At 73.4% G+C, this 54,104-nt stretch carries 40 protein-coding genes, 1 rRNA gene and 1 other RNA gene (1 of these 42 running past the window's edge); 27 read left to right on the top strand and 15 right to left on the bottom strand.

Features of this window, described 5'->3' with window-relative positions; all coding sequences use genetic code 11:
• Positions 1-76: ribosomal RNA gene (gene rrf, locus ACIRBX_RS31185) — 5S ribosomal RNA — on the top strand; the annotation flags it as partial.
• A 61-nt stretch (positions 77-137) separates the two neighbouring features.
• Here rrf and ACIRBX_RS31180 read toward each other — a convergent pair.
• From ACIRBX_RS31180 to ACIRBX_RS31155, 6 genes are all read right to left on the bottom strand, one after another.
• Complete coding sequence (locus ACIRBX_RS31180) at positions 138-755, bottom strand: hypothetical protein (protein ID WP_402302076.1); 618 nt, start codon at positions 753-755, stop codon at positions 138-140.
• Positions 756-859: 104 nt separating this feature from the next.
• Positions 860-2,170, bottom strand: coding sequence for a DUF58 domain-containing protein (locus tag ACIRBX_RS31175; RefSeq protein WP_402302075.1), 1,311 nt, complete (start codon positions 2,168-2,170; stop codon positions 860-862).
• A 39-nt stretch (positions 2,171-2,209) separates the two neighbouring features.
• The gene (locus ACIRBX_RS31170) at positions 2,210-3,139 is read right to left on the bottom strand and encodes an AAA family ATPase (protein ID WP_402302104.1); all 930 of its coding nucleotides are present in this window, start codon (positions 3,137-3,139) and stop codon (positions 2,210-2,212) included.
• Between the two features lie 125 nt (positions 3,140-3,264).
• Positions 3,265-4,548 (bottom strand): DUF4350 domain-containing protein, encoded by a 1,284-nt coding sequence (locus ACIRBX_RS31165; RefSeq protein WP_402302073.1) that lies wholly within the window; start codon positions 4,546-4,548, stop codon positions 3,265-3,267.
• Positions 4,545-5,204: a DUF4129 domain-containing protein gene (locus ACIRBX_RS31160; protein ID WP_402302070.1), complete on the bottom strand. Its 660-nt coding sequence runs from the start codon at positions 5,202-5,204 to the stop codon at positions 4,545-4,547. Before ACIRBX_RS31160 ends, ACIRBX_RS31165 begins: the two co-directional genes overlap by 4 nt.
• On the bottom strand, positions 5,204-6,511 hold the full coding sequence (locus ACIRBX_RS31155) for a hypothetical protein (RefSeq protein ID WP_402302069.1): 1,308 nt from the start codon (positions 6,509-6,511) through the stop codon (positions 5,204-5,206). Before ACIRBX_RS31155 ends, ACIRBX_RS31160 begins: the two co-directional genes overlap by 1 nt.
• A gap of 205 nt (positions 6,512-6,716) precedes the next feature.
• Between ACIRBX_RS31155 and mtrA the strand changes: the two genes are divergently transcribed.
• The 3 genes from mtrA to ACIRBX_RS31140 are packed head-to-tail and all read left to right on the top strand — an operon-like array spanning position 6,717 to position 11,359.
• Positions 6,717-7,394, top strand: a complete 678-nt coding sequence (gene mtrA, locus ACIRBX_RS31150; protein WP_104816374.1) for an MtrAB system response regulator MtrA — start codon at positions 6,717-6,719, stop codon at positions 7,392-7,394.
• Position 7,395: 1 nt separating this feature from the next.
• Positions 7,396-9,498 carry an MtrAB system histidine kinase MtrB gene (mtrB, locus tag ACIRBX_RS31145; RefSeq protein WP_402302067.1) on the top strand — a complete coding sequence of 701 codons (2,103 nt, stop codon included), beginning with the start codon at positions 7,396-7,398 and terminating at the stop codon, positions 9,496-9,498.
• Positions 9,476-11,359, top strand: coding sequence for an LpqB family beta-propeller domain-containing protein (locus tag ACIRBX_RS31140; RefSeq protein WP_402302066.1), 1,884 nt, complete (start codon positions 9,476-9,478; stop codon positions 11,357-11,359). The genes mtrB and ACIRBX_RS31140 overlap by 23 nt, the downstream gene beginning before the upstream one ends.
• On the opposite strand, the gene ACIRBX_RS31135 is transcribed toward ACIRBX_RS31140, so the two are convergent.
• Complete coding sequence (locus ACIRBX_RS31135; RefSeq protein ID WP_402302064.1) at positions 11,347-12,039, bottom strand: ComF family protein; 693 nt, start codon at positions 12,037-12,039, stop codon at positions 11,347-11,349. The genes ACIRBX_RS31140 and ACIRBX_RS31135 overlap by 13 nt on opposite strands.
• Positions 12,040-12,365: 326 nt before the next feature.
• On the opposite strand from ACIRBX_RS31135, the gene hpf reads away from it, so the two are divergent.
• Together hpf and ACIRBX_RS31125 are read left to right on the top strand one after the other, a co-directional pair.
• Positions 12,366-13,061 carry a ribosome hibernation-promoting factor, HPF/YfiA family gene (gene hpf / locus ACIRBX_RS31130; RefSeq protein ID WP_402302061.1) on the top strand — a complete coding sequence of 232 codons (696 nt, stop codon included), beginning with the start codon at positions 12,366-12,368 and terminating at the stop codon, positions 13,059-13,061.
• Between the two features lie 147 nt (positions 13,062-13,208).
• Positions 13,209-13,937 carry a response regulator gene (locus ACIRBX_RS31125; RefSeq protein ID WP_402302059.1) on the top strand — a complete coding sequence of 243 codons (729 nt, stop codon included), beginning with the start codon at positions 13,209-13,211 and terminating at the stop codon, positions 13,935-13,937.
• Positions 13,938-14,452: 515 nt separating this feature from the next.
• On the opposite strand, the gene ACIRBX_RS31120 is transcribed toward ACIRBX_RS31125, so the two are convergent.
• The gene (locus ACIRBX_RS31120; RefSeq protein WP_402302058.1) at positions 14,453-15,619 is read right to left on the bottom strand and encodes a winged helix-turn-helix domain-containing protein; all 1,167 of its coding nucleotides are present in this window, start codon (positions 15,617-15,619) and stop codon (positions 14,453-14,455) included.
• 283 nt (positions 15,620-15,902) lie between these two features.
• Here ACIRBX_RS31120 and secA point away from each other — a divergent pair, with 283 nt between their 5' ends.
• Positions 15,903-18,662, top strand: a complete 2,760-nt coding sequence (gene secA / locus ACIRBX_RS31115; RefSeq protein ID WP_402302056.1) for a preprotein translocase subunit SecA — start codon at positions 15,903-15,905, stop codon at positions 18,660-18,662.
• Between the two features lie 1,097 nt (positions 18,663-19,759).
• Here the strand turns inward: secA and ACIRBX_RS31110 are convergent.
• Positions 19,760-20,230, bottom strand: a complete 471-nt coding sequence (locus ACIRBX_RS31110; RefSeq protein WP_402302053.1) for an Rv3235 family protein — start codon at positions 20,228-20,230, stop codon at positions 19,760-19,762.
• Positions 20,231-20,493: 263 nt separating this feature from the next.
• On the opposite strand from ACIRBX_RS31110, the gene ACIRBX_RS31105 reads away from it, so the two are divergent.
• Both ACIRBX_RS31105 and ACIRBX_RS31100 read left to right on the top strand, forming a co-directional pair.
• A complete protein-coding gene (locus ACIRBX_RS31105; protein ID WP_402302052.1) occupies positions 20,494-21,489 on the top strand; it encodes a patatin-like phospholipase family protein in 996 nt (331 codons plus the stop codon).
• Positions 21,490-21,553: 64 nt separating this feature from the next.
• Entirely contained in the window at positions 21,554-22,063 is a 510-nt protein-coding gene (locus tag ACIRBX_RS31100) for a DUF6912 family protein (protein ID WP_402302049.1), read from the top strand.
• A 14-nt stretch (positions 22,064-22,077) separates the two neighbouring features.
• On the opposite strand, the gene ACIRBX_RS31095 is transcribed toward ACIRBX_RS31100, so the two are convergent.
• Entirely contained in the window at positions 22,078-23,295 is a 1,218-nt protein-coding gene (locus ACIRBX_RS31095; protein ID WP_402302048.1) for a PucR family transcriptional regulator, read from the bottom strand.
• 344 nt (positions 23,296-23,639) lie between these two features.
• Here ACIRBX_RS31095 and ACIRBX_RS31090 point away from each other — a divergent pair, with 344 nt between their 5' ends.
• Positions 23,640-24,107, top strand: a complete 468-nt coding sequence (locus tag ACIRBX_RS31090) for an SsgA family sporulation/cell division regulator (protein ID WP_402302045.1) — start codon at positions 23,640-23,642, stop codon at positions 24,105-24,107.
• 125 nt (positions 24,108-24,232) lie between these two features.
• Here the strand turns inward: ACIRBX_RS31090 and ACIRBX_RS31085 are convergent, their stop codons facing one another.
• Positions 24,233-25,465 carry an aminotransferase class I/II-fold pyridoxal phosphate-dependent enzyme gene (locus ACIRBX_RS31085; protein WP_402302043.1) on the bottom strand — a complete coding sequence of 411 codons (1,233 nt, stop codon included), beginning with the start codon at positions 25,463-25,465 and terminating at the stop codon, positions 24,233-24,235.
• A 123-nt stretch (positions 25,466-25,588) separates the two neighbouring features.
• On the opposite strand from ACIRBX_RS31085, the gene ACIRBX_RS31080 reads away from it, so the two are divergent.
• The 4 genes from ACIRBX_RS31080 (at position 25,589) to ACIRBX_RS31065 (ending at position 33,152) form a co-directional block, all read left to right on the top strand.
• Positions 25,589-26,242, top strand: a complete 654-nt coding sequence (locus ACIRBX_RS31080; protein WP_402302042.1) for an HAD family hydrolase — start codon at positions 25,589-25,591, stop codon at positions 26,240-26,242.
• 280 nt (positions 26,243-26,522) lie between these two features.
• Complete coding sequence (locus ACIRBX_RS31075; RefSeq protein WP_402302102.1) at positions 26,523-31,463, top strand: NAD-glutamate dehydrogenase; 4,941 nt, start codon at positions 26,523-26,525, stop codon at positions 31,461-31,463.
• 100 nt (positions 31,464-31,563) lie between these two features.
• The gene (locus tag ACIRBX_RS31070; RefSeq protein ID WP_402302040.1) at positions 31,564-32,181 is read left to right on the top strand and encodes an RNA polymerase sigma factor; all 618 of its coding nucleotides are present in this window, start codon (positions 31,564-31,566) and stop codon (positions 32,179-32,181) included.
• Positions 32,178-33,152 carry a CU044_5270 family protein gene (locus ACIRBX_RS31065; protein WP_402302038.1) on the top strand — a complete coding sequence of 325 codons (975 nt, stop codon included), beginning with the start codon at positions 32,178-32,180 and terminating at the stop codon, positions 33,150-33,152. Before ACIRBX_RS31070 ends, ACIRBX_RS31065 begins: the two co-directional genes overlap by 4 nt.
• 7 nt (positions 33,153-33,159) lie before the next feature.
• Here ACIRBX_RS31065 and ACIRBX_RS31060 read toward each other — a convergent pair whose 3' ends face one another.
• Positions 33,160-35,928 (bottom strand): FtsK/SpoIIIE domain-containing protein, encoded by a 2,769-nt coding sequence (locus ACIRBX_RS31060; protein WP_402302035.1) that lies wholly within the window; start codon positions 35,926-35,928, stop codon positions 33,160-33,162.
• 258 nt (positions 35,929-36,186) lie between these two features.
• Between ACIRBX_RS31060 and ACIRBX_RS31055 the strand changes: the two genes are divergently transcribed.
• From ACIRBX_RS31055 to prfB, 3 genes are all read left to right on the top strand, one after another.
• Positions 36,187-38,088: a serine/threonine-protein kinase gene (locus ACIRBX_RS31055; RefSeq protein WP_402302033.1), complete on the top strand. Its 1,902-nt coding sequence runs from the start codon at positions 36,187-36,189 to the stop codon at positions 38,086-38,088.
• Positions 38,089-38,317: 229 nt separating this feature from the next.
• Positions 38,318-39,592: a serine/threonine-protein kinase gene (locus tag ACIRBX_RS31050; RefSeq protein WP_402302032.1), complete on the top strand. Its 1,275-nt coding sequence runs from the start codon at positions 38,318-38,320 to the stop codon at positions 39,590-39,592.
• A gap of 9 nt (positions 39,593-39,601) precedes the next feature.
• Positions 39,602-40,711, top strand: coding sequence for a peptide chain release factor 2 (prfB, locus tag ACIRBX_RS31045; protein WP_402302030.1), 1,110 nt, complete (start codon positions 39,602-39,604; stop codon positions 40,709-40,711).
• A gap of 58 nt (positions 40,712-40,769) precedes the next feature.
• Here the strand turns inward: prfB and ACIRBX_RS31040 are convergent, their stop codons facing one another.
• The gene (locus tag ACIRBX_RS31040) at positions 40,770-40,964 is read right to left on the bottom strand and encodes a hypothetical protein (RefSeq protein ID WP_402302027.1); all 195 of its coding nucleotides are present in this window, start codon (positions 40,962-40,964) and stop codon (positions 40,770-40,772) included.
• Positions 40,965-41,263: 299 nt separating this feature from the next.
• Between ACIRBX_RS31040 and ftsE the strand changes: the two genes are divergently transcribed.
• From ftsE to ACIRBX_RS31000, 8 genes are all read left to right on the top strand, one after another.
• Positions 41,264-41,953, top strand: a complete 690-nt coding sequence (gene ftsE, locus ACIRBX_RS31035; RefSeq protein WP_345281355.1) for a cell division ATP-binding protein FtsE — start codon at positions 41,264-41,266, stop codon at positions 41,951-41,953.
• 58 nt (positions 41,954-42,011) lie between these two features.
• A complete protein-coding gene (ftsX, locus tag ACIRBX_RS31030; protein WP_402302023.1) occupies positions 42,012-42,923 on the top strand; it encodes a permease-like cell division protein FtsX in 912 nt (303 codons plus the stop codon).
• A 35-nt stretch (positions 42,924-42,958) separates the two neighbouring features.
• Positions 42,959-44,074 (top strand): S41 family peptidase, encoded by a 1,116-nt coding sequence (locus ACIRBX_RS31025; protein WP_402302020.1) that lies wholly within the window; start codon positions 42,959-42,961, stop codon positions 44,072-44,074.
• Positions 44,075-44,110: 36 nt separating this feature from the next.
• Positions 44,111-44,587 carry an SsrA-binding protein SmpB gene (smpB, locus tag ACIRBX_RS31020; RefSeq protein WP_402302017.1) on the top strand — a complete coding sequence of 159 codons (477 nt, stop codon included), beginning with the start codon at positions 44,111-44,113 and terminating at the stop codon, positions 44,585-44,587.
• Positions 44,588-44,679: 92 nt separating this feature from the next.
• Positions 44,680-45,055: a transfer-messenger RNA gene (ssrA, locus tag ACIRBX_RS31015) on the top strand.
• Between the two features lie 186 nt (positions 45,056-45,241).
• Positions 45,242-46,606 (top strand): nitrate/nitrite transporter, encoded by a 1,365-nt coding sequence (locus ACIRBX_RS31010; RefSeq protein ID WP_402302015.1) that lies wholly within the window; start codon positions 45,242-45,244, stop codon positions 46,604-46,606.
• Positions 46,607-46,773: 167 nt separating this feature from the next.
• The gene (locus ACIRBX_RS31005) at positions 46,774-47,940 is read left to right on the top strand and encodes a uroporphyrinogen-III synthase (protein ID WP_402302012.1); all 1,167 of its coding nucleotides are present in this window, start codon (positions 46,774-46,776) and stop codon (positions 47,938-47,940) included.
• A 480-nt stretch (positions 47,941-48,420) separates the two neighbouring features.
• A complete protein-coding gene (locus ACIRBX_RS31000) occupies positions 48,421-50,703 on the top strand; it encodes a HelD family protein (protein WP_402302011.1) in 2,283 nt (760 codons plus the stop codon).
• 199 nt (positions 50,704-50,902) lie between these two features.
• Here the strand turns inward: ACIRBX_RS31000 and ACIRBX_RS30995 are convergent, their stop codons facing one another.
• On the bottom strand, positions 50,903-51,097 hold the full coding sequence (locus ACIRBX_RS30995) for a hypothetical protein (protein ID WP_402302105.1): 195 nt from the start codon (positions 51,095-51,097) through the stop codon (positions 50,903-50,905).
• Between ACIRBX_RS30995 and ACIRBX_RS30990 the strand changes: the two genes are divergently transcribed.
• Both ACIRBX_RS30990 and ACIRBX_RS30985 read left to right on the top strand, forming a co-directional pair.
• Positions 51,012-52,487: an NAD-dependent malic enzyme gene (locus tag ACIRBX_RS30990; RefSeq protein WP_402302009.1), complete on the top strand. Its 1,476-nt coding sequence runs from the start codon at positions 51,012-51,014 to the stop codon at positions 52,485-52,487. The two genes, ACIRBX_RS30995 and ACIRBX_RS30990, sit on opposite strands and share 86 nt — an antisense overlap.
• A 521-nt stretch (positions 52,488-53,008) precedes the next feature.
• Positions 53,009-53,290, top strand: a complete 282-nt coding sequence (locus tag ACIRBX_RS30985) for an HU family DNA-binding protein (RefSeq protein WP_104816345.1) — start codon at positions 53,009-53,011, stop codon at positions 53,288-53,290.
• Between the two features lie 78 nt (positions 53,291-53,368).
• Here ACIRBX_RS30985 and murA read toward each other — a convergent pair whose 3' ends face one another.
• Positions 53,369-54,104, bottom strand: partial view of a UDP-N-acetylglucosamine 1-carboxyvinyltransferase gene (gene murA, locus ACIRBX_RS30980; RefSeq protein WP_402302007.1) — the 3' portion only. It continues 605 nt past the right edge of the window; 736 of the gene's 1,341 nt are visible here — the last part of the coding sequence; its start codon lies beyond the right edge, outside the window — the gene reads right to left on this strand; its stop codon occupies positions 53,369-53,371.

The following is a 54,104-nucleotide window of genomic DNA, read 5'->3' as shown; positions in this document are numbered from 1 at the left end:
GAACCCGGAAGCTAAGCCTCACAGCGCCGATGGTACTGCAGGGGGGACCCTGTGGGAGAGTAGGACGCCGCCGAACAATCATTCAAGAAAGCCCCTGCCGGGTAACCGGCGGGGGCTTTCTGCATTTCCGGGCCCTTTCAGGGCAGCGGCGGGAGCGGGATCGGCGTGCTGGTCGAGGTGTTGCCGTTGACGTCCACGAGGTGCTTGACCTCGGTGGGGTCGTCCAGGTCCACCGCGTGGACGAAGACGGTGTCGGAGGCGCGGTCCAGCAGGACCCGACCGCTGTGGGCGTCCAGGAGCCGGTCGATCTCCTGGTGGGAGACCCAGGAGGGGGCCGGCGGGAGGTACGGCAGGAGGGTGGCCGGGACGGCGGAGTGGGAGACGGTCTCGGGGGTGGTGGGGTACTGCTGGACCGGGGGGAACTCGGCGGGCTGCACGGGGAGTTGGCCGATGATCTTCGCGACCTGGCCCGGCGGGAGTTGGGCGACGATGCTGTAGAAGAGGTCCGTCGGGCCGGGGATGCCGCGCTCGGAGCGGTACGCGTTGGAGGAGATCTCGGTCCAGTGGGCCGAGAGGACCGGGCCGAGGCGGGCCAAGGCGCCGCGGACGAAGGCCGGGTCGGTGGCCGGCTCGGGTCCGTCGAGGAGTGGGTCGGCTGCCGCGGCGCTCTTCTTGTCGCCGCCCACGGGCCAGATGACCAGGGCCAGTGGCGACAGGCCGAGTGCGCTCAGCAGGAGGAATTCCCTGCGCTTCATGTGGTGCTCCCCCGGAGGTTACTGATGACCGGTCAATTCGATCATGGGGAGAGCTCCGGGGGGATACGCCGGAGGTACCGGGGGTGTACGCCCCAGGTATCGGTTCAGAGGCGGCCGGCGGCCTTGAGCGCGAGGTAGGTGTCGGCCAGGGCCGGGGGGAGGGCGGCCGGCGGGGCGTCGAGGACGGTGACGCCGCGGCGGGTGAGCAGGGCGGCGGTGCGGGCGCGGTCGGCGCGGGTCTGCTCGGCGGCTGCGGCGGCGTAGACGTCCTGGACGGTGCCCCGGGTGGTGGCGAGCTCGTCGAGGCGGGGGTCGGCGACCGAGGCCAGGACGACCTCGTGGCGCTTGGTGAGGAGGGGGAGTTGGGGGAGCAGGCCCTCCTCGACCGGGCCGGCGTCGAGGCCGGTGAGCAGGACGATCAGGGAGCGGTGCGGGGCGAGCCGGAGGGTGGCCGAGGTGAGGGCGCGCAGGTCGGTCTGGACCAGGGCGGGCTCCAGGGTGGCCATCGCCTCGGTGAAGGCGGGGAGCACGTCGGAGGCAGAGCGGCCGACCACGGAGCGGCGCTTGTGGGAGTCGTGGGCGAGCAGGTCGACCCGGTCACCGGCCTTGGTGGCCAGGGCGGCCAGCAACAGGGCGGCGTCGAGGGCGGCGTCCAGGCGGGGGGCGTCGCCGACCCGGCCGGCCGAGGTGCGGCCGGTGTCCAGGACGATCAGGACGTGGCGGTCGCGTTCGGGGCGCCAGGTGCGGACGGCGACGGTGTGGCGGCGGGCGCTGGCACGCCAGTCGATGGAGCGGACGTCGTCGCCGGGGAGGTACTCGCGCAGGGAGTCGAACTCGGTGCCCTGACCACGGGTCAGGATCGAGGTGCGACCGTCGAGTTCGCGCAGCCGGGCCAGCCGGGAGGGCAGGTGCTTGCGGCTGGCGAACGGGGGGAGCGCGCGCAGCGTCCAGGGCAGGCGGTGGGCGCCCTGGCGGGCGGCGAGGCCGAGCGGGCCGTGCGAGCGGACGGTGACCCGGTGGGCGTGGTGGTCGCCGCGCCGGGTGGGGAGCAGGTGGGTGGTGACCCGGCGGCGCTCCCCGGCCGGGACGGTGAGGCGGTGCCGGGAGCCGGGGACGGCGGTGCCGGGGCGCCAGGCGGACGGCGGCCAGGCGTCGCGCAGGTGGGCCCGGAGCGGGCGCCGGGAGGGGTTGGTGACGGTCAGTTCGACCGTGGCCGGCTCGCCGAGGCGGACCGAGGTGTCGCCGGTGCGGGTGAGCACCAGCGAGCGGACCGGGGCCGCCAGGGCGAGGTCGGCGAGGACGGCGAGCAGGAGCGGGCCCGTGACCGCGCCGATCCCGGCCCAGGAGGGCAGCAGGAGGCCCACGACCAGCGCGCCGAGCGCGGCGATGAGGGCGGTGCGGCCGGTCAGGGCCATGGATGACGCTCCTTCAGCAGTACTGCGGGGTCGGCGCGGTCAGCGCGGGGCCGGGGTCTGGGCCAGGACGGCCTGGATGACGGAGTCGGCGGTGACGCCCTCCATCTCGGCCTCGGCCCGGAGCTTGACCCGGTGCCGCAGGGTGGGCAGGGCGAGGGCCTTGACGTCGTCGGGGGAGACGTAGTCGCGGCCGGCCAGCCAGGCCCAGGCGCGGGCGGTGTTGAGCAGGGCGGTGGCGCCGCGCGGGGAGACGCCGATGGAGAGCGACGGGGACTGCCGGGTGGCCCGGCAGAGGTCCACCACGTAGGCCAGCACCTCGGGGGAGACGGTGAGCCGGGCGATCTCGGCGCGGGCGGTGGCCAGGTCGGCCGGGCCGGCCACCGGGCGGACGCCGGCGGCGGCCAGGTCGCGCGGGTCGAAGCCGGAGGCGTGCTTGGCGAGCACCTGGTACTCCTGGTCCCGGGTGGGGAGCGGGAGGACCAGCTTGAGCAGGAAGCGGTCGAGCTGGGCCTCGGGGAGCGGGTAGGTGCCCTCGTACTCCACCGGGTTCTGGGTGGCGGCGACCAGGAAGGGCTGCGGGAGGCGGCGGGGCTCGCCGTCCACCGTGACCTGGTGCTCCTCCATGGCCTCCAGCAGGGCGGCCTGTGTCTTCGGAGGGGTGCGGTTGATCTCGTCGGCCAGCAGCAGGTTGGTGAAGACCGGGCCGGGCTGGAAGGAGAACTCGGCGGTGCGGGCGTCGTAGACCAGCGAGCCGGTGACGTCGCCGGGCATCAGGTCGGGGGTGAACTGGATGCGCTTGGTCTCCAGGCTGAGCGCGGTGGAGAGGGTGCGGACCAGCAGGGTCTTGGCGACGCCGGGGACGCCCTCCAGCAGCACGTGGCCACCGCACAGCAGGGCGACCACCAGGCCGGTGACGGCGGCGTCCTGGCCGACCACGGCCTTGCCGATCTCGGCCCGCAGGGCGGTCAGCGCCGCCCGGGCGTCGGTGGCGTCGGTGGCGGCGGCCGTGCTGGTCGGGGCCGTGGTGGTGGCGGCTGACGAGGCGTCACCGTCCTCGGGGGTCGGCTTGCTGAGGGAGGTGGTGGCCTGCTCGGTCACGGCTGTCGTACCTGCCTTTCCAGGGCGTCGAGGGCGTCGGTCAGCCGCAGCAGGGCGGCGTCGTCGGTGGGTGCGTCGCCGTACAGCAGCGCGTGGAGGTCGGTGGCCGGGCGGCCGAGGCGGTCGGCCAGCGCGGGGCAGAGGACGGCCGGGTCGGGTTCGCCGGTGTGCAGCGGGACGCCGAGCACGGGGGCGATCCGGTGGCGGGTCGCGCGGCGCAGGGCGTCGGCGGCCCGGCCGCGGGCCTTGGCGCGCTGGTAGAGCCGGGCCCGGCCCTCGGTGGTCTCGGTGGCCCGGACCACCACCGGGAGCTCCTCGGTGACCACCGGGCCGAGCCGGCGGGCCCGCCAGAGGGCGGCCAGCAGGGCGGCGACGGCGAGCTGCAGGGCGGCCCAGTCCCAACCGGCCGGGATGTGGTCGGTGAGGCTCTTGGGCTGCTCGCCCCGCGAGGCCGCGGAGTAGTCGGGCAGGTACCAGACCAGCTGGTGGCGGGAGCCGAGCAGGCCGAGGGCGAGTGAGGCGTTGCCCTGCTCGGTGAGCCGTTCGTTGCTGAGGAAGCGACCGCTGCCGAGCACCACCGTCTCGCGGGAGCCGGGCTCGGTGTGCCGGACCAGGGCGGGGCGGCCGTTGACCGGGTAGCAGCCGGTGTCGCCGCTGCCCGGCCGGTAGAGCAGGCCGCCCAGCTCGGCGCTGCCGGCCCGGGTGGCCTCGGGGAGCTTGCAGTCGGGGTCGGTCGCGGTGGAGCTGCCGGTGCGCGGGGTGCCGTCCGGGGTGGTGGCCAGCGAGACGCCGGGGGCGAACCCGGCGAGCGCGTCCTCGTCCGGGGAGATCAGCACCAGGCGGCTGTCGCCGCCGCGCTTGCGGGCGCTGAGCGGGCCGAGCTGACCGGCCGTCAGCGGGACGGTGTACGGCAGCACCACGGTGGTGGCGGGCTCGGCCAGGGCGTCGGAGAGCCCGTCCTGGGTGGCGACGGTGCGGACCTCGACGCCGCGCTGCTCCAGCAGGCGGATCACGGCGCGGCTGCCGTGCGGATCCGGGTCGCGCGGGTCGAGCGCCGGGTACTCCCGGTGGTTGTCCAGGCCGGTCACCAGCAGGGCACCGACCAGCAGCACGGCCGTGCCGAGCAGGTACCAGCGGCCCCGCCGCCAGATCCGGCCCCAGCCGGGGAAGACCCGGACCGAGGTGTCGGCGGTGGCGTCGGCGATGGTGTCGGCCGACGCACCGGGCGACGGTGCGTCAGGGGGGCCGGCCGGGGCCGGGGCGGTGGTGTCGGTGCTCACGAGGTGCTCCCGGCGAGGGTCGGCCGGCTGGCGGTGACGGCCCGGTCGAGGTCGAGCAGGGCCTGGTAGGCGCCCGCGTCGGCGGTGTGCTCGCCGTAGACCACGTCGTCGAAGGTGCGGGCGGCCCGGCGGAGTGCCTCGGCGTGCTCGGGGAGCACCCGGCCGGCCTCGGCGGCGGCTTCGTCGGCGGTCCGGCCGGGGCGGACGTCGAGCAGCGTGCGCTCCTCCAACCCCCGGATCAGCGCGCGCAGTTGCTCGCGGACGGCCTCGGTCCAGCGGCCCGCCGCCGCGTGCCCGGCGGCGGCCGCGCGGTGCTCGTCCGCGCCGGCCGGCCCGCCGCTGCCGAACAGCGCGACGGCGCGGCCCGCGGCCCGGCGCGGGGCGCCCAGGCGCCACCAGAGGAGTCCGGCCAGGACGACCAGGACCAGGACGAAGAGCAGCACGGTGCTGATGCCGCTCGCGGGCACGCCGACCGAGCCGAGGGCCTTGTCGAGCTGCTCGCCGATCCAGTCCCAGATCCGCTCGGGCACGCTCGGATCGTGGTGGTGGTACGCCGGGTCGAGCTGCTCGATCCGGGCGGCGTCCCGGGCCGGGTCACGCTCCTCGGTGACCGGGACGCCGCCGGCGAGTGCGGCCCACTCCCCCCAGTTGGGCATCAGCTTCCCTGCGGTCCGGTCTGGTCGGGGGTGGCGTCGGTCGGCGGCCCGGCGGGCGGTGCGGCGGCGGGGGTGCCGTCGGTCGGGGTGCCGTCGGTGGCGGCGGGGGTGGACGCGGCTCGGGCCAGCTCGATGTCCAGGCCCTCGCGGCGGATCCGGCGGTCCACGTAGAGCAGCACATTGATCGCCGAGGTCAGCGGGATGGTGATGCAGGAGGCCAGGATCGCGCCGATCGACAGGATCAGGATCAGGGCCGGCGGCTTGGCGGCGCCGAACGCGCCGAAGTCCGAGCTGTCGCCGACCACGTCCTCGCCGACCACGGCGATGCCGATGAAGGTGAACGGCAGCACGAAGACGGCGGCGATCAGACCGGCGATCAGCTGGCCGAGCAGGGTGACGCCGAAGGTGCGCCACCAGGCGCCCTTCACCAGCCGTCGGGAGCGGGAGAGGGCGGTGAAGACCCCCTGCTTCTCCAGCATCAGGGCCGGTGCGGCCAGGCTGAGTTGGACCATCAGCCAGACCGCCACCACCAGTCCGGCGAGCATCGGCAGCAGCGAGAGTGCGACCAGTCCGTCGTCCGCGTCGCTGAGGCCGAGCACCACCATCGGTGCCACCGCGACCGCCATCACGCCGATCACGATCAGGGTGGTGATCAGGGTGAGCCCGACGAGCTTGAGCAGCTGCGGCCGGGCGGCGGCCCAGGCGTTGCCGAGGGTGGCGGGCAGGCCGAGGATCGCCCGGCTGACCACCATGGTGAGCAGACCGGCGGCGAGCAGGCCGAGCAGTGGTGTGATGAGCAGGCTGGCGAAGGTCAGGACCAGCGGGCCGATCGCCTCGGGCTGCTCGTACTCCCACCACTCGGCGCCGGCCGAGAGCACCTGGTCGGCGATCGCGACGCCGAGGCTCAGCCCGACGGTGGGGCGCCAGTAGCGGCGCACCGTGGTGAAGGCGCCGTCCAGCAGTTCGCCGACCGCGAGCGGGCGGAGCGGGATCACCCCGGGCTTCGGGCTCTGCGGCCGGCCCCAGCCGGGAGCGCCCCAGCCGGGTGCACCGGGAGCGCCGCCCCACTGCGGCTGGCCGTTCCAGCCGGGCTGGGGCTGTCCGCCCCACTGCGGCTGCCGGCCGTGCGGGGGCTGCTGGCCGTAGGCGCCGCCGTACGGGCCCGGGGCGGGCGGCGGCACGGCGCCGGCCTGCGGCGGGGCAGTGTCGGCCTGCGGCGGGGCGGGAGGAGCTGTGTCCGACGGCCCGGCGTCCTCTCGGGGCGGCTCGGGAGAGCCGGGCGAGGCCCAGCCCGGAGTGTCGGTCATCGATGCTCCTGTGTGATCGGTACTCTGTGGCGCCCATCGTGCCACGGCGCCGTTCGGCTTCTGCAGGGATATCCCGGCCCCAGGTCGGGTCGGTCCGGGGCGGGGGGCGAACTCTGCGACGATATGACTGACTTGGCGGGCTGAAGCGCGCCAGAATGGCACGGCTGTGCGGCAGGTCACAATCCGGTAATGAGAGGATGGGTGCATGAAGGGACGTGTCCTGGTCGTCGATGACGACACCGCACTGGCCGAGATGTTGGGCATCGTGCTTCGTGGTGAGGGTTTTGAGCCGTTTTTCGTCGCGGACGGGGACAAGGCGCTTGCCGCGTTCCGTGAGACCAAGCCGGATCTGGTGCTCCTCGATCTGATGCTGCCCGGACGGGACGGGATCGACGTGTGCCGTCAGATCCGGTCCGAGTCGGGTGTGCCGATCGTCATGCTGACCGCCAAGACCGACACGGTGGACATCGTGGTCGGTCTGGAGTCCGGCGCCGACGACTACGTCGTCAAGCCGTTCAAGCCCAAGGAGCTGGTGGCCCGGGTGCGAGCCCGGCTGCGCCGCGCCGAGGAGCCGACCCCGGAGCAGCTGACCATCGGTGACCTGGTCATCGACGTGGCGGGCCACTCCGTGAAGCGGGAGGGCCGGGGCATCCCGCTGACCCCGCTGGAGTTCGACCTGCTGGTCGCGCTGGCCCGCAAGCCCTGGCAGGTGTTCACCCGCGAGGTGCTGCTGGAGCAGGTCTGGGGCTACCGGCACGCCGCCGACACCCGGCTGGTCAACGTCCACGTGCAGCGCCTGCGCTCGAAGATCGAGAAGGACCCGGAGCGTCCGGAGATCGTCGTGACCGTCCGCGGCGTCGGCTACAAGGCCGGGCCCAGCTGACGTGACGCCGCAAGCTGACCACTCCCCGTCGGGCACCGCCGCCGACGGGGAGTCCACCGTGCGCGGGGACGTGCTGAGCTCGACCACCACCGGGGAGCGCCGTCGCCGGCGCGGCCCGGTGGCCCTCGCCGCGCTGGTGGCCCGTCAGTTCCGGCGGCCAGTGCACCGGGTGGCGGCGCTCTACCGGCGCTCCATCCAGGTGCGGGTGGTGGCCGCCACCCTGCTGCTCTCGCTCGCCGTGGTCCTGGTGCTCGGCGTGGTGGTCATAGCCCAGGTGCGTACCGTGCTGCTGGACGCCAAGAAGCACTCGGCGCAGACCCAGGCCCGGGGCGGCTTCGAGATCGAGCAGGACAAGATCAACGACGCCATCAACCTCCAGGCCAAGGTCGGTGCCAGCAGCGACCCGAGCCGCGAGGAGACCAGCGGCTGGCTGATCCGGCAGGTCTCCGAGCTGGCCACCGGCGGCAGCGGGGTCTACTCGGTGATCGCGCTGCGGCCGGCCGAGGAGCCGATCACCGAGACCAGCGCGGCGCTGCGCGGGGCGTACGGCTCGGCGGAGATCTCGCCCGAGTCGATCACCCCGCAGCTGCGGCTGAAGGTCGGCGAGAACCACGGTCAGATGTACGAGCAGACCGCCGAGATCCTGCGGACCGAGCCCTCCGGGCAGGTGAAGAGCGAGCCGGGGCTGATCATCGGTCAGCAGTTCACCGGGCCGGACGGTGCCAAGTACCAGCTCTACTACGTGTTCTCGTTCGGCCAGGAGAGCACCTCGCTCCGGCAGGTCACCAGCACGCTGGCCACCGCCGGGGTGTTCGTGGTGATGCTGCTCGGCGGCATCGCCTGGCTGGTGGTCCGTCAGGTGGTCACCCCGGTGCGGATGGTGGCCGGGATCTCCGAGCGGCTGGCCGCCGGGCACCTGGAAGAGCGGATGAAGGTCACCGGCTCGGACGACATCGCCCGGCTCGGCGAGTCCTTCAACCGGATGGCCAACGCGCTGCAGGCGCAGATCCGGCAGCTGGAGGAGCTCTCCCGGGTGCAGCGGCGGTTCGTCTCGGACGTCTCGCACGAGCTGCGCACCCCGCTGACCACGGTCCGGATGGCCGCCGACCTGATCTACGACAGCCGGGACGACCTGGACCCGATGGCGGCCCGCTCGGCGGAGCTGCTGCAGGGGCAGCTGGACCGCTTCGAGTCGCTGCTCGCCGACCTGCTGGAGATCAGCCGGTTCGACGCGGGCGCGGCGATCCTGGACGCCGAGCCGGTGGACCTGCGGGACATCGTCGGCCGGGTGGTCGAGGCGGCCGATCCGCTGGCGCAGGCCAAGGGCAGTGCGGTGATCATCCGGGGCGGTGAGGAGCCGGTGGTCGCCGAGGTGGACTCCCGGCGGATCGAGCGCATCCTGCGCAACCTGGTGGTCAACGCGCTGGAGCACGGCGAGGGCCGGGACGTGGTGATCCGGCTGGGCTCGGCCGAGGGCGCCGTCGCGGTCGGCGTCCGGGACTACGGCATCGGGCTCAAGCCCGGTGAGGCGTCCCGGGTGTTCCACCGCTTCTGGCGGGCCGACCCGTCCCGGGTGCGGACCACCGGCGGCACCGGCCTCGGCCTGTCGATCGCGGTGGAGGACGCGCACCTGCACGGCGGCTGGCTGCAGGCCTGGGGCGAGCCCGGGGGCGGTTCGCACTTCCGGCTCACCCTGCCGCGCACCCGTGGCGGCGAGATCAACCGGGCGCCGTTCCGGCTGGAGCCGGAGGACTCCCGGCACAACCGGGGCCTGGCCAGCGCCGGTCCGTACCGCCGGGCCAGGCCGGCCGGGGCGACCGCGCTCACCTCGGCCGAGCCGGCCGAGAGCCCGGAGACGCCGGACCGTCCGACGGCCGGCTTCGGCGCCGGACTGGGCGGGGTGCTGAGCATCGGCCCCGGGCTGGGCAAGGCGCCCTCGGCTCCGGTCGCCGACCCCTCGGACGTCCGGGCCGCGGCGGCGGGGTACGGTGCGACCGGCGCACACGTGGTGGTGGACCGGCCGGCCGGGCGCCCGGTGCCCGGTGAGGCCGCCGGGGAGAACGACACGGAGGGGGAGCGGCGTGCGGAGGACGGACAGGGCTGACCGGCGGGTGGCGCGCGGCTTCGCCGCACTGCTCGTCCCGCTGCTGGCCGCAGGGTGCGTCGCGATGCCCTCCGACGGCTCGCCGGAGCGGGTCCGCGAGCCCGACCCGGATGCCTCGGAGAACCTCCAGGTGCGGGTCTACGCGATGCCCCCGCACCCGGGGGACGACCCGAAGGCGCTGCTCTCCGCCTTCCTGGACGCGGCCAACGCGGACGACCAGAACTACTCCACGGCACTCGAGTACCTGACCCCGGCCGCGGTCAAGCGGTGGAAGCCGGAGGAGAGGGTGGTGGTGCTGGACACCCTGCCGAGGCCGGCCACGGTGGCCGGCAACTCCAACATGGCGGAGGAGTCGGGCACCGTCGAGGTGGAGATCCGGGGCACCAAGACGGCCGAGCTGGACCGGGGGCGGACCTACACCGCGAGCCAGGTCACCTCGTACACCAGTACGTTCCGGCTGGTCCGGCAGGCCGAGGGGCCGAACAAGGGCGAGTGGCGGATCGACGACCTGCCGGCCGGGCTGATCACCGACCAGGCCAGGTTCAAGAACTCCTACCGCTCGGTGCACCGCTACTTCCCGACTCTCGCCGACCCCTCGGTGGACCCGGCGGACCCGGCCAACCGGCCGGTGCTGGTGCCGGACCCGATCTACCTGCGGACCCGGCTCGACCCGCTGACGGCCGCGGCCAAGGCGCTGCTCGCGGGCCCGTCCAGGTGGCTGGAGCCCGGGGTCAGGACGGCCTTCGACCGGTCGATGGAGCTCGACGGGCCGGTGACCGTGACCGAGGGGCAGGCCGGCACGGTGCGGGTGAAGGGCCTGGACTTCAACGTGCAGGACAGCCGCTGCCAGGAGATGGTGACGCAGCTCTACTACACGCTGGCCGAGGTGCAGGGGAAGCAGCGGCTGAGGAGCCTGACCCTGAACGGCGACCGGGGCGGCTGCAGCACGAGCGGGGGGAGTGACGTCTTCCTGGCGCCGGGGCAGCTGGCGGGCGGGGAGGCCGGGACCCGGCAGTACTACCTGGACGCCAAGGACTCGAAGTCCGGTCCGCTGATGGTGGCCTCCGGCCTCGGCAGCAAGGGCACCTCGGTCCCCGGTGAGCTGGGCATCAAGGAGCGCGCGCTGCGGCCGGACGCGTTCGCGGTCCGCCGGGACACCGCCGAGGCGGCGGTGATCACCTCGGACTCGCGGGACCTCTTCCTGGTGCCGTTGACCGAGGAGGGTGTCCGGGGCCCCACGGTCCACCAGAGCGCGGGCGGCCGGCTGGTGTCGCCCAGCTGGGACGGCCGCAACAACCTCTGGCTGGTGGAGGTGCCCCCGCAGGGCGCCCCCCGGGTGCTGATGGTGCGTGACCGCAAGCTGGTGCAGGTGCGCCTCGGCGAGCTGGGCGGTGGCCAGGTGCAGCAGCTGAAGGTGTCCTCGGACGGCAGCCGGATCGCCCTGGTGGTGCAGCAGGACGGCCGGCGCAAGCTCCGGCTCGGCATCGTCCGGCACGGCGGCACCCGGCAGGCGCCCGAGGTCGAGGTGGTCGGGCTGACGGACCGTGAGGTGGCCCCGGCGCTCAGCGACGTGGTCTCGGTGGCCTGGGCCGACACCGACCAGCTGCTGGTGCTGGGCAAGGAGCTGGACAAGCTCCAGCAGCTGCACTACTTCGGCACCGACGGCTCGGTGAGCGCGGACGTGCCGCTCCAGGGCGGCGACTCGATGCTGGCGGTCTCGGCGACCGAGGCGCGCGGCGACGGCAAGGTGCCGCCCGCGGTGCTGGCCACCTCCAGGGACCAGATCTACCGGCTGTCGGGCAGTCAGTGGGTCGAGCTGGCACCGGGCCTGAAGGACAGCCAGTTCTCCTACCCCGGCTGACCGCCGCCCCGCCGGGCGGCGGCCACGGTGGCGGCGGCCCGGGGCGGATGGCCGATCGCGGCGAGGGCGCGGGCGGCCTCGGCCAGTGAGGCACCGGTGGTCACCAGGTCGTCCACCAGTACGGTCTGACGGCCGCTCAGCAGCCGGGCCGCACCGGCCCGGACGGTGAGCGCGCCGTACACGTTGGCGTGCCGCTGAACGGCCGTCAGGCCCGCCTGGTCGGCCACCGCGCGGCGGTGGCGCAGCAGCGGCGCGGCCCGCACCCGGTGGCCGGTGCGGCGCAGCTCGCGGGCGGCGGCCCGGGCCAGCCGCAGGGTCGGGTCGTGGCCCCGGGCGCGGGTGGCGGCCCGGGTGGAGGGCACCGGCACCAGCAGGACCGGGCCGGGGCCGAGCACGGGCCGGACGGCGGCGGCCAGCGCCCGGCCGAGCGGGGCGGCCAGCCGGAGCGCGCCGCGCTCCTTGTGGGCCAGCAGCAACTGCCGCACCGGGTCGGCGTAGTGGGCGGCGGCGTACACCGGGGGCAGCCCGTCGGGGCGGGGCCACGGGGTGGCCGGGCCGGGGCTCGCGGCGGCCAGTGCGGTGCGGCAGGCCGGGCAGAGCGGGGTGCGGCCGGTGCGGCAGCCGGCGCAGCGGGCCGGCAGCAGGAGGTCGGCGAATGCGAGCAGGGCGAGGGCGGTCACGGCGGCTCCCGGACTCGGCGGCTACCAAACGGTGGGCCGTCCGGGGCATGTTGTCCAGATGTTTACTGGTATTTCACCCGAGTGAGGGTAAACAGGACGGAACAGTCCTCCAGCCGACCGGGGATGGCGAAATCCCGGTGTGAGGTGTTCGATGAGGCTCCAAGGGGTTTCAAGCGCATCTGGTGGGGAGGAAGTGAGGTGAGGGCCAGTCCCTCCCAGCGCCCCGGCAGCCCCGGTGGTGGTGGTGAATCGGCTGGTCCGGCTGGGTCTCAGTCCGGTCCGGGAAAGCTCCGGTCCGGCGTCAGCACGAGGGATCGGAGTTCTGCGTGGACATCGTCGTCAAGGGCCGCAAGACCGAGGTGCCCAAGAGGTTCCGAGAGCACGTGGCCGAGAAGCTGGAGAAGGTCCAGAAGTTCGACGGCAAGGTGATCAGCCTCGACGTCGAGGTGTCCAAGGAACACAACCCGCGCCAGGCCGACCGGTCCGAGCGGGTGGAGATCACGATGCGCACCCGTGGCCCGGTGATCCGGGCCGAGGCGGCTGCCGCCGACCCGTACGCGGCGCTCGACCTGGCGTCCGCGAAGCTGGACGCGCAGCTGCGCAAGTCCGCCGACCGGCGGCGGGTGCACAAGGGCGGCAGCGGCGCCCGTACCCCGATCAGCGTCGCGGAGGCGACGGCGGCGCTGGCCTCGCTGCCCGAGGTGGCGGAGCCCGGCACCGAGGTCAACGGTGCGGCCCGCAAGACCATGATGGGATCGCTGGAGGTGGAGGGCGACGGACCGCTCGTCGTCCGGGAGAAGACCCACGGCGCCACGCCCATGTCGCTGGACCAGGCGCTGTACGAGATGGAGCTGGTCGGCCACGACTTCTACCTGTTCGTGGAGAAGGACAGCGGGCTGCCGAGCGTGGTGTACCGGCGGCACGGCTACCACTACGGCGTGATCCACCTGTCCACCGACGGCTCGAGCACCGGCCCGGCCAGTGACGCCGGCGGGGCCATCGGGGGCCCGGACCAGGACTGATCGGCGAGGAGCGGAACGGGTGACCCCCCGCAGGCCACGGCCTGCGGGGGGTCACCCGTTCCGGGCGGGCCGACGGCGGAGGGTGATCGGCCGACGGTGCTTCGTGGAATGATGTGCCGACACTGACCGGGCGGCGGGGAGGGGCGGATGGGGGAGCGATTCGGTCTGGCGGCCGGACCGGCGGAGGATCCGGACGGACCGCCGCAGCGGGACGAGCCGATCCGGGTGCTGGTGGTGGACGACCACGCGTTGTTCCGCCGGGGGCTGGAGATCGTGCTGGCCGAGGAGCCCGACATCCGGGTGGTCGGTGAGGCCGGGGACGGTGCGGAGGCCGTGCTCAAGGCGGCCGACCTGCTGCCGGACATCATCCTGATGGACGTCCGGATGCCACGCCGCAGCGGGATCGAGGCGTGCACCGCGATCAAGGACGTGGTGCCCAGCGCCAAGATCATCATGCTGACGATAAGCGACGAGGAGGCCGACCTCTACGAGGCGATCAAGGCGGGCGCCACCGGCTACCTGCTGAAGGAGATCTCCACGGACGAGGTGGCCACCGCGATCCGGGCGGTGGCCGACGGGCAGTCGCAGATCAGCCCGGCGATGGCCTCCAAGCTGCTCACCGAATTCAAGTCGATGATCCAACGGCGCTCGGACGAGCGGGAGTTGCTGCCCGCGCCGAGGCTGACCGAGCGTGAGCTGGAGGTGCTCAAGCTGGTCGCCACCGGGATGAACAACCGGGAGATCGCCAAGGAGCTCTTCATCTCCGAGAACACCGTGAAGAACCACGTGCGCAACATCCTGGAGAAGCTCCAGCTGCACTCCCGGATGGAGGCCGTGGTCTACGCGATGCGGGAGAAGATCCTGGAGATCGGCTGACCGCCCGTCAGCGGGCCTGCAGTTCGAGGAAGGCGCGCACGGCGGACTCCGGCGCGCCCTCGATCCAGGCCGGCTTGAGGCTGGTGTGCTCGCCCGCGAAGTGACGCCGACGCCGGTGAAGCCGCCCGGACCGTCTGCTCGGAAGCGGTGCCGGAACTCCAGCAGCACCTTGGTCGCCGAGTCGTCGTGCAGCTCGGTCACCGCTCGGCGCTCGGGGTGGGGCATCAGCGGCTCGATCCGGCCGGACCCCAGGGTGCTGAACGGGTTGGTGACCGGCGCGTGGTCGGCCTCGAAGACCTCGGTGCGGCCGCCGGGGCACCGTCGCAGGATTCCCCGGTGCCGCTTGCGCCGACCGTCTCGATCCGTACGCCCGCCGCCGGGCCGGGCGCGGCGGCGGCGCCGAGCAGGCTGCGGCGGGTGGCGGTCAGGCCCATGGACGGCTCCGGTCGGTGGTGCGGACGGACACCCCAGGGGAACGCCGCAGGAGCCGTCCGGACACGCCGGGCCGGCCGGGATCACCCGATCAGTGCGGCCAGCGCGGGGCGCATCCCCTCGTCGGACAACCGCTCCACCCGGACGGCGGAGCAGCCCACCCAGCCGGCCGCCTCGCGCAGCGCCTCGGCCAGGGCGGGCAGGTGGCGCGGCGAGTCCAGCGAGACCTGACGGGCCACCAGGGTCTTCCCCTCCCGGGCCGGATCGACCCGGCCGACCAGCCGGCCGCCGGCCAGCAGCGGCATGGCGAAGTAGCCGTGCACCCGCTTCTCCTTCGGGGTGTACGCCTCCAGACGGTGCGTCAGGCCGAAGATCCGCTCCGTCCGGGGCCGGTCCCAGATCAGCGAGTCGAACGGCGACAGCAGAGTGGTGCGGTGCCGCCCGCGCGGGGCCGACTCCAGCGCCGCCGGATCGGCCCAGGCCGGAGCGGCCCAGCCGGCCACCGTCACCGGCACCAGGCCGGACTCCGGCAGCGCCGCCTCGACGTGCTCGGCCTTCAGCCGGTAGTAGTCCTGCAGGTCGGCCCGGGTGGCCACGCCCAGCGCGGCGCCGGCCTGGGCCATCAGGCGGCGCACGCACTCCGCGTCGGACGGGTCCTCGGCCAGCTGCTCGGCCGGGATCGCCTGCTCGGCCAGCGCGTACACCCGCTTCCAGCTGCGCCGGTCGGTGCAGACCACGTCGCCGAAGGCCAGTGCCTTCTCCACGGTGACCTTGGTCTCCGACCAGTCCCACCACTCCGAGGTGCGCTTGGCGCCGCCCAGCTCGGTGGAGGTCAGCGGGCCCTCCGCGCGCAGCCGGTCCAGCACCTGACGGTACGTCCGCTCCTCGGAGCCGTGGCCCCAGACGCTGCCCTTGGCCCGGTAGGCGCGGCGCCGGAAGGCGAACAGCGGCCACTCCTCGACCGGCAGCACGCAGGCCGCGTGCGACCAGTACTCGAAGGAGGTGCCGCCGCCCCAGTACGCGGCCTCCACCGCCGGGCGGCCCACCGCGCCGAGGCGCGCGTACGGGATCAGCTCGTGCGAGCGGGCCAGCACCGAGATGGTGTCCAGCTGGACCGCGCCGAGGTGGCGGAGCACGCCCCGGACACCGCCCCGGCGGTCCGGGGCACCGAGCAGGCCCTGGGCCCGCAGCGCGATCCGGCGGGCCTCGTCGGCGGAGAGTTCGAGGACGGGGGAGGACGTGGCGGTCATGCCGCGCAGGGTAGACGCAGGCACTGACAGCGGTGGTGACGGCGGTGGCGGTGGTACGGGAACCAAGTCGGCTTCCGGTGCGTACAACCAGCGCGAGGGCCCGGACGGTGACCGAATTGCCCGGCCCGGGACACATTCGGCCGTTGTGCACCCACGGGTGACACGGGAATACCGTGCTGACGCACCTCCCGGCGCGTTGGCTCCCTCGCATACGATGGCCCGTGCGGCGGGGTCGACCCACCGTGCTGCCGTCCAACGCCGAACAGGCAAGGAGCCCGCCCTAGTGTCCGTCTTCGACAAGATCCTGCGCGCCGGTGAGGGCAAGGTCCTTCGCAAGCTCCAGCGGATTGCTGCCCAGGTCAACTCCATCGAAGAGGACTTCGTCAACCTCAGCGACGAGGACCTGCGGGCACTCACCGACGAGTACAAGCAGCGCCTCGCCGACGGCGAGACCCTGGACGACATCCTCCCCGAGGCGTTCGCCACCGTCCGCGAGGCGGCCAAGCGGGTGCTCGGCCAGCGCCACTACGACGTCCAGCTGATGGGCGGCGCCGCGCTGCACCTGGGCTACGTCGCCGAGATGCGCACCGGCGAGGGCAAGACCCTGGTCGGCACCCTGCCCGCGTACCTGAACGCGCTGAGCGGCAAGGGCGTCCACCTGATCACCGTCAACGACTACCTCGCCGAGCGCGACTCGGAGTGGATGGGCCGGGTGCACCGCTTCCTCGGCCTCGAGGTCGGCGTGATCCTGGCGAACATGTCGCCCGCCGAGCGCAAGCGCCAGTACGCCTGCGACATCACCTACGGCACCAACAACGAGTTCGGCTTCGACTACCTCCGCGACAACATGGCGTGGTCGCAGGAGGAGCTGGTCCAGCGCGGCCACAACTTCGCGGTGGTCGACGAGGTCGACTCGATCCTGATCGACGAGGCCCGTACCCCGCTGATCATCTCCGGCCCGGCCGACCAGGCGACCAAGTGGTACGCCGACTTCGCCAAGCTGGTGCTGCGCCTCAAGCGCGACCGCGACTACGAGGTCGACGAGAAGAAGCGCACCGTCGGTGTGCTGGAGGAGGGCGTCTCGCGGGTCGAGGACTACCTCGGCATCGACAACCTCTACGAGTCGGTCAACACCCCGCTCGTCGGCTTCCTGAACAACGCCATCAAGGCCAAGGAGCTCTACAAGAACGACAAGGACTACGTCGTCATGAACGGCGAAGTCATGATCGTCGACGAGCACACCGGTCGCATCCTGGCCGGCCGCCGCTACAACGAGGGCATGCACCAGGCGATCGAGGCCAAGGAGGGTGTGGAGGTCCAGAACGAGAACCAGACCCTGGCCACCGTCACCCTGCAGAACTTCTTCCGCCTCTACGACAAGCTCGGCGGCATGACCGGTACCGCCACCACCGAGGCGGCCGAGTTCCACCAGATCTACAAGCTCGGCGTGGTGCCGATCCCGACCAACAAGACCCCGCTGCGGATCGACCAGCCGGACCTGATCTACAAGTCCGAGCCGGCCAAGTTCGCCGCCGTGGTCGAGGACATCGTCGCCAAGCACGAGAAGGGCCAGCCGGTGCTGGTCGGCACCGTCTCGGTCGAGAAGTCCGAGTACCTCTCGCAGGAGCTGCGCAAGCGCGGCGTCCCGCACGAGGTGCTGAACGCCAAGCACCACGAGCGCGAGGCGCAGATCGTCGCCCAGGCCGGGCGCCGGGGCGCGGTCACGGTCGCCACCAACATGGCCGGCCGAGGCACCGACATCATGCTCGGCGGCAACGCGGAGCACCTCGCGGTGGCCGAGCTGGCGCAGCGCGGCATCACCGAGATCGACACCCCCGAGCAGTACGAGGCCGGCTTCCCGGCCGCGCTGGAGAAGGCCAAGGCGGCCGTCAAGGCCGAGCAGGCCGAGGTCCAGGAGCTCGGCGGGCTGTACGTGCTCGGCACCGAGCGGCACGAGTCCCGCCGGATCGACAACCAGCTGCGCGGCCGCTCCGGCCGTCAGGGCGACCCGGGCGAGTCCCGGTTCTACCTCTCGCTGGGCGACGACCTGATGCGGCTGTTCAAGGCCGGCATGGTCGAGCGCGTGCTGGCGATGGCCAACGTGCCGGAGGACGTGCCGATCGAGTCGAAGATGGTCACCCGGGCGATCGCCTCGGCGCAGACCCAGGTCGAGCAGCAGAACTTCGAGATCCGCAAGAACGTCCTCAAGTACGACGAGGTGCTGAACCGTCAGCGCGAGGTCATCTACGGCGAGCGGCGTCGCGTGCTGGAGGGCGAGGACCTGCAGGAGCAGGTCACGCACTTCATGGACGACACCGTGGAGGCGTACGTCAGCGCCGCGACCGGCGAGGGCTTCGAGGACGACTGGGACCTCGACAAGCTGTGGGCGGCGCTCAAGCAGCTCTACCCGGTGACGCTGGACCTGGAGGAGCTGGAGGAGGAGGCCGGCGGCCCGGCCGGGCTGACCGCCGAGTTCCTGGTCAAGGCGCTCCAGGAGGACGTGCAGGGGCAGTACGGCGCCCGTGAGGACGCGCTCGGCGCGGAGATCATGCGGGAGCTGGAGCGGCGCGTGGTGCTCTCGGTGCTGGACCGCCGCTGGCGTGAGCACCTCTACGAGATGGACTACCTCCAGGAGGGCATCGGCCTGCGGGCGATGGCCCAGCGCGACCCGCTGGTCGAGTACCAGCGCGAGGGCTTCGACATGTTCTCCGCGATGATGGAGGGCATCAAGGAGGAGTCGGTCGGCTACCTGTTCAACCTGGAGGTCCAGGTCGAGCAGCAGGTCGAGGAGGTGCCGCTGGCGGACACCGAGGAGACCCTGGCCCGGCTGGAGAAGGACCAGGCGGCCGGCCGCCCGGAGATCAAGGCGAAGGGCCTGGAGGCCCCGAAGCCGCAGCGTCTGCACTACACCGCCCCGTCGGTGGACGGCGACGAGAGCGTGATCGAGGGCGACTTCGAGGACGGTGTCGAGGACGGCGACGGTCTGACCCGGGCGGAGCGGCGCAAGGCCGCGCGCGCGGCGAAGGGCCGCCGGAAGAAGTAAGCGGCAGCGGTACGCAGCGGCCTGGCAGGGCGGCGGCCGCAGGGGCGCGGGGAACTGTGCGAAGGGGAACGGCAGCACCGGCGACTGGCTCTTGGAGTATCAGTGGCAGGTGGGCCGCCTCCCGGAGCGCGCAGTTCCTCGCGCCCCTTGGCGTGTGCCGTGCCGGGCGTTGGCGGAAGGGCTGTCGGAAGAAGTAGGCGGGAGCGGTACGCAGCGGCCTGGCAGGGCGGCGGCCTCAGGGGCGTGGGGAACTGTGCGAAGGGGAACGGCAGCACCGGCGACTGGCTCTTGGAGTATCAGTGGCAGGTGGGCCGCCTCCCGGAGCGCGCAGTTCCTCGCGCCCCTTGGCGTGTGCCGTGCCGGGCGTTGGCGGAAGGGCTGTCGGAAGAAGTAGGCGGGAGCGGTACGCAGCGGCCTGGCAGGGCGGCGGCCTCAGGGGCGTGGGGAACTGCGCGAAGGGGAACGGCAGCACCGGCGACTGGCTCTTGGAGTATCAGTGGCAGGTGGGCCGCCTCCCGGAGCGCGCAGTTCCTCGCGCCCCTTGGCGTGTGCCGTGCCGGGCGTTGGCGGAAGGGCTGTCGGAAGAAGTAGGCGGGAGCGGTACGCAGCGGCCTGGCAGGGCGGCGGCCTCAGGGGCGTGGGGAACTGCGCGAAGGGGAACGGCAGCACCGGCGACTGGCTCTTGGAGTATCAGTGGCAGGTGGGCCGCCTCCCGGAGCGCGCAGTTCCTCGCGCCCCTTGGCGTGTGCCGTGCCGGGCGTTGGCGGAAGGGCTGTCGGAAGAAGTAGGCGGCAGCGGTACGCAGTGGCCCGGCAGGGCGGCGGCCTCAGGGGCGTGGGGAACTGCGCGAAGGGGAACGGCAGCACCGGCGACTGGCTCTTGGAGCATCAGTGGCAGGTCGGCCGCCTCCCGGAGCGCGCAGTTCCTCGCGCCCCTTGGCGTGTGCCGTGCCGGGCGTTGGCGCGCCCGCGCGGCGGAGCCGCAGATCGGTGGAGTCTCGCGCCCCTTGGCGTGTGTGCTGCCGGGCGTTGGCGCGCCCGCGCGGCGGAGCCCCGGACCCTCTTGGCGTGTGCCCTGGCGGCCGTCGGCGCGGAGCGCTAGCGGGCCTCGACGGCGGTGCACTGCCACTGGTCGGTGCGGCGGTGCTGCTCCAGGCGGAAGGCGACCATGTGGTGGCGGGGGCCGAACTCGACCCGGACGCAGACCTCCAGGGCGCGCGGGGTGGGGGCGGAGTCGTAGACCCGGCCGAGGCGGTGGGGGGTGAGGCGGCCCCGGGGGCGGAGGGGGCCGCTGCGGACCAAGGCGGTGAGCTGCTGGTAGCCGGGCAGGGTGGTGTGGCGCTGGAGCTGGCCGGCCGGGCGGTGTCCGGTGAGGACCTCGATCAGGCGGTGGGCGAAGCGGGCGGCGAGCCGGCTGAGTTCGGTGCGGGCGGGGGCGCAGGCGGCCCGGGGGTGACGGGGGGTCAGTTCACCGACGGGGTGCGGGCGGCGCGGGGTGCGCTCGGGTCGGCGGGGGTGCGGGTGGACCAGGGCTCGGACCCGGGGTGCGGCGGCGGTGGGAGCGGTCATCGGCGGCGCCCTTCGTGCGGAGCGGTGCGGGTACGGCTCCTTGGTACCCGGGCCCCGGAGCGGTGGCAACGGACCGCCGGGTGCGCGGCGCAGCCGGGCCGGGGTGTCACCTATCCGGGTGGTTCGCACTGGGCGGGCAGGGCTCCGGCGGGCGGTGGGAGCGTACGGGGTTGACCGGCGGGGCGCGGGGGGTGGGCCCGAAGGGGGACGTACCGTGAGGGCCGGTCGGTGGAGTGCGCGGTGGCGAGCGGAGGAGGTGCCGGGTGCGACGGGGCTTGGTGCTCGGCGGGGGCGGGGTGCTGGGGGCGGCCTGGGCGGTGGGTGCGTTGCGGGCGGTGGAGGAGGAGACCGGGTGGCGGCCGGGGGAGGCCGAGGTGGTGCTCGGGACCTCGGCCGGGTCGATCCTGGGGGCGGTGCTGGCGGCGGGCGTGGGGACGGCGGAGCTGACGGACCACCAGCGCGGGCTGGAGCTGACGGCGGGGCCGCTGGCGGGGGTGGGGTTCGGGTACGAGGCCGCGCTGGGCGGGGCGCGGCCACCGCTGCCGCGGCCCGGGTTCGGCTCGCCGGGGCTGCTGCGGGACGCGCTGCGCGATCCGCGCGGGTACCCGTTCCTGACCATGGTCTCGGCGGTCGCGCCGACCGGACGGGGGTCGGTGGCGCCGGTCGGCGAGCTGGTGCGCGGGCTGACCGGGGCGGGCGCGGCGGTGGACGGCCCGCTGCGGGTGGTGGCGGTGGACTACGGCACCGGGCGGCGGGTGGTGTTCGGCGATCCGGGGCAGCCGGTGGCGGAGCCGGCCGACGCGGTGATGGCCTCCTGCGCGATCCCGGGCTGGTTCGCGCCGGTGGAGCTGGGCGGGGCCCGGTACGTGGACGGCGGCTGCTGGTCGGCGACCAACGCCGACCTGATGCTCGGCCGGGGCCTGGACGAGGTGTACGTGCTGGCGCCGATGGCGCTGCGGCCGGTCTGGCCGGACGGCCGGGACGCGCGCGGGGGCCCGGTGGGCGCGGTGCGGGAGTGGCGGCGGCGGGACCGGCCGCGCGGGGTGCTGGTGCAACTGGTCGGCCGCTACCGGCGGGTGGTGACCCGTCAGCTGTTCCGCGAGGTGCGGGAGCTGCGGGCCTCGGGGGTGCGGGTGCAGGTGCTGGCCCCGACGCTGGAGGACCTGGCGGCGATGGGGCCGAACATGATGGACCCGGTGCGCCGCGCGCTCACCCTGGAGACCGCCCTGCACACCACCGCGCGGGCCCTGCGGGGGTGAGCCCGGCCGGGCCCGGGTGCGTATTGTTTGGCTGTCCCGATCGTCCGAGGAACCGGAGCCCCCGATGCGCGTGTACGTGCCCACCACCCTGGCCGCGCTGGCCGTCGCGCACCCCGGTGGCGCGCTGGACCAGTCGGTGGCCTACGCGGTGACCCCGGCGCTGCGCGAGTGGTACGTCAGCGACGACCTGGAGGAGCTGGAGTACGCCGCGCTGAACCGGGCGGCCGAGGCGGCCCTGCGGCTGCTGGCGGCCGACCCGCAGGCGCCGCGTCGCCGGGTGGTGGTGGCGGTGGACGTCGCGGACTCGGCGGTGGCGCCGTTCCCCGGCGACGAGTACCAGGACCAGGCCTCGCTCGGCCGGATCACGCTGAAGGGCCCGCTGCCGCTGGCCAAGGCGGCGGCCGTGCACGCGGACGTGGCGGACGCGGACGTGGTGGCCGACGTGGCGGCGGCGGCTTCGGCGATCGGTGCGGCCGACGGCGGCGACGCGGACGCGCAGTTCACCGTGGACGGAGCCGAGGACCACGAGCTGCTCTGGTTCGCCACCCAGGAGATCCCGGGCCTGCTGGCCTGACGGGCCCTCAGGGGTCAGTGCAGCGGATCGCGGACCACCCCGGGCAGGCGGAGCACCGCCTGCAGGGCGATGTAGAGCTCGGCCGAGTCCAGGGGCCGTTCGAAGGAGCGCCCGCTGAGCTGCTCGATCCGGCGCAGCCGGTAGCGGATGGTGTTGGGGTGGCAGAACAGCAGCTTGCCCGCCCGGTCGGCGGAGCCGTCCACCGCGAAGTAGGTGGACATGGTGGTGAGCAGCTGTTCGCGCTGGCTCTCCGGCAGGTCCATCAGCGGGCCCAGCACCTGGTGGCCGATCCGGGAGGCGGTGGAGGGTGAGCTGACCACCAGCATCGGCAGCGGCGCGGCGTCGAAGACCGAGACGGTCTCGGAGCGGGGAGCCGCGCTGGCCAGCGCGACCTGGGCCAGGTGCAGGGCCTGCGGGGTCTGGTCGAGTCTGGAGTAGCAGGGGCTGACACCGGCCCGGCGGACGGTCTGCAGCCGTAGCGTCTCGACCAGTTGCTCCATCGCGTTGCCGTCCTGCATGGAGACGATGCCGATGTGGGCGTCCGGGGTGAGCCGCCAGGCGGAGCCCATGTCGTGGCTGCGCAGGGCCGGTTCGATGTCCGGCAGGGCCTGCCGGGCCAGGCCGGGGGCGTGCGCGACCACCACGGCGAAGGTGCCGTCGTAGGGCAGGGTGAGCATGTCGGCGGCCTCCAGCACCAGCCCGGGGTTGCCCATCCCGCCGCGCAGCACCACGTCGACCAGGGCCGAACGCTCCTGGTCCCACTGGATCTTGAGGGCGGCGGTGCGCTCGTTGAAGGCGTCCACCATGGCGCCGACCACCTCGTCGTTGTACCGCCAGACCTCGCTGGCCATCGCGACCAGGTCGGCACTGCTGGCCACTCCGGTGCGGTCGGCCTCGGAGACCATCCGCTCCCAGAGGCAGCGGAAGCCGAGCCGGTAGGCGGTCTGCACCATGGCCAGGGGCACGCCCTGCTCGGCCCGGCGGCGGCCGGTGACCCGGGGGGCCTCCAGGGTGATCCGCTCGCCGGTCAGGCCGCGCAGCGAGTAGGCGAGGTTGTCCCGGACGGCTTCGTGCAGCTGGCCGGCCGGCAGCGGGCCCGCGTCCTGGTAGACCTTCAGCTCCTCGCGGATCCGGCGGACCGTCTCCTCGGTCAGTTCGGTCAGGCCGTCGAGCAGGATGCCGGCCAGGCGTTTGGTCGATTCCCCCAGCACGGTGGTCGGTTGAGTGTCCATGGCGGCCAGGGTAGGAAGCGCCCGTCCGGGCGCTCCGGGGCCGTTCGTGCCCGGCCGGGCACGGGTGCGCGGTGGGGTGGCGGGACGGCCGGGCGGGCGGCCGGGCGTTCGAGGGGTGAGGGGGTGTCGCGGAGTTGACGCCATGTCATCCGGACGGGTGCGCGGGCCGCCGGGCCGGGGTCCGCTCGGCGCCCGGCGGGTGCTTCGCACCTGCTTTGTCGCGGCCGACAGATCCGACCGGGCCCCGGCTGTCCGTCCCTACAGGGTTGCGGATTCCCGGATACCGACCCGCATCCGGGGTCGTTCTCAGGGCGCCGGACGGGACGAGCGGAGGAGAGCGCACGATGGAGAGCCGTGAGACGAAGAGCCGTGACGTGGACGGCGGGGTGCTGGAGCGCGACCTGACGATGGATCTGCTGGTGTCGCCGCAGGACAGCATCCCGGTGCGGGCCCGCCTGGGCTACCGCACCGAGGACCCGTACGCCGTGCACGTCACCTTCCACGTGCAGTCGGCCTCGCCGGTCAGCTGGTACTTCGCCCGGGAGCTGCTGGCCGAGGGCGTCTACCGGGCCACCGGGAACGGGGACGTCCGGGTCTGGCCGACCACCGTCGGCGGGCGCGGCCTGCTCACCCTGATGCTCCGCTCGCTGGAGGGCGACGTGCTGCTCCAGGCGTCCGCCGAGACGGTGGCGGACTGGGTCCGGCAGACCGAGGAGCTGGTGCCCCCGGGCACCGAGCGCGTGCACGAGCAGGTCGACCGGGTGCTGCGCGAGCTGCTGGCCGACGGCTCCACCCCGGGGGCGGCCGGCTGAGCCGGGGCCCGCGGGGTGCACGGGCGGTGGTGCGGCGGAGGGCCGGTTCGAGGGGAGCCGGCCCTCCGCCGTGTCCGGCGCCCGGGGGCTGACGCGTGGTCAGGCCCCGGGCACCGGACGGTGGATCAGCCCTGCGGCTCGGCGGTGGCCAGCGCCTCGCGGACGCAGACCGCGAGCGCGCGCACCGCGGACTCCAGGTCGGCCGGCTCGGGGTAGCTGGGGGCGATCCGGATGGTCCGGTCGGCCGGGTCGTCGCCGTACGGGTGGGTGGCGCCGGCCGGGGTCAGCGCGACACCGGCGGCGCCGGCCAGCTTGACCACGGTGCGGGCGGTGCCCCGCGGCACCTCCAGCGAGACGAAGTAGCCGCCCTTCGGCTTGGACCAGGTGACCTCGGGGTGGTCGCCGAACTCCTCGGTGAGGATCCGCTCGACCAGCGCGAACTTCGGCTCCAGCAGCTCCCGGTGGCGGCGCATGTGGGCCCGCACCCCGTCCGCGTCGCGCAGGAAGGCGACGTGCCGCAGCTGGTTGATCTTGTCCGGGCCGATGGTCCGCTTGCCGGTGTGGCCGAGCAGCCAGGCCACGTTGGCCGGCGAGGAGCCGAAGAAGGCCACGCCGCTGCCGGCCGTGGTGACCTTCGAGGTGGAGGCGAAGACGAACGCCCGGTCCGGGTGGCCGCCCTCGGCGCAGGCGGTCAGCACGTCGGCGAGCTCGACCTCTTCGTCGGTCAGGTGGTGCACCGCGTAGGCGTTGTCCCAGAAGATCCGGAAGTCCGGGGCGGCGGTCGGCATCGCGCCGAGGCGGTGGACCGTTTCGGCGCTGTAGGAGACGCCGTCCGGGTTGCTGTACTTCGGAACGCACCAGATGCCCTTGATCCGGGCGTCGCCGGCCACCAGCTCCTCGACCACGGCCAGGTCCGGGCCCTCGTCCGTCATCGGGACCGGGATCATCTTGATGCCGAAGCGCTCGCAGAGCGCGAAGTGGCGGTCGTAGCCGGGGACGGGGCAGAGGAAGGCGATCTCCGGCTCGTCCGCCCAGCGGCGCTCCGAGCCCGGCACCCCGCTGAGCATCGCGTGCACCAGGCTGTCGTGCATCAGGGCCAGGCTGGAGTTGTCCAGCGCGACCAGCTGCGCCACCGGCACGCCGAGCAGCCCGGCGAAGATCTCCCGCAGCTCGGTCAGACCCTGCAGGCCGCCGTAGTTGCGGCAGTCGGTGCCGTCGGCGGCGGTGTGCCCGACCGGCTGGGCGAGCAGGTCCTGCGAGAGGTCGAGCTGGCGCGGCGACGGCTTGCCCCGCGTCAGGTCCAGGGACAGCCCCCGTCCCAGCAGTTCCTGGTACTCGCCGACGGATCGCGACTGCACGGATGTCACGGAACTTCCTCCCTTGGACCGGGCCTTTGCGCCACAGCCTAGCGAGGCGCCGGGCGCAGTCCGAGGGGGCCACCTGGGGGACGCCCCGCCGCCCCGGCCGGGTACCGTTCGCGGGTGAGCACGCACATCGTCTGGGACTGGAACGGCACCCTGCTGCACGACATGGCAGCCGTGGTGGAGGCCAGCAACGCCGCCTTCGCCACCCTCGGGATGGCGCCGATCACACTGCAGCGCTACCGCGAGCTGTACACCTTCCCGATCCCGAAGTTCTACGAGCGGCTGCTCGGCCGCGAGCCCAGCCGGGACGAGTGGACCGTGCTCGACCTCGCCTTCCAGGACCGCTACCAGGAGCTGGCCGACGCCTGCGGCCTGACCGAGGGCGCGGCCGCCCTGCTGGCCGGCTGGCGGGCGGACGGCCGCAGCCAGTCGCTGCTGTCGATGCACGAGCACCACCGGCTGGTGCCGCAGGTGCGGGCCCGGGGGATCGAGGAGCACTTCGTCCGGGTGGACGGCCGGGTCGGCGAGTCCTACGGGACGGGCAAGAGCGCGTACCTGCTGGCCCACCTGGAGCGGCTCGGGCAGGACCCGGCGCACACCGTGGTGATCGGGGACGCGGCCGACGACGCGGTGGCCGCCTCGCGGGCGGGTGCCCGTGCGGTGCTGTACACCGGGGGTTCGCACACCCGGGAGAAGCTGGCCGGGCTCGGCGTCCCGGTGGTGGACACGCTGGCGGAGGCGGTCGAACTGGTGCGCGGCGGGCTGGTCTGACGGGGAGTCATGTGACCCGTCGGTTTGGACATCGTGTCCAGGACGGGGTGATCTTCCTCCGGCTTTGTGCCTCCATGTCCCCTGACACCTTGCTTTGCTTTGGTTAGGGTGAGTGGCGTCGTCGGGTGCCGAATCCGTCTCATTACCCGGGCGAAGGTCGCTTCATGCGTGCCATGGGCCACTTTCCTCCGGTAGTACGGGAGGATTGCGGGTAGGCCCGGCGGTGTACCCGGACCATCACCGAGTCACGCAACGGCGCGCGACAGGAGCCATGAAAGCAATGCAGACCAAGCTGGACGCAGCCAAGGCCGAGCTGCTCACGAAGGCAGCGGCAGCCGCTGAGAACAGCCAGGTGGGGGGAGCGGCGCCGGGAGAGGGTCTGAGCAACGGCGCTCTGGCTTCGTACCTGCGCTACTACTACCTCCACACCGCCCCGGAGGACCTGGTCGACCGCGACCCGGTGGACGTCTACGGCGCGGCGGCCTCGCAGTACCGCCTCGGGCTCAAGCGCCCGCAGGGCACCGCCGAGGTCCGGGTCTACACCCCCACGGTGGAGGAGAACGGCTGGTCCTGCGGCCACACCGTGGTCGAGGTCGTCACCGACGACATGCCCTTCCTGGTCGACTCGGTCACCAACGAGCTGAGCCGCCTGGACCGGGGCATCCACGTGGTGATCCACCCCCAGCTGGTGGTCCGCCGTGACCTGACCGGCAAGCTGCTGGAGATCCTCGACCTGGACGCCTGCGCACGCAGCCAGGCGGCCGGCACCGAGTGGCCCGCCGACGCCACGGTCGAGTCCTGGATGCACATCGAGATCGACCGGGAGACCGACCGCGAGGACCTCCGCGCGATCGAGTCCAACCTGCGCCGGGTGCTCGGCGACGTCCGCGAGGTCGTCGAGGACTGGGGCAAGATGCGCGACTCCGCGCTCCGGCTCGCCGACGAGCTGGCCGAGCAGCCCCCGGCCCACCTGGCCGAGCAGGAGGTCGGTGAGGCCTGGGAGCTGATGCGCTGGCTGGCCGACGACAAGTTCACCTTCCTCGGCTACCGCGAGTACGACCTGGCCGAGCACGAGGGCGAGGAGGTGCTGCGGGCCGTCCCCGGCACCGGCCTCGGCATCCTGCGCTCCGACCCGCTGAGCCACGACACCGACCACCACCCGGTCTCCGAGGCGTTCGGCCGGATGTCCGCCCCGGTCCGGGCGAAGGCGCACGAGAAGAAGCTGCTGGTCCTCACCAAGGCCAACAGCAAGTCCACCGTGCACCGCCCCGCCTACCTGGACTACGTCGGCGTGAAGCGCTTCGACGCCCAGGGCAACGTGATCGGCGAGCGCCGCTTCCTCGGCCTGTTCTCCTCGGCCGCCTACACCGAGTCGGTCACCCGCATCCCGGTGGTCCGCCGCAAGGTGCAGGAGGTGCTGGCCGGCTCCGGCTTCGCCGGCGAGAGCCACGACGGCCGCGACCTGCTGCAGATCCTGGAGACCTTCCCCCGGGACGAGATCTTCCAGACCCCGGCCGAGCAGCTGCTCTCCATCGCCACCAGCGTGCTCTACCTGCAGGAGCGCCGCCGGCTGCGGCTGTTCCTCCGTCAGGACGAGTACGGGCGCTACTTCTCCGCGCTGATCTACCTGCCGCGCGACCGGTACACCACCCGGATCCGGCTCCGCCTGATGGACATCCTCAAGCAGGAGCTGAACGGCGAGAACATCGAGTACACCGTCTGGTCCACCGAGTCGGTGCTGACCCGACTGCACTTCGTGGTCCGGGTCGCCAAGGGCAGCGAGCTCCCCTCGCTGACCGACTCCGAGGTGGAGCGGATCGAGGCCAAGCTCTCCGAGGCCGCCCGGTTCTGGATGGACGGCTTCCACGACCAGCTGCACGTCGAGCTGGGCGAGGAGCGCGCCGCCGAGCTCGGGCGCCGCTACGCCAACGCCTTCCCCGACGGCTACCGCGCCGACTTCCCGCCGCGCACCGCCGTCGCCGACCTCAAGCAGATCGAGGCGCTGAGCGGCGAGGGCGACTTCCGGCTCAACCTCTACCAGCCGGTCGGCGCGGGCGACGACGAGCGCCGCTTCAAGGTCTACCGGGTCGGCGGCCCGATCTCGCTGACCGAGGTCCTGCCGGTGCTCCAGCGCCTGGGCGTCGAGGTGCTCGACGAGCGCCCGTACGCGCTCACCCGCGAGGACGGCTCCAAGGCCTGGGTCTACGACTTCGGCCTGCGGCTGCGCGAGGCCGCCGCGCTCACCGACGAGGCGCGCGAGCGCTTCCAGGACGCCTTCTCGGCGACCTGGACCGGCAAGGCGGAGAACGACGGCTTCAACGAGCTGGTGCTCACCGCCGGTCTGACCTGGCGTCAGGCCGTGGTGCTGCGCGCCTACGCCAAGTACCTCCGGCAGGCCGGGAGCACCTTCTCCCAGGACTACATGGAGGACGCGCTCCGCAACAACATCCACACCACCCGGCTGCTGGTGAACCTCTTCGAGGCGCGCCTCAGCCCGGCCCACCAGGCCGGTGCCGTGGAGAACACCGAGGGCATCCTGGAGGAGCTCTCCGGCGCCCTGGACGAGGTCGTCTCGCTGGACGAGGACCGCATCCTGCGCTCCTTCCTGCACCTGATCAGGGCCACCCTGCGGACCAACTTCTTCCAGCACGCCGGTGACGGCGAGCGGCACTCCTACGTGTCGATGAAGTTCGACCCCAAGGCCATCCCGGACCTGCCCGCCCCGCGCCCGGCCTTCGAGATCTGGGTCTACTCGCCCCGGGTCGAGGGCGTGCACCTGCGCTTCGGCAAGGTGGCCCGCGGCGGTCTGCGCTGGTCCGACCGGCGCGAGGACTTCCGCACCGAGATCCTCGGCCTGGTCAAGGCCCAGATGGTCAAGAACACCGTGATCGTGCCGGTCGGCGCCAAGGGCGGCTTCGTCGCCAAGCAGCTGCCGGACCCGTCGGTGGACCGGGACGCCTGGCTGGCCGAGGGCGTCGCCTCGTACAAGACCTTCATCTCGGCGCTGCTGGACATCACCGACAACCTGGTGGCCGGCGAGGTCGTGCACCCGTCCGAGGTGGTCCGGCACGACGAGGACGACACCTACCTGGTGGTCGCCGCCGACAAGGGCACCGCGACCTTCTCGGACATCGCCAACGGCGTGGCCGAGAGCTACGGCTTCTGGCTGGGCGACGCGTTCGCCTCCGGCGGCTCGGCCGGGTACGACCACAAGGGCATGGGCATCACGGCGCGCGGCGCCTGGGAGTCCGTCAAGCGGAACTTCCGCGAGCTGGGCCACGACACCCAGACCGAGGACTTCACCGTGGTCGGCATCGGCGACATGTCCGGTGACGTGTTCGGCAACGGCATGCTGCTCAGCGAGCACATCCGGCTGGTGGCCGCCTTCGACCACCGGCACATCTTCCTGGACCCGAACCCGGACGCGGCGGTCTCCTTCGCCGAGCGGCGGCGGCTGTTCGACGTGCCGCGCAGCTCCTGGGACGACTACGACAAGAGCCTGATCTCGTCCGGCGGCGGCGTCTTCCCGCGCTCCGCCAAGGCGATCCAGCTCTCCGCCCAGGTCCGCGAGCGGCTCGGCATCACCGAGACCAAGCTGACCCCGGCCGAGCTGATGAAGGCGATCCTGCAGGCCCCGGTGGACCTGTTCTGGAACGGCGGCATCGGCACCTACATCAAGTCCTCCGCCGAGACCAACGCCGAGGTGGGCGACAAGGCCAACGACCCGATCCGGGTCAACGGCGGCCAGGTCCGGGCCCGGGTGGTCGGCGAGGGCGGCAACCTCGGCTGCACCCAGCTCGGCCGGATCGAGTACGCCTCCACCGGCGGCCCCGAGGCCACCGGCGGCTGGATCAACACCGACGCCATCGACAACTCGGCCGGCGTGGACACCTCGGACCACGAGGTGAACATCAAGATCCTGCTCAACCAGGTGGTCGCCGACGGCGACATGACGGTCAAGCAGCGGAACAAGCTGCTCGCCGAGATGACCGACGAGGTCGGCCACCTGGTGCTGCGCAACAACTACGCGCAGAACGTCGTGCTGGCCAACGCGGTGGCCCAGGCCGTCTCGATGGTCGACGTGCACGCCCGCATGATCAGCCGGCTGGAGCACGACGGCCAGCTCGACCGGGCCATCGAGTTCCTCCCGACGGACCGTCAGATCCGCGAGCGGGCCGCCGCCGGGCGCGGGCTCTCGCAGCCCGAGCTCTCGGTGCTGCTGGCCTACACCAAGATCACCCTGGCCGACGAGCTGCTCGCCACCGAGCTGCCCGACGACCCGTACTTCCGGGCCGCGCTGCACGAGTACTTCCCGAGCGCGCTGCGGGCCAAGTTCGCCGAGGCGATCGACCAGCACCCGCTGCGCCGCGAGATCATCACCACCCTGATCGTCAACGACACGATCAACCGGGGCGGCTGCACCTTCGCCTTCCGGCTCCGCGAGGAGACCGGCGCCACCATGGAGGAGATCGCCCGCACCCACGCGGCGGCGCGCGCGGTCTTCGGCCTGGAGCGGATCTGGGCGGACGTCGAGGGCCTGGACAACGCCGTCGCCGCCCGGGTGCAGACCGAGATGCGGCTGCACGCCCGCCGGCTGGTCGAGCGGGCCACCCGCTGGATGCTCAACAACCGGCGCCAGCCGCTCGACATCCAGGGCACCATCGAGTTCTTCCAGGCCCGGGTCGACCAGGTCTGGGACAGCCTGCCCAAGCCGCTGCGCGGCGAGGACCTGGGCTGGTTCGAGAAGATCCACCGGGAGCTGGCCGAGGCCGGCGTGCCGGAGGAGCTGGCGCTCCGCATCGCGGGCCTGTCGTCCGCCTTCCCGACCCTGGACATCGTCGGCGTCGCGGACCGCAGCGGCACCGAGGTGACCGAGGTGGCCGAGCTCTACTACGACCTGGCCGACCGCCTGCAGATCACCCACCTGCTGGACCGGATCATCGAGCTGCCGCGCACCGACCGGTGGTCCTCGATGGCCCGCGCCGCGATCCGGGAGGACCTGTTCGCCGCGCACGCCGCGCTCACCGCGGACATCCTGTCCTGCGGCACCGAGGGCTCCGCGCCCGAGGAGCGGTACGCCGCCTGGGCCGAGCTCAACTCGACCCTGCTGAGCCGGGCCAAGACCACGCTCGACGACATAAGGGGTTCGGACAACTACGAGCTGTCCAGCCTCTCGGTCGCCATGCGGGTGATCCGCACCCTGCTCCGCACGGGCGTCTGACGGTCCGACAGCATCCGCGAGGGCGGTACCGGTCCCCACCGGTACCGCCCTCGCGGCGTTCCGCCGTGGAACCCGGGAGCGGCAGCGGACAGGTGGGGGTGTGGAACTGTCACTACGGGCCCGGCTGCGGGCCGGGGACCAGGGCGCCTTCGGGCGGCTCTTCGACGAGAACGCACAGGGGGTGTACGGCTATGCCGTGCGGACGCTGGGGGACTGGGCCGCCGCCGAGGACGTGGTCTCGCTGACCTTCCTGGAGGCCTGGCGGCTGCGCGGGAAGCTGGACGTGGACGGCGGCCCGGTGCGGCCCTGGCTGTTCGGCATCGCCACCAACGTGCTGCGCAACACCACCCGGGCCGGCCGCCGGCACCGGACCGCGATGGCCCGGCTGCCGGAGCGCGGCGTGGTGCCGGACTTCGCCGACGAGCTGGTGGCCCGGCTGGACGACGGCGCCCGGCTGGCCGCCGCGAAGCGTGCGCTGGAGCGGCTGCGGCGCCGCGAGCGCGAGGTGTTCCAGCTCTGCGTGCTGGCCGGGCTGGACTACGCCTCGGCCGCCGAGGCGCTCGGCGTGCCGGTCGGCACCGTCCGCTCCCGGCTGTCCCGGGCCCGGGCCCGGCTGCGCGAGCTGGCGGCGGCGGAACTGACGGAACCTCAGCGGGGCGCTGGACAGGTAGGGAGTGACCGCGTCGAAGCGGTCCGGTCCGAGGGGAAGAGCCGATGAACCACGAGCACGAGCCGGTGCTCCCCGCCGACCGCCACGCGCTGTTGAGGGGACATCTGATGAGTGAGATCGGCCGGCAGGGCGAGGTGCGCCGGAGCCCGGTGCGCCGGTACGGCTGGGTGGCGGGCCCGGTGCTGGTCGGCGGGCTGGCGCTGGCGCTGGCCCTCGGCGGGGTGGTCGGCGGGGGCCCGGCCCGGACGCCGGCGGCGGTCGGTGCCCCGGGGGCGTCGTCCACCGCCGGGCAGCTGCTGGAGCGAGCCGCGCAGGCCGCCGCTGCTGCTTCCCCGGGCCCGGACGGCAGGTTCGTCTACGTCAAGCTGCTGGCCGGCTACGACTGGCTGGATCCGGCGACCGGGACGATCACCCGGGGCACCCCGCAGCAGCGGGAGACCTGGAGCTCGGTGGACGGCACGGAGCCGGGCCTGTTCAAGGCGGAGGGCTGGACGTCTCCGGTCCGCCCCGACCCGGACGACCCGAACGCGCCCCGGCCGGACGGCAGCGTGCCCACCGGCCCGCTCGGCACGCCGACCCTGCGCACGCCGACCCTGCGGTTCATGGCCGGGCTGCCGGCCGACCCGGACGAACTGCTCCGGATGCTCCACCACCCGGGCGGCCCCGGCAGCATGACCGAGTCGGACGACGACGCCTTCGAGATCGCGGTGACCCTGCTGCGCGAGCAGCTCGCCCCGCCCGCCGTCACGGCGGCGCTGTACCGGGCGGTCGGGCGCATTCCGGGGGTCGAGCTCTCCGAGGACGCGGTGGACGCCGCCGGGCGGCACGGCTGGGGGGTGGCCCGGACCGGCCGCGGCGGCGTGCGGTTCGAGCTGATCCTCGACCGGCAGGGCTACGGGTACCTCGGGGAGCGCCGGGTGGCCGTCACCGACGGGGAGTGGGGCCCGGCCGGCACGGTGGTCGGCCAGGCCGCGCTGCTGACCCGCACCCTGGTCGGGGCGGCGGGCGACCGCCCCTGATCCGTCGTCAGGAGCCGCCGCCCGCCTGGAGGGTGGCGGCCCGCTGGAGGGCGCTGGCCAGCAGGGCCAGGTCGGTCGGCCCGTTCCCCAGCTCGCGGACCGGGCGGCGGGTCGGCGGGGCGCCGAGCTGGGCCGGGTCGACCGCGACCACGGTGGGGCGCAGGGTGGCGGTCCGGGGGATCCGGCCGCTCACCCGGGCGGCCTGGAAGGCCGTCACCCCGCCGTCCGGGCGGCGCAGGTAGGCCCGGCCCGGGGTGTGCTCGGGCAGGGCCGCCGCGTCGCCGAGGTGGATCAGCAGCTCGGAGTCGGCCGGGTCGGCGGTGCGCAGCGCGATCCGCAGCTGGGCGTTCTCGTCCAGCGCGGTGCCGGCCGCCAACTCGGGCGCGCCGGTGGCGGCCACCAGGTGGACGCCGAGCCGGCCGCCGCGCTCGGCGACGGCGGACAGCGCCCGGCTGAGCGGGCGGCCGGCCGGGGAGGTGGGGGAGAGCAGCGCGTCCAGGTCGTCGACCACCACCACCAGCCGGGCCGGGGCGATCAGCACGTCGGCGGGCTTGCGCTGCTGCCCGACCCGGGGGGCGGGCGCGGTGGCGGCGCCACCGCCGGCCGTCACCAGGGCGGGAGCGGTCCGCACGACGGCCCGGGCGTCGTGCCAGCCGGTGAACGTCAGACCGTCGAACAGCGCCTCGCGGTGGGCGAGTTCGTCGAGCAGGGCCTCGGCGGCGAGCAGCGCCCGGCGCGGGTCGGCCCCGGCGTCAACGTGCTCGGTGACCTGCGGCAGGTCGGTGCAGCCGGCCAGCCCGGCGGGGGCCTCCGGGGTGCCGCCGCCCCGGCCGTCGATGACGGTGATCCGCAGCCGACCGGGCTGCTCGGAGACGGCCAGCGAGGCGACCAGGGTGCGTAGCAGTTCGGTCTTGCCGGTGCCCCGGGCGCCGCCGATCAGCAGGTGCGGGCCGTTCGGCTCGTCCCGGTCGGCCAGGTCGACCAGCAGGGTCTCGTCCCGGCCGGTGCCGAGCAGGGCGGTGGCGTTCCCGGGCCCGCCGGGCAGCGCGGCCCAGCGGGCGGCCAGCTTGGACGGGGTGACGGTGTCGGGCTGGAGCAGGTCGAGCAGCCGCAGCTGCTCCGGCAGCGGGCCCCGGGCGACCGGGGACGCCTCGCGCAGCGGGGCCAGCACCCGGGCCAGCCGCTCGGCCCAGGCGGGCGAGACGGCGTCCAGCGCGAGGTCGGTGACCAGCTCGCGGCGGCCTCCGCCGAGCGGGCGGTCCACGGTCAGCAGGGTGTCCACCTCGCCGGTCACCACGGCGGTGGCGCCGAGCCCGGCGGGCAGCCCGGCCGGGGTGTCGGCCAGGCAGACCGGGAAGACGCCGAGCGCCGGGCCCTGCTCCAGCAGGACGGCGAGGGCGGTCCGGGCGGCCTCGCCGACGGGTGCGCCGTCGAGCAGCAGCACGGTGGTGGTGGACGGTCCGTCAGCCCCGGCGGCGGCCCTGCTGCCCGCTCCGGCGGTCAGCTCGGTGAGCCGGGCCTCGGTCTGCTCGGGGCCGAACCCGACCAGCAGGCGGCAGTCCTGACCCCGGGTCGGCTCCAGGTGCGGCAGCCAGAACGCCCAGGACCAGTCGGCGGCCCGCTCCTCGTCGGCGGCGGCCACCACCAGGCTGAGCGAGCTCGGCGGGTGCAGCACGGCGAGCTGGGCGAGCACCGCGCGGGCCAGACCGGCCAGCCGGGGGCGCGGGCCGGCCAGGCCGAGGCTGCCGGCGGTCTGCAGGTCCACGGTGACCGGGACGGCGGGCAGCAGGGTGCCGGGGGCACTGAACGGGGTCCCGACGGCCGAGGGCTGCGGGCGGTCGGCGGTGCCGAGCCGGAGGGTGAGCGCGTCGGGGTGGTGCGGGCCGCGCTCCCAGAGCCGGGGGCCGGAACCGAGGGCGGTGAGCAGCAGGGCGGCCGGGTCGGGCCAGCGCTCGCGCTGCGCGGCGGCCTGCCGGCTGCGGACGGAGGCGTGCTGCCGGGCGGCGTCCGGGCCGCCCGGCTCGGCCTGGCGGCGGCGGGAGAACAGCGAGCGGGTCCGGCCGGTGGCGGGGGGTTCGGCGGCGGGCGGCTCGGGCGGCGCGGCGGCCGGCGCCGGCCGGGGCGGCCGGGCGGCGGCGAGCTGGAGCCGGCCGAGGCCGTCCGGCGTGGTGCGGCCGGCGTCCCGGGCCTCCTGACGGGTGATCAGCAGGGTGGACTCACCGATCCGGACCAGGCCGTCCTCGGCCAGCTCGACCGCCTCGTCGCGCAGGAAGCGGCCGTCCAGCTCGGTGCCGTTGGTGGAGGCCAGGTCCCGGACGGTCACCGTGCCGTCGGGGGAGAGCTGGAGCGAGAGGTGCAGCCGGGAGACGTCCGGGTCGTCCAGCGGGACGTCGGCGGCGCTGGAGCGGCCGATGGTGATCCGGTCGCCGTGCAGGCGGTGCACGCCGCCCGCGTCCGGGCCGCCGGTGACGCGCAGCTCGGCCGGGGCCGGGGCGTCGTCCGGGGCGGCGTCCGGATCGGGCTCGTTGAGCGAGAGCACCGCGCCGTCCAGCAGCGGGGGGTGGCCGAGCGGGGTCTGGTCGTCGATCCGCCGGCCACCGGCGTACAGGTGCACATGGGTCGCGGACCGCGGGCCGCGCACGCCCACCGCTCCCGCGAGCGCTCCCGCGACCGCGCCGAGCGCCGTGCCGACCGGGGCGGTGACCAGGACGTCGGTGGCCGTTCCGGCGGCTGCCGGTCCGCTGCGCGGTCGGAGGACAGTGAGCCGGATCTGCATCGCCCCCGCACTCCCCTTCAGTGATGCCGTTGGGCCACAAGAGTGGTGCCTGTCATCCTGCCACCCCGGGGGGACGCGGCGCGCCCGGCACCGCAATCGGACGATCTTGCGATGATCGCCATGGTGGAGCCGACGCACCGTCAGGTCAACCCGCGCCGGTGTGCGTACGGTCGGGGTACCTCGGAAACCTGGACGAGCGCCGTTAGAGTTGCCGAAAACCACGGCAGCGCAGTACCGCAGTAGTACCGAGGAGACAGCGTGCGGCCAGTCGGCAGCAAGTACCTGCTTGAGGAGGCCCTCGGACGCGGGGCCACCGGCACCGTCTGGCGTGCCCGGGTGCGGGACGGCGTGGTGGTGCCCGGGATCGAGCCCGGCCGCGCGGTGGCGATCAAGATACTGCGGGAGGAGCTGGCCGCCGACCCGGACGTCGTGATGCGCTTCCTGCGCGAGCGCTCCGTCCTGCTCCGGCTGACCCACCCGAACATCGTCCGGGTCCGCGACCTGGTGGTCGAGGGCGAGCTGCTGGCCCTGGTGATGGACCTGGTGCAGGGCCCCGACCTGTTCCACTACCTGCGCGGGAACGGGCCGTTCAGCCCGATCGCGGGCTCGCTGCTGATGGCCCAGATCGCCGACGCGCTGGCCGCCAGCCACGCCGACGGCGTGGTGCACCGCGACCTCAAGCCGGCCAACGTGCTGCTCGCCTCCACCAGCGTGGACGGCGCCGAGCAGATGCACCCGATGCTCACCGACTTCGGCATCGCCCGGCTCGCCGACTCCCCGGGCATCACCCGCAGCCACGAGTTCGTCGGCACTCCCGCGTACGTCGCCCCCGAGTCCGCCGACGGCCGCCCGCAGACCTCGGCGGTGGACGTCTACGGCGCCGGCATCATGCTGTACGAGCTGACCACCGGCCGGGCCCCGTTCCAGGGCGACAACCCGGTGGCGATCCTGCAGGCGCACCTGGCCCAGGACCCGGAGCGCCCGCGCACCATGCCCGAGCCGCTCTGGACGGTGATCGAGCGCTGCCTGCGCAAGGACCCGGCCCAGCGGCCCAGCGCGGTGGCGCTGGCGCAGGCGCTGCGGGTGGTGGCCGCCGGGATCGGCGTGCACGCCTCGCCGGACCAGGCCGAGGCCGCCTTCGCGGTGGCCGGGCTGCTCCGGCCGGACCCGAGCCCCACCCCGGCGACCGCCGGGCCGACCGAGCCCGGCGTGCCGGTGCCGGCCCAGTTCGCCGACTCCTCCTTCGGTGACCAGACCTTCGGTGACCAGACCCAGGTGCTGCCCTCGGGCCAGTACGACGCCGCTGCCGCCACCCAGTTGATGAGCCCTCAGGGCGGTCCGGTGCCCCCCGCGGGCGCCGGCGACCGGACGGCCGTCATGCCGCAGGCCCCCGCGGTGCCGCCCGGCCCGCCCGGTACGCCGCCCCCGGCCGGGCCGCCCGCCCCCGAGCAGCCGCACCCCTGGCAGACCCAGCTCCGGGCGGCCCGGGACCGCAACCAGCAGACCGAGGTGTTCGCCCCCGGCGACCACGGCGCCCCGGACGACTGGCCCGCCGCCCGGGTGGCCCCGCAGCCCTACCAGTCCCGGCCGCAGCCCCAGCAGGGCTACCAGCCGCCGCAGCCGTACTCCCCGTACCGCCCGGACCAGCAGCAGCCCGGCCCGCCGCCGGGCCGCCCGGCCGGCCGGCCGCAGCCGCCCGGCGGCTACGCCCAGCGCCCGCCGGTCGCCCCGCCGCCGTACCCGGGCCAGGGCCACCCCCAGCCGGGGTACGGGCAGCAGCAGGCGCCGCAGCCGGGCTACGGCTACCCGCAGGCCCAGCAGCAGCCCCAGCCGCCCGCCTACCAGCAGGCCCCGCCGCCCGCCCCGGCACCGGTGCGCCGCCAGGAGCCGGCCCCGCAGCGGCGCCAGGAGCCCCCGGCCCCGCAGCGGCGCGAGCCCGAGCCCCCGCGCGAGCGGGAGCGCGAGCCGCGCCGGCGCAGCCGGAACCGGATGTACATCCCGGGGCTCGGCTGCCTGAAGGGCTGTCTGATGATCATCGTGGTGCTGGCCCTCGGCGTGCTGGCGCTGTGGAACTTCACCGACCTGCCGGTCTGGTGGGAGAACGTGAAGGGCTGGTTCGCCGACGCCAGCGACTGGGTCACCAGCCTGACGGGCAGTTAGCGCCCCCGGCCGGGGCGCCGCCGCCCCGGTCGGCCGACGGGCCGTCAGACCGCAGGCGGTGTTGGCGACTTGTCGACAATTCAGGATTTTTCCTGCCCCCGAGGGCTGTTGAGGGCCGCCGGGCGTCCCCCGAACGGCCCTCGGGCGCGTAGGTTGGGTGGCTGAGATGCACCGACCTACCGAGCGCGCAGCCGGGCAGCGCGCTCCCGCCGCCTACGGAGCAGCAGCATTGGCACGCAAGATCGGCAGCCGTTACACCGTCCAACAGGTGATCGGCCGGGGGTCCGCCGGGACCGTCTGGCTCGGTGAGGGCCCGGACGGACCGGTGGCAGTCAAGCTGCTGCGCGAGGACCTGGCCTCCGATCAGGTGCTGGTCGGCCGCTTCGTCCAGGAGCGCGCGGCGCTCACCAGCCTGGACCACCCCAACGTGGTCGAGGTCCGCGACATGGTGGTGGACGGCGACGACCTGGCCCTGGTGATGGAGCTGGTGCAGGGCACCGACCTGCGCTCCCGGCTGGAGCGCGAGGGCGCGCTGGCCCCGGCGGTGGCCGTCTCGGTGATCGCCGACGTGGCCGACGGCCTGGCCGCCGCCCACGCGGCCGGCATCGTGCACCGGGACGTGAAGCCGGAGAACGTACTGCTCGACCTGGCCGCCCCGACCGGCCCCGGCGGCGCCCCGCGCGCCAAGCTCACCGACTTCGGCATCGCCCGCCTGGTGGACGCCCCGCGCCGCACCCGGGCCACCCGGATCATCGGCACCCCCGACTACCTGGCCCCCGAGATCATCGAGGGCCTGGAGCCGCGCGCCGCCGTCGACATCTACGCGCTGGCCACCGTGCTCTACGAACTGCTCACCGGCTTCACCCCGTTCGGCGGCGGGCACACCGGCGCGGTGCTCCGACGGCACGTCACCGAGCAGGTGCCGCCGATCCCGGGCCTGCCCGAGGGCCTGTCCCGGATCATCACCGAGTGCCTGGCAAAGGCCCCCGCCTCCCGGCTGCGCGCCGCCGAGCTGGCCGAGCGGCTGCGCGATCAGCTGCCGTACCTGGTCGGCCTGCCCCCGCAGCTGCCGCCGGAGCGGGCCGAGGCCGAGCCGCCGCTCACCCCGGGCGAGGCGGTCTACACCGAGGTGGACGCCGGCCCCGGCACCCACCGCCGCCGGCGCGGCCCGGCCGTCCCGCTGGTCCAGGCCCCGCTGCCGGACTCCACCCGGGACACCCACACCAGCCTGCGCCGCCCGTCCGACCGCGAACTCGCCTCCTACGCCGCCGAGTCCCAGGCCCAGCGCCGGGAGTCCGCCCCGGCCGGCCACCGCAAGGGCCGCCGGGCGCTGGTGCGCCGCCGCCGGCTCTACGCGGTGCTGATCGCGGTGGTGCTGCTGCTGGCCGGAGCCGCCGCCGCGTACTCCGCGTTCGCCCGGGAACGGCACGCCGCCGGGGCGCGACCGGCGGGAATCCACGAGGTGACGGACACCCATGCACGGCCGGGGCCGCCGAACCATTAGTCTGGTGGCGTGGCAGCCGTCGATCCTTCCGAAGAGCTCAAGTCCCTCGAAACGACCATGGGGTCGATCGAGGCCGTCCTCGACCTGGACAAGATCCGGGCCGACATCGCCGTACTGGAGGAGGAGGCAGCCGCCCCGGCCCTCTGGGACGACGTCGCGAACGCCCAGAAGGTGACCAGCCGGCTCTCCTTCCTCCAGGGCGAGGTCCGCAAGTTCGAGACCCTGCGCGGCCGGGTCGAGGACCTCGGCGTGCTGTTCGAGCTCGCCGAGGCCGAGGACGACGCGGACACCCGTGCCGAGGCCGAGGCCGAGCTGACGTCGGTGCAGAAGGCGGTCGAGGAGCTCGAGGTCCGCACCCTGCTCTCCGGCGAGTACGACGCCCGCGAGGCCCTGGTCAACATCCGGGCCGAGGCCGGTGGCGTGGACGCCGCCGACTTCGCCGAGCAGCTGATGCGGATGTACATCCGCTGGGCCGAGCGGCACGGCTACCCGACCGAGGTCTACGACACCTCGTACGCCGAAGAGGCCGGCATCAAGTCCGCCACCTTCACCGTCAAGGCGCCCTACGCCTACGGCACCCTCTCGGTCGAGCAGGGCACCCACCGCCTGGTCCGCATCTCGCCGTTCGACAACCAGGGCCGCCGGCAGACCTCGTTCGCCGGCGTCGAGGTGCTCCCGGTCGTCGAGACCTCCGACCACGTCGACATCGACGAGGGCGAGCTGCGGGTCGACGTGTACCGCGCCTCCGGCCCCGGCGGCCAGGGCGTCAACACCACCGACTCGGCGGTCCGGATCACCCACCTGCCGACCGGCATCGTGGTCTCCTGCCAGAACGAGCGCTCGCAGATCCAGAACAAGGCGTCCGCGATGAACGTCCTCCAGGCGAAGCTGCTGGAGCGGCGCCGTCAGGAGGAGCGCGCCGCGATGGACGCGCTCAAGGACGGCGGCTCGTCCTGGGGCAACCAGATGCGCTCGTACGTGCTGCACCCGTACCAGATGGTCAAGGACCTGCGGACGGAGTTCGAGGTCGGCAACCCGCAGTCGGTGCTGGACGGCGACATCGACGGCTTCATCGAGGCCGGCATCCGTTGGCGGAAGCAGCGGGAAGCCGCCGCGTAAGGACGCACCGAAAAGGGCCCCGGGAGCTTCCCGGGGCCCTTTCGCGTGCGGGGGTCGGTCAGGCCAGGGCCTGACGGGCGATCAGGGCCACCGCCAGCAGGCCGACCAGCAGCGCCAGCAGCGCCGTCGGGGACAGTGCGGCGAACGGGCCCTGCTGCTCCTGGAGCCGGGCCCGGTTGGCGCGGCAGACCTGGCAGCGGCCGTCACTCACGCGGCCGTTGCAGTTGGCGCACACCAGATGGTCGCAAGTCATGCGATCTCCTCCTTGCTGGTTACTGCAACGCGCCGGACGGGCTTCCGGTTCCTCCGACGGCCCCGGACGGACGCTCTCTGCTACCACTGTGCCAGGTTCCGGCCGTTCCGGCCCGTCCTCCCCGTTCGCCGACCGCTCAACCCTTTGCGAAGCTGTGACATGGATCGCATTTATCGGGGCAAAACGGGTCGATGCTCACCAAATCCCAGGTGAAGCCCGGTTCACTGCCTGCGGGTGCGGAGGGGCTTCGCGTAGGGTCCGAGTCCTGACCCACCTAGGATGGCCCCCGTGATGCAGCCGTGATCAGATTCGACAACGTCTCCAAGACCTATCCCAAGCAGAACCGTCCGGCCCTGGACAACGTCTCGCTGGAGATCGAGAAGGGCGAGTTCGTCTTCCTGGTCGGTTCGTCCGGCTCCGGCAAGTCGACCTTCCTGAGGCTCTGCCTGCGCGAGGAGCGGCCGAGCACCGGCGCGGTGCACGTGCTGGGCAAGGACCTCGGCAAGCTGTCCAACTGGAAGGTGCCGCACATGCGGCGCCAGCTGGGCACCGTCTTCCAGGACTTCCGCCTGCTGCCGAACAAGACCGTCGCGCAGAACGTCGCGTTCGCGCTGGAGGTCATCGGCAAGCCGAAGAGCGCCATCAACAAGGTGGTGCCCGAGGTGCTCGACCTGGTCGGCCTCGGCGGCAAGGAGGACCGGATGCCCGGTGAGCTCTCCGGTGGTGAGCAGCAGCGCGTGGCCATCGCCCGGGCCTTCGTGAACCGTCCGATGCTGCTGATCGCGGACGAGCCCACGGGTAACCTCGACCCGCAGAACTCGGTCGGCATCATGAAGCTGCTCGACCGGATCAACCGCACCGGCACCACGGTCCTGATGGCCACGCACGACCAGGCCATCGTCGACCAGATGCGCAAGCGGGTGATCGAGCTCGACAAGGGGCTGCTGGTCCGCGACCAGGCCCGCGGCGTCTACGGCTACCAGAACTGAGCCACCTGACGCCCCGTCCGCCTGCCCGCCCCGCCTGCCTGCCCCTGGAGTAATCGCCATGCGCGCCCAGTTCGTCCTGTCGGAGATCGGTGTCGGTCTCCGCCGCAACCTGACCATGACCATCGCGGTCGTGGTCAGCGTCGCGCTCTCGCTCGCCCTCGCCGGTGCCTCCCTGCTGGTCCGCGACCAGGTCAACTCCATGAAGGGGTACTGGTACGACAAGGTCGAGGTGAGCATCTACTTCTGCACCAAGTCGGACGCCAAGACCTCCGCCCAGTGCTCGGCGGGTGCCGCCACCGACCAGCAGATCGCCGAGGTCAAGGGCCAGCTGGACAAGATGACCCAGCTGGTGCAGAGCTCCACCTTCGAGAGCTCGCAGGACGCCTACAAGCGGTGGAAGGAGACCAACCCGGACAACCCGCTGATCAGCGCGGTGGGTGCGGAGGCGATGCCGCAGTCCTGGCGGGTCAAGCTGAACGACCCGACCAAGTACGACGTGGTGCAGAGCGCCTTCGCCGGCAAGCCGGGCGTGAAGTCGGTCGAGGACCAGCGGAAGATCCTGGAGAACCTGTTCGGCCTGCTGAACGGCCTGCAGACCGCCGCCTTCGTGATCATGGTGCTGATGCTGTTCGTCGCCCTGCTGCTGATCGTGAACACCGTCCGGGTGTCCGCGTTCAGCCGACGGCGCGAGACCGGCATCATGCGCCTGGTCGGTGCCTCCAACTTCTACGTGCAGATGCCGTTCATCGCGGAGGCGGCGTTCGCCGCGCTGCTCGGGGCGGTGCTGGCCTCCGGGCTGCTGATCGGCGGGCACTTCTTCGTCCAGAACTTCCTGGCCGAGCGGGTGCAGTTCATCCACTTCATCGGGCTGTCCTCGGTGCTCACCGTCATCCCGCTGCTGGTCGTGGTCGGCATGGGGATGGCGGGCATCGCGGCCTTCATCACCCTCCGGAAGTACCTCAAGGTCTGACGGGCCCTCAGGCACTGCGCCTAGACTCCCTTGCCATGCCGGTGACACTGCGTGCGGGAGTGCGCCAGGGAGCGATGCTCTCCCTGGCGTTCGGCGCCGTGCTGTTCACCGGGGCGGTCACCGGGGCCTGGAGCGGGGCCCCGGCCGAGGACCGCCCGCCCTCCTCCTCCGATGCCCTGGCCGGGCGTGACCTGGCCGGGGCATCGCTGTCCCGGCAGCAGGCCGAGCGGCTGGTCGCCGAGGGCGGCGACCCGTGGGCCGCGTACTACTCGCCGGGGGAGTACACCGACCTGACCGAGGGGCGCTACCGGGGTGTCGGGCTCTCCGTCCGGCGGTCCGCCGACGGGGCCACCACGGTGGACCGGGTGCATCCGGACGGGCCGGCCCGGCAGGCCGGGATCGCCGCCGGGGACGTGCTGCTGGGGATCGACGGCAAGGCCGCCGACCGGCTGCCGGTCACCGAGGTGGTGGCCGGCCTGCGCGGCGAGACCGGCACCGAGGTGGAGCTGACGGTCCGTCGGCCGGGCGCCGCGCCACGCGAGCTGCGGCTGCGCCGGACCGAGCTGGAGGCCAGGGACGTGACCGCCGAGCAGCTGCGGCCCGGCGTCGTGCGGGTCGCCGTGCGCGGCTTCACCGCCGGGGTGGCCGGGCAGGTCGCGGACGCCGTCCGGGGTGCCCGCGGCGTGCTGCTGGACCTGCGGGGGAACTCGGGCGGGCTGGTGGACGAGGCGGTGGCCACCGCCTCGCTGTTCCTGGACGGCGGCCCGGTGGCCTCGTACCAGGAGCGCGGCGAGCGGCGCGAGCTCACCGCCGCGCGCGGGGGAGACACCGCCGTGCCCCTGGTGGTGCTGGTGGACGGCGGCACCATGAGCGCGGCCGAACTGCTCGCCGGCGCGCTCCAGGACCGCAGCCGCGCCGTGCTGGTCGGCGCCCGGACCTTCGGCAAGGGCACCGTCCAGCAGCCCAGCCGGCTCGCCGACGGCGCCGTCCTGGAGCTCACCGTGGGCCGCTACACCACCCCGTCCGGCCGCTCCCCGGACGGCACCGGCCTGACCCCCGACGTCCCGCAGCCGGCCGGTGGCGACCCGGACGCCGCCACCCGGCTCGCCGACACCGTGCTCTCCGGGCTGGGGCGCGGACAAAGGGGCTGACCATCCGCCCGGCGAGGTGCGAGAATGGCCGGTGCTATGGCTAAGGAAACCGGAAAGAAGCTGATCGCGCAGAACAAGAAGGCGCGACACGAGTACACCATCCTCGACACGTACGAATGCGGCATGGTGCTGACCGGCACGGAGGTGAAGTCGCTCCGCGAGGGGCGGGCGAACCTGGTGGACGGTTACGCCTACGTGCAGAACCACGAAGCGTGGGTCGACAACGTCTTCATCCCCGAGTACACCCAGGGGACCTGGACGAACCACGCCTCGCGGCGCAAGCGCAAGCTGCTGCTGCACAAGCTCGAGATCCGCAAGATCGAGTCCAAGGTCAAGGAGACCGGCCACACCCTGGTGCCGCTCTCGCTGTACTTCAAGGACGGCCGGGTGAAGCTGGAGCTGGCCCTGGCGGTCGGCAAGAAGCTCTACGACAAGCGGCAGACCCTGCGCGAGAAGCAGGACCGCCGCGAGTCGGACCGGGCGGTGGCGGCGGCGCGCCGCCGTCAGAAGTAATCCGCTTGGCCCGGGCCGGTGCCTGCGCGTACTATGGCCCGAGCAACACCGCCGGAGGGCTCGCCCGCCGGAGCTGTTTGTCAAATGAACATGGGGATGATCGGTTTCGACAGGGGACGTCGAAACAGGAGAAGCGAGCCGAGGAACGCGGCAATGATCTCGTTAACCACCTGTCGCAAAAAAATAATCGCCAACTCTAAGCGCGATTCCCAGCAGTTCGCTCTCGCTGCCTAAGCAAGAGTGAATGGGTGTCAGCCCGGGGAGTTCCCGACCCGGATCCTGGCATAATCTAGGGAACTCATCCGCCACCCCGGCCACGGGGGTCGGCGGAAAAACCAAACAGTGGCTGGGCCTGTTGGCGGCTTGTCCGCGTGACTGCCAGGGCCGAGAAACTCACAGCGGACTGCGCTCGGAGAAGTCCTGAATCCACTCCACTGGACCCGGGTTCGATTCCCGGCATCTCCACAGACCCATGTCGCTTGAAGGCCGCACTCCCTCGGGAGGCGGCCTTCTCGCGTTCCCGCGCCTCACAGTGCCCCGGGCCGCCCGGTGAGAGGACGGTACCGCCGGGTTCACAGCCCACAACTCCCCCGAAATCCCGGCCCGTTAGGGTCGGCCGGGTCAGGGCGGCGGACTTGGACCAGGGGAGTGGCGATGAGTGGGGACACGACGGTGGGACGGCGCTGGATCCAGGAGTGGGACCCGGAGGACCGGGACTTCTGGGAGCGGACGGGGCGCCGGACGGCCAACCGGAACCTGGTCTTCTCGGTGCTCTCCGAGCACATCGGCTTCTCGATCTGGAGCCTCTGGTCGGTGATGGTCCTCTTCATGGGCCCGAAGTACGGCATCGACCCGGCCGGGAAGTTCTTCCTGGTCGCGATGCCCACCCTGGTGGGCGCCTTCGTCCGCATCCCCTACACCGTCGCGGTGGCCCGCTTCGGCGGACGGAACTGGACGGTGGTGTCGGCGCTGCTCCTGCTGCTGCCCGCGCTGGCCGCCGCGTACGTGATGGAGCCGGGGACCTCCTACACCACCTTCCTGGTGGTGGCCGCGCTGACCGGGCTCGGCGGCGGGAACTTCGCCTCCTCGATGACCAACATCAACGCCTTCTTCCCGCAGCACCGCAAGGGCTGGGCGCTCGGGCTGAACGCCGGCGGCGGGAACATCGGGGTGCCGGTGATCCAGCTGGTGGCGCTGGCCGTGATCACCTGGGCCGGGGCCGCCTCGCCCCGGCTGGTGCTGGGCATCTACATCCCGCTGATCGTGGTCGCGGCCACCCTGGCCGCGCTCTTCATGGACAACCTGGCGCCGGTGAAGAACGACACCGGGGCGCTGGGCGAGGTGCTGAGGGAGCGTCACACCTGGCTGATGTCCGTCCTCTACATCGGCACCTTCGGATCCTTCATCGGCTTCAGCTTCGCCTTCGGCCTGGTCCTGCAGACCCAGTTCGGCCGCACCCCGCTGCAGGCCGCCCAGCTCACCTTCGTCGGCCCGCTGCTCGGCTCGCTGATCCGCCCGCTCGGCGGCCGGCTGGCCGACCGGTGGGGCGGTGCCCGGATCACCCTGTGGAACTTCGCCGGGATGGCGGCGGCCACCCTGGTGGTGCTGTACGCCTCCTCGCAGCGCTCGCTGCCGGTCTTCCTGGCCGGCTTCACCACCCTCTTCGTCCTGGCCGGGCTGGGCAACGGCTCGACCTACAAGATGATCCCGGTGATCTTCGAGGCCAAGGCGCAGAACCGGATCGCCCAGCTCGGGGAGAGCGCCGAGCGGGCGGCCGGCTGGTCCCGCCGGATGTCCGGCGCGGCGGTCGGGGTGATCGGTGCGGTGGGCGCGCTCGGCGGGCTGTTCATCAACCTGGCCTTCCGGCAGTCCTTCCTGACGGCGGGGACCGGCACCCCCGCGTTCGCCGCCTTCCTGGTCGCGTACGCGGTCTGCGCCGCCCTCACCTGGGCCGTCTACCTGCGCCGTCCCACCGGCACCCCCGCGCCCGCCCCGGCCAAGGAGCCGGTCAGCGCCTGAACCGGGCACCGGGCCGGCCGTCCGTGCGGGGCGGCCGGCCCGGCACCGTGAAACACCCCGGAAATACTTCCGACCCCGCCGCGACACCGCTGCGGGGGAGGATGCCCGTCCACCCACCCTCCCGGCCCGCCGCAGCCGGGGTGCGCACCATCGAAGGACCCAGAGCCATGGACGAACTGACGGATGCTCAGCCGGCCGAGCCGGTGCCGCCGCTGGCCGGATTCACCGTCGGCATCACCGCCGCCCGCCGCTCCGAGGAGCTGGCCACGCTGCTCCAGCGCCGGGGCGCCGCCGTGCAGCGGGCCGCCGCGCTGCGGATCGTGCCGCTGCCCGACGACACCGAACTGCTGGCCGCCACCCGGGCGTTGGTGGCCGACCCGCCGGACGTCGCGGTGGCCACCACCGGGATCGGCTTCCGGGGCTGGATCGAGGCCGCCGAGGGCTGGGGCCTCGGCGACGAGCTGATCGAACGGCTCGGCAAGGCCGCCGTACTGGCCCGGGGGCCCAAGGCCAAGGGCGCGATCCGGGCCGCCGGGCTGCGGGAGCAGTGGTCGGCCGAGTCGGAGTCCTCGGTGGAGGTGCTGGAGCGCTTGCTGGAGCAGGGCGTCGAGGGCCTGCGGATCGCCGTCCAGCTGCACGGCGCCCCGCAGCGGGACTTCGTCGACTCGCTCACCGCGGCCGGCGCCGAGGTGGTCGAGGTGCCGGTCTACCGCTGGCTTCCGCCCGCCGACCTCGCCCCGCTGGACCGGCTGCTGGACGCCTGCTGCGCCGGCGCCCTGGACGCGATCACCTTCACCTCGGCCCCCGCCGCGATCAGCCTGCTCGACCGGGCCGCCGAGCGCGGCCTCACCGCCGAGCTGCTGCACGCGCTGCGCCGGGACGTCCTGCCGGTCTGCGTCGGGCCGGTGACGGCGGCCCCGCTGGAGGAACTGGACGTCGCCACCGTCTGGCCGGAGCGGATGCGGCTCGGCGCGATGGTCCAGCTGCTCACCGCCCGGCTCCCGGAGCGCGGTCGCCGCCTCTCGGTGGCCGGGCACCAGGTGGAGCTGCGCGGCCAGGCCGCCCTGGTCGACGGCGAGCTGCGGCCCGTACCGCCCGCCGGGATGGCCCTGCTGCGCGCGCTGGCCCGCCGCCCCGGCTGGGTGGTGCCGCGCGCCGAGCTGCTCCGCGCCCTCCCGGGCAGCGGCAACGACGAGCACGCCGTGGAGACCGCGATGGCCCGCCTGCGGGCGGCCCTGGGGACCCCGAACCTGGTCGCCACGGTGGTCAAGCGCGGCTACCGCCTGGCGGTCGACCCGACGGCGGGGCCGGGCGGGAAGTACGGCGCCGCGTAGCGGCTGCGCCGGGCCGCCGGGGCGGACTGCGCGGACGGGGCGGACGGGGTGCCGGGGCCGTGCGGTCGGCAGGCCGGGCTCGGGACGGTCGGACGGCGGGGCTGACGGGGAGTCAGGGGCGGGGCGGTGGCGTGCGGGGCCGTCGGCCGGGGGAGGGGTCGCAGGGCGGACGGGCCGGCTGACGGGCCGATCGGCAGGCGGGGTCCGCAGGGGTGAGCGGCGGACGGGCGGGCTAGGCGGGCTGACGGGAAGTCAGGGCCGGCGTGGTGGACGGACCGGTCTCCGGACGGCCGGGCCGGGGCGCGGGTGCCGGTTCGGCCTCTCCGCTCCCCGGCCGGGAGGCTGCCGTGCGGCCGGGGGGAGGCGGTGGGGTGAAGGCGATGTGTGCGGGTGTCTGCCGCTGGGCGGGTTCTGAGGCGTAGGATCTTCCGTCCGTCTCTTTTTCCGCAGGTTCCCCCTCAGCCGCCACCGAACGAGGCCATGCACAGCAGCACAGACTCAGACACCGTCCGAGACCGCGAGATCGCCGAGGAGCAGCGCCACCTCGACACCGTCTACCACCGGTTGGAGGAGAAGCTCGCCGAGGCCGAGTACGTCCTCGAGGACGCCGCCAAGCGCGTCCACGTCGGCACGCCCGGCGCGCTGGCCGAGCGGGACGCCCAGGTGTACCGCGCCGGGGCGCACCTGCACCGGCTGAACACCGAGTTCGAGGACTTCCTGTTCGGCCGGATCGACCTCCAGCAGGCCGACGCTCCGGAGGAGCACGGCATCCCGTCGCAGACCCCGCTCGACCCGGCCGACCCGGCCGTCGCCGAGACGCTGCACATCGGCCGGCTCGGCGTGCTGGACGCCGAGTTCGGCCCGCTGGTGATCGACTGGCGGGCCCCGGCCGCCGCGCCGTTCTACCGCTCCACCCCGGTCGAGCCGGGCCGGGTGATCCGCCGCCGGGTGATCCGCTCCAAGGGCCGCCGGGTGATCGGCGTCGAGGACGACCTGCTCCGCCCGGACCTGACGCCCACCCTGGGCGGCCGGGAGCTGCCGGTGGTCGGCGACGGCGCGCTGATGGCCACACTGGGCCGGGCTCGCAGCCACACCATGCGCGACATCGTCTCCTCGATCCAGAAGGAGCAGGACGAGGTGATCCGGGCCCCCGCGCCCGGCGCCACCCTGGTCACCGGCGGCCCGGGCACCGGGAAGACCGCCGTCGCGCTGCACCGCGCCGCGTTCCTGCTCTACCAGGACCGCCGCCGGTACGCGGGCGGCATCCTGGTGGTCAGCCCGACCGCGCTGCTGGTCTCGTACACCGAGGGCGTGCTGCCCGCGCTGGGCGAGGAGGGCCAGGTGGCGATCCGTGCGGTCGGCAGCCTGGTGGACGGCATCGAGGCGGGCCGGTACGACACCCCGGAGACGGCGCACGTGAAGGGCTCGGCCCGGATGGTGACGCTGCTGCGCCGCGCCGCCAGGGCCGCGCTGGAGCTGGGCGCGCCGACCGAGCTGAAGGTCTTCGCCCGTGGCGAGGCGCTCCGCCTCGACGCCGGCCGCCTGAAGGCCGTCCGGGGCAACGTGATCGGTTCCGGCGGCACCCCGCTCAACCTGCTCCGCCCGCGCGCCCGTCGGCTGCTGCTGGACGCGCTCTGGCAGCAGGCCGTCCGGAACATGCCGCGCCCCACCGACCACTACGCCCGCGAGCAGCGCCAGGAGGAGAAGGAGGCGTTCGACGAGTACGTCTCGGACGAGGCCGCCTTCCTGGACTTCCTGGACGCCTGGTGGCCGGCCCTGACGCCGCGCCGGGTGCTGGCCACCCTGAAGCAGGCCAAGCACACCAACCGGATCGCCCGACGGGCCGTCACCCCGGAGGAGGCCCGGCTGCTGGCCGACTCCTGGCGGCACCTGACGGCCCGTGGGGAGGGCGAGCTGTCGGCGCACGACGTGGCACTGGTGGACGAGCTCCAGCTGCTGCTCGGCGAGGCGGCGGTGCGCCGGGTCCGCGAGGTGGACGCGGTGGACATGCTGACCGGCCTGGACGAGGTGACCACCTACGCCGACCGGATGTCCCGCCAGCGCGAGCGCGTCCCGGTGGAGCGCACCGAGTACGCGCACGTGATCGTGGACGAGGCGCAGGACCTGACGCCGATGCAGTGGCGGATGGTCGGCCGCCGGGCCCGGATGGCCACCTGGACCATCGTCGGCGACCCGGCGCAGTCCTCCTGGCCGTTCCCGCAGGAGGCGCAGGCCGCGATGGACGAGGTGCTGGCCGGTAAGCCCCGCCGCCGGCACACCCTGACCGTCAACTACCGCAACCCCTCGGAGATCGCCGAGGTGGCGGCCAAGGTGCTGGAGCTGGCCGCGCCCGGCACCCCCTCGCCGACCGCCGTCCGCTCCACCGGCCTGGAGCCCCGCTTCGCCGCGGTCGGCTCGACCGAGCCGGCCGCGGTGGCGGCGGCGGCCCGGGCGGAGCTGGAGCGGCTGCTCGCCGAGGTGGACGGCACCGTCGCGGTGGTGGTCCCGATGGACCGCCGGGCCGAGGCGGCCGGCTGGGTGGCCGGGCTGGGCGGCCGGGCGGTGGCGCTGGGCTCGCTGGAGGCCAAGGGCCTGGAGTACGACGCCACGGTGGTGGCGGACCCGGTCGGGATCGCGGGTGAGTCGGAGGCGGGCCTGCGGGTGCTCTACGTGGCGCTGACCCGGGCGACCCAGCGGCTCACCGTGCTCTCCGGCCCGGACGACCTGCCGGACGCGGACGGGGTGCCGGCGCTGCTGCGCTGACGGACCGACAGCAAGAGGCCCCCTCACCGGTGGTGAGGGGGCCTCAGTGGCTTGTGACACCGACCCGCCATGCTCGCCTCGCGGCAAGTGGTCCCTCTAAGGGACGAAGGTTGGGCCCGGGGGCTTGGATCGAGCCGGTGCCTTGTCCAATGTAACGCATCGCCCGCTGAGGGCAAGAAGCCTTGTCGGGTCCGCACACTCAATGAACGTTATTTCTGGCGAAGCCTTGGTGGGTGCGACGATCGAGGTCTAGCATGCCGACTGCGCAGGCATTCAACAAAGTGTTGATTTCAGGAAGAAGGACGTCGATGGCGACGGTGCCCAGTGTCTCGAACTCGATCACGGTCCGGTTGGAGGTGCCCGCCACCGGCAACGCGGTGAGCTCGATCACCACCGCCGTCGAGTCCTCCGGCGGATCCGTCACCGGCCTGGACGTCACCGCCTCCGGCCTGGAGGCGCTCCGGATCGACGTCACGGTGGCCGCCGCCTCGGTGGCGCACGGCGAGGAGATCGTCGAGAAGCTGCGCGCGATCGACGGCGTGGCGATCGGCAAGGTCTCGGACCGCACCTTCCTGATGCACCTCGGCGGCAAGATCGAGATGTCCTCGAAGCTGCCGATCCGCAACCGTGACGACCTCTCGATGATCTACACCCCGGGTGTCGCCCGGGTCTGCATGGCGATCGCCGAGAACCCGGAGGACGCCCGCCGCCTGACCATCAAGCGCAACAGCGTCGCCGTGGTCACCGACGGCTCGGCCGTGCTGGGACTGGGCAACATCGGCCCGAAGGCCGCCCTGCCGGTGATGGAGGGCAAGGCCGCGCTGTTCAAGCGCTTCGCCGGCATCGACGCCTGGCCGATCTGCCTGGACACCCAGGACGCCGACGAGATCGTCGCCATCGTCAAGGCGATCGCCCCCGGCTTCGCCGGGATCAACCTGGAGGACATCTCCGCCCCGCGCTGCTTCGAGATCGAGGCCCGGCTGCGCGAGGCGCTGGACATCCCGGTCTTCCACGACGACCAGCACGGCACCGCGATCGTGGTGCTGGCGGCGCTCACCAACGCGCTCAAGGTGGTCGGCAAGGACATCGCGGACATCCGGGTGGTGATGTCCGGCGCGGGCGCGGCCGGCACCGCGATCCTCAAGCTGCTGCTGGCGGCCGGCGTCGAGCACGCCACCGTGGCGGACGTGCACGGCGTGGTCCACGAGGGCCGCGAGGACCTCAACGACAGCCTGCGCTGGATCGCCGAGCACACCAACCGCTCGGGCCGCACCGGCAGCCTCAAGGCCGCGGTGGCCGACGCCGACGTCTTCATCGGCGTCTCGGCCCCGAACGTGCTGGACGGCGACGACCTGGCGACCATGGCCGACAACGCGATCGTCTTCGCGCTGGCCAACCCGGACCCGGAGGTGGACCCGGCGGTGGCCCGGCAGACCGCCGCCGTGGTGGCCACCGGCCGCAGCGACTTCCCGAACCAGATCAACAACGTGCTGGTCTTCCCCGGCGTCTTCCGGGGCCTGCTGGACGCCCAGAGCCGGACCGTCAACACCGAGATGATGCTGGCCGCCGCCCGGGCGCTGGCCACCACCGTGGCCGACGACCAGCTGAACCCGAACTACATCATCCCCAGCGTCTTCCACCCCGACGTGGCCAAGACCGTGGCCGCCGCCGTCCGGGAGGCCGCGCTGGCCGCCCGCGGCGAGACCGAGCCGGCCCCGGTGCCGCCCACCCTGGGCATCGTCGGCACGCTGGACACCACGTCTTTCCCGGCCGTTCAGCTCTGATCGAACCGCAGCTCGGACGGGGTGCCGGCCGGCTCGCCGGTGCCCCCGGGCGGCGGGCCGACCAGCCTATCGGCGCGCACCCGCCCCTTCCCCTTGCGACACAAGGGGAAGGGGCGTGTTTGGGCTTGTCGGTGCCAGGGCGTACGGTAGCCCTGCACGGGGCAGGCGTGTCCGACAAGTACGGAACGTCCCCCTGGGCCCTCGGCGCGTCCACCCGGTCCGCCGCCCGCCCCGGCTCGCCGGAGCGGACGGAGCGTCACAACTCCGTCCGGCGGGCACTGTTCGGGTCAACCGCGACGGGGACCGATTGGCTTTCTCAGTGCCGGTCGGGGCAGGATTCGTACCCAGGCAGTGCGGTTTGTGGCGCTTCGGGGTGCAAGCCCGACCCCTGACCATCCCTCGCCTGAACGAGCACAGTGTGCGGACCGCCGACCCGGCCGGGTGCCCCCAGCAATGGTGGCCCGGCAGGACGACCGGTGGGCCCCCGCACACCGCAACGCGAACAGACCACAGGAGTACACATGAACCGCAGTGAGCTGGTGGCCGCTCTGTCGGAGCGCGCCGAGGTGACCCGCAAGGACGCCGACGCCGTTCTGGCCGCCTTCGCCGAGGTCGTCGGCGAGGTCGTCGCCAAGGGCGACGAGAAGGTCACCATCCCCGGTTTCCTGACCTTCGAGCGCACCCACCGTGCCGCCCGGACCGCCCGCAACCCGCAGACCGGCGACCCGATCCAGATCCCGGCCGGCTACAGCGCCAAGGTCAGCGCCGGTTCGAAGCTGAAGGAGGCCGCCAAGGGCAAGTGACGCCCCTGGCAGCACCCACGACCGTGGCCGGTCTCCCCTCGGGGAGACCGGCCACGGTCGTTCGGCGTGCGGTCCGGATCAGACCGTGACCAGCTCCTCGTTGGGGAGCTCGACCTGGGCGCCCAGGTCGCGGAGCTTCTCCATGAAGTTCTCGTAGCCGCGGTTGATCAGGTCGATGCCGTGCACCGTGGAGGTGCCCTCGGCCGCCAGCGCCGCGATCAGGTACGAGAAGCCGCCGCGCAGGTCCGGGATGACCAGCTCGGCGCCGATCAGCTTGGACGGGCCGGAGACCACCGCGGAGTGCTGGAAGTTCCGCGCACCGAAGCGGCACGGGGTGCCGCCCAGGCACTCGCTGTAGAGCTGGATGTGGGCGCCCATCTGGTTCAGCGCGCCGGTGAAGCCCAGCCGGGACTCGTAGACCGTCTCGTGGACGATGGACAGGCCGGCCGCCTGGGTCAGCGCGACCACCAGCGGCTGCTGCCAGTCGGTCTGGAAGCCGGGGTGCACGTCGGTCTCCAGGGCGATCGCCTTGAGCTCGCCGCCCGGGTGCCAGAACCGGATGCCCTCGTCGTCGATCTCGAAGGCGCCGCCGACCTTCCGGAAGGTGTTCAGGAAGGTCATCATCGGGATCTGGTCGGCACCCCGGACGTAGATGTCGCCCTTGGTGGCCAGTGCGGCGCAGGCCCAGGAGGCCGCCTCCAGGCGGTCCGGCAGCGCGCGGTGGTTGTAGCCCGAGAGCTCCTCCACACCGGTGATCAGGATGGTGCGGTCGGTGCCCATCGAGATGATCGCGCCCATCTTCTGCAGCACGCAG

Source organism: Kitasatospora sp. NPDC096147 (assembly GCF_044763225.1).
GTDB lineage: Bacteria > Actinomycetota > Actinomycetes > Streptomycetales > Streptomycetaceae > Kitasatospora.
This window is presented reverse-complemented; position numbering and strand designations above follow the sequence as displayed.

Excerpts from the sequence above, each read along its gene's own strand:
- ACIRBX_RS31065 (WP_402302038.1), top strand. The coding sequence starts at position 32,178 with ATGAACCACGAGCACGAGCCGGTGCTCCCCGCCGACCGCCACGCGCTG.
- smpB (WP_402302017.1), top strand. The coding sequence starts at position 44,111 with ATGGCTAAGGAAACCGGAAAGAAGCTGATCGCGCAGAACAAGAAGGCG.
- ftsX (WP_402302023.1), top strand. The coding sequence starts at position 42,012 with ATGCGCGCCCAGTTCGTCCTGTCGGAGATCGGTGTCGGTCTCCGCCGC.
- ACIRBX_RS31010 (WP_402302015.1), top strand. The coding sequence starts at position 45,242 with ATGAGTGGGGACACGACGGTGGGACGGCGCTGGATCCAGGAGTGGGAC.
- ACIRBX_RS31180 (WP_402302076.1), bottom strand. The coding sequence starts at position 755 with ATGAAGCGCAGGGAATTCCTCCTGCTGAGCGCACTCGGCCTGTCGCCA.
- ACIRBX_RS31100 (WP_402302049.1), top strand. The coding sequence starts at position 21,554 with ATGCGCGTGTACGTGCCCACCACCCTGGCCGCGCTGGCCGTCGCGCAC.
- ACIRBX_RS31005 (WP_402302012.1), top strand. The coding sequence starts at position 46,774 with ATGGACGAACTGACGGATGCTCAGCCGGCCGAGCCGGTGCCGCCGCTG.
- ACIRBX_RS31090 (WP_402302045.1), top strand. The coding sequence starts at position 23,640 with ATGGAGAGCCGTGAGACGAAGAGCCGTGACGTGGACGGCGGGGTGCTG.
- ACIRBX_RS30990 (WP_402302009.1), top strand. The coding sequence starts at position 51,012 with ATGGCGACGGTGCCCAGTGTCTCGAACTCGATCACGGTCCGGTTGGAG.
- ACIRBX_RS31040 (WP_402302027.1), bottom strand. The coding sequence starts at position 40,964 with ATGACTTGCGACCATCTGGTGTGCGCCAACTGCAACGGCCGCGTGAGT.
- ACIRBX_RS31075 (WP_402302102.1), top strand. The coding sequence starts at position 26,523 with ATGCAGACCAAGCTGGACGCAGCCAAGGCCGAGCTGCTCACGAAGGCA.
- ACIRBX_RS31175 (WP_402302075.1), bottom strand. The coding sequence starts at position 2,170 with ATGGCCCTGACCGGCCGCACCGCCCTCATCGCCGCGCTCGGCGCGCTG.
- ACIRBX_RS31095 (WP_402302048.1), bottom strand. The coding sequence starts at position 23,295 with ATGGACACTCAACCGACCACCGTGCTGGGGGAATCGACCAAACGCCTG.
- ACIRBX_RS31160 (WP_402302070.1), bottom strand. The coding sequence starts at position 5,204 with ATGCCCAACTGGGGGGAGTGGGCCGCACTCGCCGGCGGCGTCCCGGTC.
- ACIRBX_RS31000 (WP_402302011.1), top strand. The coding sequence starts at position 48,421 with ATGCACAGCAGCACAGACTCAGACACCGTCCGAGACCGCGAGATCGCC.
- mtrA (WP_104816374.1), top strand. The coding sequence starts at position 6,717 with ATGAAGGGACGTGTCCTGGTCGTCGATGACGACACCGCACTGGCCGAG.
- ACIRBX_RS31110 (WP_402302053.1), bottom strand. The coding sequence starts at position 20,230 with ATGACCGCTCCCACCGCCGCCGCACCCCGGGTCCGAGCCCTGGTCCAC.
- ACIRBX_RS31120 (WP_402302058.1), bottom strand. The coding sequence starts at position 15,619 with ATGACCGCCACGTCCTCCCCCGTCCTCGAACTCTCCGCCGACGAGGCC.
- ACIRBX_RS31155 (WP_402302069.1), bottom strand. The coding sequence starts at position 6,511 with ATGACCGACACTCCGGGCTGGGCCTCGCCCGGCTCTCCCGAGCCGCCC.
- ACIRBX_RS30985 (WP_104816345.1), top strand. The coding sequence starts at position 53,009 with ATGAACCGCAGTGAGCTGGTGGCCGCTCTGTCGGAGCGCGCCGAGGTG.
- ACIRBX_RS31125 (WP_402302059.1), top strand. The coding sequence starts at position 13,209 with ATGGGGGAGCGATTCGGTCTGGCGGCCGGACCGGCGGAGGATCCGGAC.
- ACIRBX_RS31060 (WP_402302035.1), bottom strand. The coding sequence starts at position 35,928 with ATGCAGATCCGGCTCACTGTCCTCCGACCGCGCAGCGGACCGGCAGCC.
- ACIRBX_RS31025 (WP_402302020.1), top strand. The coding sequence starts at position 42,959 with ATGCCGGTGACACTGCGTGCGGGAGTGCGCCAGGGAGCGATGCTCTCC.